Annotated in this window: 40 protein-coding genes (1 of these 40 running past the window's edge); 19 read left to right on the forward strand and 21 right to left on the reverse strand. The window is 47.2% G+C overall.

The features are described 5' to 3' along the window. Positions 1–95: 95 nt before the first annotated feature. The 5 genes from SFV55_RS23465 to SFV55_RS23485 all read left to right on the forward strand — a co-directional run bounded on the left by SFV55_RS23465 (position 96) and on the right by SFV55_RS23485 (position 12,731). On the forward strand, positions 96–899 hold the full coding sequence (locus SFV55_RS23465) for a T9SS type A sorting domain-containing protein (protein ID WP_320032001.1): 804 nt from the start codon (positions 96–98) through the stop codon (positions 897–899). 34 nt (positions 900–933) lie between these two features. Next, on the forward strand, positions 934–6,798 hold the full coding sequence (locus tag SFV55_RS23470; protein ID WP_320032002.1) for a cohesin domain-containing protein: 5,865 nt from the start codon (positions 934–936) through the stop codon (positions 6,796–6,798). 82 nt (positions 6,799–6,880) lie between these two features. Further along, the gene (locus SFV55_RS23475) at positions 6,881–7,819 is read left to right on the forward strand and encodes a PorP/SprF family type IX secretion system membrane protein (protein ID WP_320032003.1); all 939 of its coding nucleotides are present in this window, start codon (positions 6,881–6,883) and stop codon (positions 7,817–7,819) included. Positions 7,820–8,322: 503 nt separating this feature from the next. Next, positions 8,323–12,240 carry an HYR domain-containing protein gene (locus SFV55_RS23480; RefSeq protein ID WP_320032004.1) on the forward strand — a complete coding sequence of 1,306 codons (3,918 nt, stop codon included), beginning with the start codon at positions 8,323–8,325 and terminating at the stop codon, positions 12,238–12,240. 125 nt (positions 12,241–12,365) lie between these two features. Beyond that, positions 12,366–12,731: a YraN family protein gene (locus SFV55_RS23485; protein ID WP_320032005.1), complete on the forward strand. Its 366-nt coding sequence runs from the start codon at positions 12,366–12,368 to the stop codon at positions 12,729–12,731. Positions 12,732–12,746: 15 nt separating this feature from the next. Here the strand turns inward: SFV55_RS23485 and SFV55_RS23490 are convergent, their stop codons facing one another. The 4 genes from SFV55_RS23490 to SFV55_RS23505 form a co-directional block, all read right to left on the reverse strand. Beyond that, a complete protein-coding gene (locus SFV55_RS23490) occupies positions 12,747–13,643 on the reverse strand; it encodes a hypothetical protein (RefSeq protein ID WP_320032006.1) in 897 nt (298 codons plus the stop codon). A gap of 33 nt (positions 13,644–13,676) precedes the next feature. Further along, the gene (locus tag SFV55_RS23495) at positions 13,677–14,405 is read right to left on the reverse strand and encodes an EI24 domain-containing protein (protein WP_320032007.1); all 729 of its coding nucleotides are present in this window, start codon (positions 14,403–14,405) and stop codon (positions 13,677–13,679) included. A 70-nt stretch (positions 14,406–14,475) separates the two neighbouring features. Next, entirely contained in the window at positions 14,476–16,713 is a 2,238-nt protein-coding gene (locus SFV55_RS23500) for a PKD domain-containing protein (protein WP_320032008.1), read from the reverse strand. Positions 16,714–16,849: 136 nt separating this feature from the next. Next, positions 16,850–18,073: a hypothetical protein gene (locus SFV55_RS23505; protein ID WP_320032009.1), complete on the reverse strand. Its 1,224-nt coding sequence runs from the start codon at positions 18,071–18,073 to the stop codon at positions 16,850–16,852. A gap of 113 nt (positions 18,074–18,186) precedes the next feature. Here SFV55_RS23505 and SFV55_RS23510 point away from each other — a divergent pair, with 113 nt between their 5' ends. The 6 genes from SFV55_RS23510 to SFV55_RS23535 all read left to right on the forward strand — a co-directional run bounded on the left by SFV55_RS23510 (position 18,187) and on the right by SFV55_RS23535 (position 26,674). After that, on the forward strand, positions 18,187–18,558 hold the full coding sequence (locus tag SFV55_RS23510) for a BlaI/MecI/CopY family transcriptional regulator (protein WP_320032010.1): 372 nt from the start codon (positions 18,187–18,189) through the stop codon (positions 18,556–18,558). Then, positions 18,555–19,925, forward strand: coding sequence for a M56 family metallopeptidase (locus SFV55_RS23515; RefSeq protein ID WP_320032011.1), 1,371 nt, complete (start codon positions 18,555–18,557; stop codon positions 19,923–19,925). Before SFV55_RS23510 ends, SFV55_RS23515 begins: the two co-directional genes overlap by 4 nt. A gap of 329 nt (positions 19,926–20,254) precedes the next feature. Then, positions 20,255–20,863 (forward strand): TetR/AcrR family transcriptional regulator, encoded by a 609-nt coding sequence (locus SFV55_RS23520; protein WP_320032012.1) that lies wholly within the window; start codon positions 20,255–20,257, stop codon positions 20,861–20,863. Positions 20,864–20,933: 70 nt separating this feature from the next. Further along, positions 20,934–22,298 carry a TolC family protein gene (locus SFV55_RS23525; RefSeq protein WP_320032013.1) on the forward strand — a complete coding sequence of 455 codons (1,365 nt, stop codon included), beginning with the start codon at positions 20,934–20,936 and terminating at the stop codon, positions 22,296–22,298. A gap of 63 nt (positions 22,299–22,361) precedes the next feature. Further along, positions 22,362–23,429, forward strand: coding sequence for an efflux RND transporter periplasmic adaptor subunit (locus tag SFV55_RS23530; protein WP_320032014.1), 1,068 nt, complete (start codon positions 22,362–22,364; stop codon positions 23,427–23,429). 80 nt (positions 23,430–23,509) lie between these two features. Then, positions 23,510–26,674, forward strand: coding sequence for an efflux RND transporter permease subunit (locus tag SFV55_RS23535; RefSeq protein ID WP_320032015.1), 3,165 nt, complete (start codon positions 23,510–23,512; stop codon positions 26,672–26,674). 120 nt (positions 26,675–26,794) lie between these two features. Here SFV55_RS23535 and SFV55_RS23540 read toward each other — a convergent pair whose 3' ends face one another. Continuing rightward, entirely contained in the window at positions 26,795–27,064 is a 270-nt protein-coding gene (locus tag SFV55_RS23540) for a DUF3303 domain-containing protein (RefSeq protein ID WP_320032016.1), read from the reverse strand. A gap of 11 nt (positions 27,065–27,075) precedes the next feature. Then, the gene (locus tag SFV55_RS23545) at positions 27,076–27,423 is read right to left on the reverse strand and encodes a DUF1801 domain-containing protein (protein ID WP_320032017.1); all 348 of its coding nucleotides are present in this window, start codon (positions 27,421–27,423) and stop codon (positions 27,076–27,078) included. Positions 27,424–27,598: 175 nt separating this feature from the next. Here SFV55_RS23545 and SFV55_RS23550 point away from each other — a divergent pair, with 175 nt between their 5' ends. After that, entirely contained in the window at positions 27,599–28,021 is a 423-nt protein-coding gene (locus tag SFV55_RS23550) for a hypothetical protein (protein WP_320032018.1), read from the forward strand. Further along, positions 28,014–28,397 (forward strand): iron chaperone, encoded by a 384-nt coding sequence (locus SFV55_RS23555; protein WP_320032019.1) that lies wholly within the window; start codon positions 28,014–28,016, stop codon positions 28,395–28,397. The genes SFV55_RS23550 and SFV55_RS23555 overlap by 8 nt, the downstream gene beginning before the upstream one ends. A 9-nt stretch (positions 28,398–28,406) precedes the next feature. On the opposite strand, the gene SFV55_RS23560 is transcribed toward SFV55_RS23555, so the two are convergent. Next, entirely contained in the window at positions 28,407–29,102 is a 696-nt protein-coding gene (locus SFV55_RS23560) for a class I SAM-dependent methyltransferase (RefSeq protein ID WP_320032020.1), read from the reverse strand. 78 nt (positions 29,103–29,180) lie between these two features. Between SFV55_RS23560 and SFV55_RS23565 the strand changes: the two genes are divergently transcribed. Together SFV55_RS23565 and SFV55_RS23570 are read left to right on the forward strand one after the other, a co-directional pair. Continuing rightward, positions 29,181–29,945: a DUF1835 domain-containing protein gene (locus SFV55_RS23565; protein WP_320032021.1), complete on the forward strand. Its 765-nt coding sequence runs from the start codon at positions 29,181–29,183 to the stop codon at positions 29,943–29,945. Positions 29,946–29,967: 22 nt separating this feature from the next. Next, positions 29,968–31,515 carry an ATP-binding protein gene (locus SFV55_RS23570; RefSeq protein ID WP_320032022.1) on the forward strand — a complete coding sequence of 516 codons (1,548 nt, stop codon included), beginning with the start codon at positions 29,968–29,970 and terminating at the stop codon, positions 31,513–31,515. A gap of 18 nt (positions 31,516–31,533) precedes the next feature. On the opposite strand, the gene SFV55_RS23575 is transcribed toward SFV55_RS23570, so the two are convergent. The 3 genes from SFV55_RS23575 to SFV55_RS23585 form a co-directional block, all read right to left on the reverse strand. Continuing rightward, positions 31,534–32,016 carry a GNAT family N-acetyltransferase gene (locus SFV55_RS23575; protein ID WP_320032023.1) on the reverse strand — a complete coding sequence of 161 codons (483 nt, stop codon included), beginning with the start codon at positions 32,014–32,016 and terminating at the stop codon, positions 31,534–31,536. A gap of 70 nt (positions 32,017–32,086) precedes the next feature. After that, positions 32,087–32,800 (reverse strand): AraC family transcriptional regulator, encoded by a 714-nt coding sequence (locus SFV55_RS23580; RefSeq protein ID WP_320032024.1) that lies wholly within the window; start codon positions 32,798–32,800, stop codon positions 32,087–32,089. 57 nt (positions 32,801–32,857) lie between these two features. Beyond that, the gene (locus tag SFV55_RS23585) at positions 32,858–33,604 is read right to left on the reverse strand and encodes a peptidase E (RefSeq protein ID WP_320032025.1); all 747 of its coding nucleotides are present in this window, start codon (positions 33,602–33,604) and stop codon (positions 32,858–32,860) included. A 231-nt stretch (positions 33,605–33,835) separates the two neighbouring features. On the opposite strand from SFV55_RS23585, the gene SFV55_RS23590 reads away from it, so the two are divergent. Beyond that, positions 33,836–37,144, forward strand: a complete 3,309-nt coding sequence (locus tag SFV55_RS23590) for a VPS10 domain-containing protein (RefSeq protein WP_320032026.1) — start codon at positions 33,836–33,838, stop codon at positions 37,142–37,144. A gap of 324 nt (positions 37,145–37,468) precedes the next feature. Here SFV55_RS23590 and SFV55_RS23595 read toward each other — a convergent pair whose 3' ends face one another. The 4 genes from SFV55_RS23595 to SFV55_RS23610 all read right to left on the reverse strand — a co-directional run bounded on the left by SFV55_RS23595 (position 37,469) and on the right by SFV55_RS23610 (position 44,945). Beyond that, a complete protein-coding gene (locus tag SFV55_RS23595) occupies positions 37,469–37,906 on the reverse strand; it encodes a thioredoxin family protein (protein WP_320032027.1) in 438 nt (145 codons plus the stop codon). 417 nt (positions 37,907–38,323) lie between these two features. After that, on the reverse strand, positions 38,324–40,054 hold the full coding sequence (locus tag SFV55_RS23600; protein ID WP_320032028.1) for a hypothetical protein: 1,731 nt from the start codon (positions 40,052–40,054) through the stop codon (positions 38,324–38,326). A 163-nt stretch (positions 40,055–40,217) separates the two neighbouring features. Next, a complete protein-coding gene (locus tag SFV55_RS23605; protein WP_320032029.1) occupies positions 40,218–41,900 on the reverse strand; it encodes a RagB/SusD family nutrient uptake outer membrane protein in 1,683 nt (560 codons plus the stop codon). A 12-nt stretch (positions 41,901–41,912) separates the two neighbouring features. After that, positions 41,913–44,945 carry a TonB-dependent receptor gene (locus tag SFV55_RS23610; protein WP_320032030.1) on the reverse strand — a complete coding sequence of 1,011 codons (3,033 nt, stop codon included), beginning with the start codon at positions 44,943–44,945 and terminating at the stop codon, positions 41,913–41,915. A gap of 245 nt (positions 44,946–45,190) precedes the next feature. On the opposite strand from SFV55_RS23610, the gene SFV55_RS23615 reads away from it, so the two are divergent. Together SFV55_RS23615 and SFV55_RS23620 are read left to right on the forward strand one after the other, a co-directional pair. Further along, complete coding sequence (locus SFV55_RS23615; protein WP_320032031.1) at positions 45,191–47,836, forward strand: bifunctional YncE family protein/alkaline phosphatase family protein; 2,646 nt, start codon at positions 45,191–45,193, stop codon at positions 47,834–47,836. Between the two features lie 341 nt (positions 47,837–48,177). After that, a complete protein-coding gene (locus SFV55_RS23620) occupies positions 48,178–49,536 on the forward strand; it encodes a cytochrome-c peroxidase (protein ID WP_320032032.1) in 1,359 nt (452 codons plus the stop codon). A 90-nt stretch (positions 49,537–49,626) separates the two neighbouring features. Here SFV55_RS23620 and SFV55_RS23625 read toward each other — a convergent pair whose 3' ends face one another. From SFV55_RS23625 to SFV55_RS23650, 6 genes are all read right to left on the reverse strand, one after another. Beyond that, on the reverse strand, positions 49,627–50,850 hold the full coding sequence (locus SFV55_RS23625) for an MFS transporter (protein ID WP_320032033.1): 1,224 nt from the start codon (positions 50,848–50,850) through the stop codon (positions 49,627–49,629). 209 nt (positions 50,851–51,059) lie between these two features. Further along, positions 51,060–52,412, reverse strand: a complete 1,353-nt coding sequence (locus tag SFV55_RS23630) for a M24 family metallopeptidase (protein WP_320032034.1) — start codon at positions 52,410–52,412, stop codon at positions 51,060–51,062. A gap of 32 nt (positions 52,413–52,444) precedes the next feature. After that, positions 52,445–52,636, reverse strand: coding sequence for a DUF4177 domain-containing protein (locus SFV55_RS23635; RefSeq protein ID WP_320032035.1), 192 nt, complete (start codon positions 52,634–52,636; stop codon positions 52,445–52,447). Positions 52,637–52,651: 15 nt separating this feature from the next. Continuing rightward, positions 52,652–52,879 (reverse strand): hypothetical protein, encoded by a 228-nt coding sequence (locus SFV55_RS23640; protein WP_320032036.1) that lies wholly within the window; start codon positions 52,877–52,879, stop codon positions 52,652–52,654. A gap of 5 nt (positions 52,880–52,884) precedes the next feature. Further along, positions 52,885–54,003, reverse strand: coding sequence for an SO2930 family diheme c-type cytochrome (locus SFV55_RS23645; RefSeq protein WP_320032037.1), 1,119 nt, complete (start codon positions 54,001–54,003; stop codon positions 52,885–52,887). Beyond that, entirely contained in the window at positions 54,000–55,181 is a 1,182-nt protein-coding gene (locus SFV55_RS23650; RefSeq protein WP_320032038.1) for a parallel beta-helix domain-containing protein, read from the reverse strand. Before SFV55_RS23650 ends, SFV55_RS23645 begins: the two co-directional genes overlap by 4 nt. A gap of 94 nt (positions 55,182–55,275) precedes the next feature. Here SFV55_RS23650 and SFV55_RS23655 point away from each other — a divergent pair, with 94 nt between their 5' ends. Continuing rightward, on the forward strand, positions 55,276–56,619 hold the full coding sequence (locus SFV55_RS23655; protein ID WP_320032039.1) for a hypothetical protein: 1,344 nt from the start codon (positions 55,276–55,278) through the stop codon (positions 56,617–56,619). Positions 56,620–56,632: 13 nt separating this feature from the next. Here the strand turns inward: SFV55_RS23655 and SFV55_RS23660 are convergent, their stop codons facing one another. Further along, a protein-coding gene (locus tag SFV55_RS23660) for an SUMF1/EgtB/PvdO family nonheme iron enzyme (RefSeq protein WP_320032040.1) crosses the window boundary here: on the reverse strand, positions 56,633–57,671 show its final stretch. 3,716 nt of this gene lie beyond the right edge of the window; 1,039 of the gene's 4,755 nt are visible here — the last part of the coding sequence; its start codon lies beyond the right edge, outside the window — the gene reads right to left on this strand; it ends in the stop codon at positions 56,633–56,635.

Consider the following 57,671-nt stretch of genomic DNA (forward strand, 5'->3'; position numbering starts at 1 on the left):
TTATAATTCTTTTAATTTCTCTTTTTTTTTCAAATTTTCATTACCTTCGCATTGGTTTAAAGTTTCTCGTTTAGGAACTTATATAATCCCATGATATGAAACAAACTATTCAAGTACTCCTATGCTGGGCAGTGATACTCCTATGCTTAGCCCAGGGTAATGCACAAACGCTTACCCGCATCTCTGCTAATAAAGATACTCTTCCAAGTAGCGCCAAAACCTATGTCGCTAATGTCAAAGTAGCAGGCTTCAAAAAAATCATCGGTGCATCCTTTGCAGTGGCTTGGGACTCTGCTGTGATAAGCTTTGACTCCATTGGTAATTTTGGTATCCCTCTGAGTAAAAACGATCATTTCGGGTACCTTAATACCAAAAATGGAGTGCTCAGGTTTTTGTGGCAAGAGGGAATTTCTGGTATAACATTAAAAGACAACACCACACTTTTTTCGATCTATTTCAAAGTTATTGGAAAACCGGGTACCAAAAGCCCAATTTCATTTGTAGGTATTGCTGAGTCTCCAACCTTGGAGAAGGAAATCATCGATACAACTTTTTCTACAATAAATGCAGAATACATCAATGGCGTTGTGGTTATCAAATCTCAAACCAGCGCAACCGTCTTTGCTAGTGATCCTAATGAATTTCGCGTCAACCGGGCTTATCCGAACCCGTTCAATAATAACCTTACACTAGAATTTACCATGCAGGATGCAGGTAAATTGGACATTGAGGTAGTAGACGTTCTGGGTAGGGTAGTTCACACAGAAAAACGCTCTTATTTAGCCGGTAAACAAAAGTTATTATTGCCAAAATCAGTCTTTCCATCCCCGGGCAATTATTTTGTCCGCATGTACAAGGGAACGTCATTTACTTTGCAACCAGTGATTTTTATGCAGTAATCATTAACTCACTTTATCCCAAATTCCGACAAAGATGAAACCGATTATTACACACCTGCTCCGTGGGGTGAAGATAGGGTCAATAGCTTTTATATTACTGGCCATATTCACTCCATTTCAAGCGCTTTCTAACAATTCGTCAACTACTAGTGGCGACAAGGATTTACCAATTGAAATCGTCCCAGCTGACGAATCACTCATGGGCTTCTCCTTTTCCATTGCCAATGCAACGGTTCAAAAAGGAGGTGAAATTTGCGCACAAGTCAAAGTATCGGGATTCGTAGACATTGTTGTACTACAATTTCTGGTTAAATTTGACTCTACCCGTCTTACCTTTAAAGAGACCAAAAACTTTAACCTCGCAGGTTTAAGTGCAGGGTCGACCAACAACAACCCGAGCGGAACCTTGCGGGTATCCTGGATTGACAACCAGGCGACAGGTGTGACCCTTGCCGACGGGACTGCCATATTTGACATTTGCTTCACAGCGGCAAACCTCGATGCCTCAACCAACATCCGCTTTGTTTATCAAGAAGTAGCGGATAAAAACCTCAGTAACGTTGCCATTGATAACACTGCGCAACCAACTGTTATCACCATCGGTGCAGGTGGTGGTAGCGGTGGATCTGGAGGGATTTTGGCATTGGACATTTCAGACGCAACTGCACCAGCGGTGAACCAGGAAGTGTGCGTAAAAGTCAATTCCGTTTCTGGCTTTACCAATATTAAGAGCTCTCAGTTGTCTATCAATTACAATACAACGCAGCTCAGTTTTGCTTCAGTCAAAAACTTTAATTTGACGGGCCTGACTGCTGCCTCCTTTAACTCCTCCACTCCTGGCACACTAGCCATGAATTGGACCAGCACAACGCCGACCACCGGGAACACTTTGGCCAATGGTACCGCAATCGTTGATGTTTGTTTTACGACAAAATTGGCTGGAATAACCTCAACGGTTTCTTTTGCAGCAGGGGCGCAGGTTCAAAACAAGGACAATCAAGCGGTAACTCTAAACGGCACCACTGGCATCATCACCGTTTCAGGAGGATCAGGGACCAATGGCCCTGCTACTTTTGATATAACGGATGCTACCGGCACAGTGGGCCAGCAGGCATGCCAAAAGGTAAATGTTACCAACTTCACCAATCTGTTGAGTGTCGAATACACCATTACATACAATTCTACACAACTGGATTTTGCTTCAGTAAAAAACCTAAATCTGGCCGGATTGACGGATGCGAACTTCAGCAAGCCAGGTGTAGGTGGAACTCCACTAGGCTCGATCAAATTGTCGTGGAATGACCCTAATGTAAGTACCGGGGTAAGTGTACCCAATGGCACTACGATTTTTGAAGTATGTTTTACACCTAAATTAAACAACATTACCTCAACGGTTACTTTTGGAGGGACTTCCGAAATCATCAATAAAGATAGCCAACCAGTAACCTTTAGTGGCCAGTCCGGCACAATTTCAGTCGGAACTGGTGGAGGAGGAGCAACAGGTGTTACACTCGATCTTACCGATGCAACGGTTCCCGCAACCAATCAGGAAGCTTGTATCAAGGTGAATGTAGGTGCTGGCTTTACCAATATCATTGGCTTGGAATTCACCATTAATTACAACACGACACAATTGGAGTATTCTACGGTTAAAAACTTCAATTTGAATGGCCTGACCGAAGCTTCCTTTGGTTTACCAGGGGTGGGCACTAACCCTGCTGGTAGCATTAAAGTATCTTGGAATGATCCAAATGTAACAGGCATAACCCTTGCTAATGGGACGGCCATCTTTGAAGTTTGTTTTAAAGGGAAGGTTACAAACGTTGCTTCTAATGTTACTTTCTCTACAAATCCTGCTCCTGAAGCAATTGACAAAGACAATACCCAGCTCCCATTCACAGGACAACCAGGTACCATCACTATTGGTAGCGTTTCTAATCTACCTGATGTTAAACTCAATGTGAGCAGCCAATCAGGTGTAATGGGACAGGATGTTTGTGTCAAAGTAAGTGTAGTAGATTTTACCAATATTACAGCGCTAGGGGGCACCATGACCTATGATGCTACTGCTCTTCAATTCAAAAATGTAACCAATCTTAGTTTGTCAGGCCTTACTCAAGCTTCATTTACACCTCCAGGAACAGGTGGAGTAACTGCTGGGTCTTTAAAGATAAATTGGAGTACAGCAACCGTTGGCGGAGTAACCCTGGCTAGTACATCCAATATTTTTGATGTATGCTTTACGCCCTTAAAAGCAGGCACTTCCCAAGTATCCTTCAGTACTAATGGTTTGACAGTTACGCGTTCGAATAACTTGCCTGCAGGTGTGCAGACTGGTTCAGGAACAGTGACCATTACTACTGTTGCTACGAATGACCTTACCTTCAAAGTGAGTAGTGCAAGTGGAGCAACCAATACAGATGTATGCCTGGATTTAACAACCACTAACTTTACCAACCTCATTGGGATGCAGTTTGCGATCAAATTTGATCCTGCTTTTCTTACACATAAATCCAACGACAACTTTAATACTACCTTACGTGGCTTTTCCGCTGGAAACGTCAATGTAAACAATACCACTGGATTTATTTCATTTTCTTGGGATGACAGTCAACTCACTGGAATTACTTTACCAGACAATGCTGTGATTCTGAGGATGTGCTTCACCATCAAGGGCACAACTGGATCCTCTACAGTAGGCATCGATAAAACTAAAACTCGGGAAGCTTACGATCTTGCTGAAAAGACCATTATCCCTGTATCGATAGATGGTACCGTTTCTATTGGCAACCCAAATGCGCCTACCATAGTTTCTCCAGCTGTAATCACCAACGTTCCTTGTTTTGGGGAAAGTAAAGGGGCCATCAATATCGAAGTGCGCAACGGAACTGCTCCCTATACTTACAAATGGAGCAACAATGCAACTACCCAGGATTTGAGCAACCTCGCTGCTGGTTCTTATAGCGTAACCGTAACTGATGCCAGTAACGCTACCGCAGTGGGCACTTTTAATGTCACCCAACCCGCTGCTGCGCTTGCAATTACGGGAATTACCAAGACCGACGCTACTTGCTTTGGCCAGGCGACTGGTTCTTTGACCGCTGCAGTTACCGGGGGAACCACTCCGCTGACTTATGCGTGGAGTGGAAGCCTTGCAGCAATTGCAAATCCGACCAATGTACCAGCAGGTAATTATACACTTACAGTGACGGATGCCAATGGTTGCCGGGCGGTATCTAATCCAACGGCAGTAGCCCAGCCTTCTGCAGCACTCAATGCCAGTGTAGCCACTCAGCCGGCCAAGTGTGATGGAACACCAACTGGATCGGCTTCCATTACCGCTACCGGTGGTACCGCACCCTATACTTACAAATGGGCAAACAATGCAACCACCATTCAATTGAGCAATGTAGCAGCGGGTAATTATGCCTATACAGTTACAGACTCAAAGGGATGTACATTTACGGCTTCCGCAACAATTACGACGGAGCAAAGTGTACGGATTACATCAATTGATCCTGTAAATTTTGACCAAAACACCACCAATGGTGCGGTAAATATCGCCATTTCCGGAGGTGTCGCACCGTATAAGTTCAACTGGACTGGCCCGAATAATTTTACTGCAACAACAGAAGACATCAGCAATTTGGGCACTGCAGGTCAATATTGTGTATCTGTAACCGACAACACCAATTGTACAACTACAATGTGTGCGTCAATTGTCCAACGCTTGAAAGTAAACCTGACCGTTAATGAAGCTTGTTTTGGCCAAACAAATGGTGGGGTTAGTCTGCAAGCGACAGGAGGTGTTGGGCCATATACTTACAAGTGGAGTTCTAATAATTTGACCACCCAAAACCTCAGCAATGTGGCAGCGGGCAATTATACAGTAACTGTAACTGACAGCCAGAACAATACGGTCACAGGTAGTGCTCTGGTCCCTGTTCTGACCGAGATTAAAATTACCCGTACCGTTACGGATGTCAATGCCCCCGGGGGGGCGAATGGTGCCATTTCCCTCAGCGTAACCGGAGGAAAACCAGGTTATACCTACAAATGGAGCAACAATAGCACCACAAGTAGTGTGAGTGGACTGGTAGTTGGAGAATATTGCGTCACCGTAACCGATTTGGCCGGTTGTACCTCGACTGGCTGTTTTAAGGTAGAGTTGGTTACAATTCCTCTTTCGGTAAGTAGTGACATCTCCAGCAACAAGTGTAATGGCGAGTCCTCAGGTGCTGTTCGTTTGCAAGTTTTGGGTGGGGTTGGGCCATATGCATTGGCATTTAACAATGGTCAACCAGAAAACCTTACCCAAGGTGCTTTTGAACGCAAAAACCTTGCCGCGGGAACCTATACTTATAAAGTCACAGATTCACGAAACACCGTATTTGATGGCTCTGTTGAGGTAAAACAACCCGATCCATTAGCAATCGCTTCTTTTGCTGTTCGTCATGATTCTGAAGACCCAGGTTGTACAGGCAGTATTGCATTGTCCATAACGGGGGGCACTCCGGGGTATCAAGTATCCTGGAATTCACCAAACGTAGGTTTCCAGATTATCAACTTGTGTGAAGGAAATTTTGTCCCTTCCGTGATTGATGCGAACGGTTGCCGCAAAACGTTTGACCCGATTGCATTGACAACCTTCACGGTCAGTGCAGCAATTGTCAATACCAGTTGCCCTGATGATGACAATGGTGGCGTAAACATCACTGTTTTGGGAGGGGCTGCACCTTACCGCTATGCCTGGTTAACTGCCAGAGGAGATACCATTTCCAAAACGAAAGATTTGGGAGATGTTGCTGCCGGGGTATACCGCTTGGTGATCAGAGAAAACTCTGGCTTGCGCCTGGAAAAACAATATACTGTTACAACTGCTTCTAAGTTGACAGCCAATATCCAAATCCTGTCAAACTTCAACGGTTTTGCAGTAAGTTGTGCCAATGCCAAAGATGGTTCTGCTCGTGCAACGGGTGCCAATGGTGGCGGTACACCAACTTATGTGTACGAGTGGTCTTTGAATGGAAACTTGGTTGCTTCTAATTCAGTACTCAATAATGCAGGAGTAGGCAATTATATCGTACGCATTACAGATGGTCTGGGTTGTAGTGTGGAGGAGGAAGTGGAATTTAAAGCTCCCGAAGCTTTGGATGTGAGTGCGTTTATTACCGATGTTTCGTGTATTGGTAGCCGAGATGGAGAACTTGCTGCCGAGGTGGAAGGTGGCCTGGCCGGAGGCAAGTTTACTTATGCCTGGAGCAATGGACGTGCTACACCCCGGATCACTGGTTTGTCCAAAGGTGCTTATACCATTACCATTACCGACCGGAACAATTGTACCGTGACCAAATCCTTTGAAGTAAAGGAACCCACCGCAATTACCGTACAAATCCAGAGCATCAATGCAACAGAAGGCTGTAATGGCCAAGTGTTGGCCTTAGCGAAGGGAGGAGTTAAGCCTTATACTTACCGTTGGAATGCACCTGTTACCAGCGGCGACTCGATTGTGAAGAGCCTTTGCCCTGGGGAGTATTTTGTCCAGGTGACCGACTCCAGAGGTTGTAAATCAACTCCTGATGTAAGTGCAATCGAAGTAAAAGACCGTCGTCTGCCTTGTATGGATATCCGCTCGGTGATCTCACCTGACGGGGATGGTTCAAATGAAACCTTCCTGATCAACTGTATTCAAGAATTCCCTGGCAACAAGATTTTCATCTATAATCGTTGGGGACAGCTAGTGTATCAAGCAGAAAACTACAACAATGACTGGGATGGAACTACCCAAAGTGGTGAAAAACTTCCGGAAGGTGCCTATTACTATATCCTGGACTATAAGAATGCCGATGGCAAAGAAATACAGGCAAGAGGATCAATTACACTGCTGAGAGAAGAATAAGCAAGCTTGTGTGTTGGGGTAGGGTTTTCGACCTGCCCCAACACCTCAACAATATTCCATGAACCATCAACCGATTTTGACCATGAAAAAATTGTTACACCTCATATTGTTGCTGTTGCCAACAGCTTTACTTTGGGCTCAGGATGAAGCCATTTTTACCCATTACAACCTGGCTCCAATCCTTGTTAACCCGGCTGCTGCAGGATTTGAAGAAACACACCAAATTCAGTTTAACGCACGTGGCCAATGGATTGGTTTCCCAGATGCGCCTAAAAACGTAGGGGTACAGTATCACGGCCCAATGGGCAATACCTTTGGTTTCGGACTTGCGGTAATGGGCGAAAGTGCTGCCCGCCTTTCCCGCGTACGGGCTCGTTTGAACTCGGGTTTCCGTTTTAAAATCAATGAAAATGTCAAATTTGCTGTCGGTTTTTCAACCGAATTCAGCCAGGTATCCCTCGGGAACAATGTACTGGGAGAACCTGAGCCGATTTATCAGGCTGGAGACGACATCATTGAAGGAGCCGTAGATGGCCGCCAGCAATTCGATGCCTCTCTGGGTTTCTTTGCTCGTTTTTATGAAAATACCTATGCCAGTTTGAGCTTCACCAACTTGATTGCAGAGCGACTAAACAATATTGGTACAGCCGAAGGATCCGGTAGTTTGTTTCAGCATTATGTGTTCCTGATGGGGCACAAATTTGAATTGTCGAACAACCAATTGAGCCTCGAGCCTTCGATTATGGTGCGTCAAGTTAAAGATACTCCTTTTAATGTTGACATCAACCTCAAAGCGGGCATCCTCGACAACAAATTGATCGCAGGCTTGTCTTATCGCTCCCTCAAAACCATCGGTGCATTGATTGGTTCTGAAATATCGGAGAGCTTCCGCTTTTTCTACACTTTTGATTTATCAATGCAAGATTTACAACAATACTCCACGGGCTCTCATGAGGTAACTTTGGCCTTTGGATTTAAAGGGCCTCAAAACAAGAACGGCAGCCGTTACGGTAGAAGATAGTCGATTTTAGATGCGTGATTTCGGATTTTGGTTGGTATTTTTCTTGAAAAATTAACCTTGAATTTAAGGTGTAAATATCTCGTAATGATGTATTTATAGTAGATTCAGGGCGCCAGCCGAAACCCGAAATCCCACATTCGAAATCAAAATACCAGCAATTGGGTATTGGGGTTATTTAATTAAATTTTGATATTTGTTGCTCGTAAATATCTATTCAGCAGTTTGTTCCCTCCTTTAACTGTTTGAGTAACCTTAAAAGGCTATATTCCTTTCCTGCATACCTGTTTTTTGATTTTCCAAACGAACATTATTGCTCATAGTGTGCTATTCGTGGCATACTGAAAATGCATCAAGAATATACTTAAATCGGTTTTTGGGATGGCCTCCTTCAGTTGTGAAGGGGGCTTTTTTTTTATAAAAAAAATATCAAAAAGGCACTTTGGCACGGTATTGGAATTTAATAGTGAAAATTCTTAATTCGAAACCGTCAAAAACATAGTGCCATGAATGAGAGAACGCCGTACATTCCAATTTTAGGAGGATGGACGAGGTGGATTCCGATCTTGATTCCGGTCTTGTTGTTCTGGAGCCAAACGGTATCAGCCCAATGTCAGTTGGTGTGTAAAAGCATTTCTCCAACTGCCCCCGTTCGCATCAGTGTGGGGGCCTCTGGTGAGGTGACCATTGGTAGTGAATTGATCGTTGATGCCAACTCTACCTGTCCAGGAGCGAAAACCATTACTATTGTAGATGAAAATGGAGAATTCATTGCCAATGGTGCCGATCCATTGACAATCAGTGTACGTGGAAAAATCGGGAAGGTTTTGACTGTCCTGGTGAGAGATAATACTACTAGTTTCAACTGCTCAGGATACATTCAGGTATTTGATACCAAGGCACCGGAGATCTTTTGCCGTGATACCACCTTATTCTGTGCTGCAGATACCAGTGCAAGAGTACTGGGCCTCCCCAGAGTAATTGACAACATCAACCGTACGGTTCGCCTGCGTTATGAAGACTTTTTCCTGCGGGGACGTTGTGGTAGTGATACTGCTGTTTACATTCGCCGGAGTTGGATCGCCCGTGATTCCTCCGGAAATGCTGATACTTGCTTGCAGAAAATCGTATTGAAAAAAATTGGTTTAGCAGACGTGACCATTCCAAGCCTGGTCAATTTACCTTGTGACAGACCTAGTGCTGATACTTCAATAACCGGAGTGCCAAGCTTTCAGGGCCGTAAACTAAAGAGCAATGGATTCTGTGATTTCGTAATAACGTTTCGTGACGATACGACCAAAATATGTGAAGGATTAGGACGCTTGATTTCTCGCAAGTGGACGATCCTGGATCGCTGTACCGGATCGATACGAGAAGCTACGCAGGTCATCCAGGTAAGGGATGAGGTAGCACCAACACTGACCTGCCCAGCCCCCATCCGCAAAGGTACTGATCCGGGTCAGTGTACCGCTGTAGTGCAGTTGCCTCGACCTACCGCGAGTGACAACTGTGATGCAAATCCAGCCGTTTCTGTGCGGGCTTCTTACGGGAGTTCTGGCTTTAACCCCCACTTTAATGTACCTCTGGGCACACATACACTCACGTATACTGCCATTGATTTGTGTGGGAACTCGTCAGTTTGTACCACAACCCTGACCATAGTAGATGAGGAAGTACCTACGGTAGTGTGTCGCAAGAACAACATCATCTCTTTACCCGAAGGTGGCGTCGCTTTTATTCAGGCAAAAAGTTTTGATGAAGGTAGCAAGGATAATTGCAAGACACGGCTGTACTACAAAGCCCGCCGCTGGGTAGCAGGTGCTTGCAACAAAATTAATGGTGACGATAGCCCTTCTACCCCGGACTACCAGGAGTACTATGATGACTATGCTGTGTTTTGTTGCAATGATGTGGACAGCCCAAGCGTAAAAGTTACGCTGCGCGTTTACGAGGTTGATCCAGGAAATGGTCCGGTTGATCCAGCACGCGAACGCCAGGGAGGTGACCTCTATGGCAAATACAATGATTGCGATTTTACCGTAACTATTCGGGATGAATTGGGGCCACGCATTACTTGCCCGGCCAATAAGGTGGTTGAATGTACCACAGACATCACCCAATTGCACGTATTTGGCAGCCCAATTGTACTCGAAAACTGCTCTTTTACCCTTGATTCTACCAGCAATTACGAACGCGCCGAATGCAACCGGGGCAAAATAACCCGTACCTTTACGGCCAAAGACTGGAAAGGACGTACCGCTACTTGTAGCCAGACCATTACCATTGTCAATACCAACAAGTTGACTTCGGACATGATCAAATGGCCAAAAGATTATACCATAGTAGGTTGTGGTGGGAAAACGGATCCAAAGGAATTACCCCTTGAAAACCGGGAACCCATAGTGACTCACCCGATCTGCGGATCAGTTGGCATCAGCTACGAAGACCGCCGTTTTGAATCACAAACGGAAACATGTTTCCAGATTTTCCGGAAATGGTCAGCTATTGATTTGTGTAACCATAACCCTGCTGATCCATCAAAATCCATTTTTTCCTATACGCAGCTGATCAAGGTAGAAGACCGTACACCTCCAACGCTGGTAGTACCCAAAGATACCACTTTCTTTTTGACCGAACAGTGCAAAACCGTTAAGGTGACTACCCTGGCAGCTACGGGTACTGATTGTGGTGGAAATGTAACAATTACCAATGATGGGAAATATTCTGACCTCAAAGGTGCACTGGCATCCGGTACTTATCCTGTAGGTAAGCACAAAATCAATTTCAGGGCAGTAGATCAGTGCGGGAATGCTACCCTGGGTTCGATGACCATTACCGTGATCGATAAAAAGCCGCCAGTAGCACAGTGTCTCAATGGTTTATCTACTACCCTGGACACCAAGGATGGTCAAACTGCTGCAATTATTGATGCCAAATTGTTTGATGCAGATAGTTATGATGATTGTGGAGGCAAACCCGCCCGGATCGCCATCCGTCGGGGTTCAGGAACCTTATTGACCAATCCAGTGGAGCAGATTACCTTTACTTGTGCTGATATTGGCCGCCAAACTATCCAACTTTGGGTATACGATACACTGAATAATGGCGCTTTCTGCACAACATTCATCGATATACAAGACAATGGGCAATTGTGCGCACCCGATGGATCGAAGGTAGGTAAGATTTCGGGGATTATCCAGACCGAAGGCGGAGCCCAGATTGAATCAGTGGCCATTTCAGGCAGCACTCAATTGGGCAAAACGGCTACAGGAGTTGATGGGAATTACCTGTTGCCAGAAGTACCATTGGGAGGCGATTATACCATCGTACCACAGAAGAATGAGGATCCTATCAACGGGGTGACAACGATAGATTTGGTGATCATCCAAAAACACATTCTGGGGTTGAGCACGCTCAAAACGCCTTATCAGCATATTGCTGCAGATGTCGATAAATCAGGCAACATTTCTACGGTGGATTTGATCCGCCTGCGTAAATTGATTCTGAATATGGAAACCAGTTTCCCCAACGGGAACACTTCCTGGCGCTTTATTGATGCCAATTTCAAATTTCCCCAAGACCAAGACCCATTGAAAGCGGTTTTCCCGGAAGCCAAAAGCCTCAATAACTTCTTGTCCAAGGAAGGTCGAGCCGACTTTATCGGGATCAAAGTGGGCGACGTAAACATGAGCGCCAAGCCCAATAGCCTGGTCAATACAGATGGTCGGACCACCAATGGTGAACTCATCATTGAAACCAGCAATCAAACTTTTGAAGCTGGTGAAGAAGTTATAGTTGACTTTAGTGCGGAAGACGTATCAAAGGTGCAAGGATTCCAGTTTACCCTGGATTTTGACCACCACCTCCTGCAATTGCTGGATGCTGAAAAGGGAGAACTGCCGCAGTGGAATGAAGGGAACCTGGGTACCGCTGACCTAAAAGCCGGTTTGTTGAACACCAGTTGGGACAATAAAGGAGAAGAGGTACCTGATGGCCGCCGCCAACTGTTTTCAGTACGCTTCAAAGCTTTACGTGCAGCTGATCTGGCTACTGCATTGTCTATCAAAGAAGCCCCAACTCCTTCGGAGGCTTACAACCAGGCGGGAGAGTTGATGCAGGTGCTGCTCAAAGTGAATGAATCTGCAGCGCAAAAAGGGGAGGGGATTCATTTGTACCAAAACTTCCCGAATCCATTTATTGGGGAAACGAACATTGCTTTTTCCTTGCCCAAAACTCAGGATGCACACATCCGCATCTTTGATGCAGCAGGTCGTTTGGTTTTCAAACACACTGCAAAGTTCGAAAGGGGTTACAACGAACTGAAAGTACCGAAGCAAACACTACCCGGCTTGGGTGTGTACTACTACCAGCTCTCGACTGATTCCTTTACGGGGAGCAAACGAATGATCTATACGGCTTATTGATAGTCCCAAAATCTATGTTTTTGAACGGTTTTCTGAGGCAGGCTTCCAAAAGTCTGCCTCTTTTGTTTTTAATAAAAAAAGTTTATATTGTGGCGAAAAGGAAATGATTGTTTAAACGAGCCGCAATGACAGATAATATTATTTTGGGCCAAAAAGGGGAGACCCTCGCCCAACAACACCTCGAAGCTCAAGGTTTGACCATCCGGTCCAAAAACTGGCGTACGGGTCGTGCCGAAGTGGACATCATTGCTCAAGACGGCAATACCATTGTATTTGTAGAGGTTAAAACCCGCAGCTCCGACCGTTTTGGCCCGCCTGAATTTTTTATAACCCCACAACAGCAACGTATGCTGGCAGGTGCCGCCTCCGTCTACTGTGAAAAAATAGAACACCCTGGCGAAATCCGCTTCGACGTCATCAGCATTATCCTGCGAGATGACGGGAAAACCAAGCTGGAATATCTGAAAGATGCATTTTGGCCGGGCTTATAGTTGAGAGCTGTTTATTTAGTTGAACAACCACTCCTCCCACCGTTTGTACATTATATTCTCTTTTTGCTGTGGCAATAAGGGGGCCAGCTGACCCAAATACAAATTCCGCTTTTGGGCAAAACGATCATTCTCCTGATCAAACCAACGTTTCAAATCATGGTTGTTGTTGTTGGAGAAACCAAATGTTTTGAGCAGGTTGTAAATCTGGTCCAGTTCATCCAGCCATGTTTTGAGCGCTGCCAACTGCGACATGATGAAATAGGTATGAATATCCGCTCTGCCTGGGACTTCCAGTTTGGCCTTGTCCAAAATACTTAATGCTTTTTCAATTTTTCCCGTTCCATTGCTGTTGATAATGTCAGCTTCGTACTGCTTCCGGATATTGGCCATCAGGCTGAGGGCTTCTGAAGCATTGGGACTGGTGGCCCGGTTTTGGTTGTCCAATTTAAATTTTTGCACCGCCATAAAAGCTTGATCCGCCTGGACGAGCCCTTCGAGTGCTGTCATCATTGCTGCTTCGCGAGGTAGGGGAACTTCTGAATCCTGCAAGGCGATTTTGGCGGCCAGGGCGCTCTCTGTAGCCTGGGCATAAAGTCCCAATTTCCAGGCACTTAAGGCCCGAAGGGAATGTGCATTGACCAACACGCCGTCGGCTTTGAGTTTACTTTCTTGGAGCAAGGCTTTGTTGACCTGGGCATAAGCCAGGCGATAACACAAATCGGGTGTTGCCAAACTCATGGCTTGACTACCAGCTGCGGAGGCTTGCCCCAATAAAGCAGGTTCGCCGAAATTGAGGTTGGTTTCCAGACTAGCCCCTTGATTGAAGGCATTTTGCGCTTGATCCAGGTAATTGAGCTGGGCGCAACTGGAGCACAACCAAAGAAGCAGAAGGAGATTCAAATGGTTCTTCATGGTTTTAGGTTTATTTGTAATCAGCAATTAGCACTATTTAATTCTTTTCACCGTTTCCACTGTCGCAGCTATGGTACCCAATGGTAAGGCCACCAAAAAGCCAACCACTGAAAGCAATAACAACAAATATACAGTTCCATTCCCAATCGCCAGACCTCTATTCTGTCGCACAAAACGAATACTATCCCTTACCCGGTAATGGCGTTCCAGGGCAAAGTCAATGTTGCCAGCCCCAGCATAATAAGCCTGTACGATAAAAATCAGCGGGGTGGTAACCATCGCCAAACCTGGTATCAGACCCAACAAAAACAGGAGAGTGGTAAAAAACAACTCCCGCACAATCAAACGAATGGCGATGCGAATGCCCCGTACCATATCACTTAAAAAAGCACTCATTTTGAACGTTGCGGATACCTCTCCTCTTAGCCGGTTTTCCACCCGCTCCGAAAGCAAACTCATAAATGGTCCTGCGAGGGCCAGCACCAGATTGCGGAATATGATGAAAGCAAAAGCCCCCACAGCCAAACCTCCAAACACCTGCGCTACATTATCGACCCAACCTTTTCCCCAACTAAAGGGCCAAAAACCAGCCATCCAATTGCCCAGATTGTCTGAAACATTCCAGATGCCGTAAATCATGCCGCCGCCCAAAAGAATAGACAGCAAGGCGGGCACCAAAAAGTAAATCCACAAATTGTACTTGAAGCACAATTGAAGCGCACGTCCATAAGCGCTGACACCAGCCAGAAAAGATGTAAACATGGCTTTTTTGCGATTAAAGATAAGACTTGTCACCCGACCATGCTACCTTTCCTCTACGCATGCAGAAGATTTAACGCAGTAAAGTAATAAATCCTCGATATTCGACCAATTGGTCCTTGGGATCGAGGTAGCTGGCCAAAACGGTATACACTCCAACCGGAAGTTCGCTCCCTTGATTGAATTTCAAGCCATTCCAGGTATCCTGAGGGTTGTTGGATTGGAACACCATTTCCCCCCAACGATTCCACACGTTGATGCGGAAATTGCGCATGCCTGCAAATATTCCCACTGCCTTCAGTTCATCGTTGACTGAGTCGCCATTGGGCGTAAAGGCATTGGGTAAAAAGTAGCGCACTTCTGGCAAAATGCGCAAGACCTGGGAGGTGCTGTCCTGGCAGCCAAAGTTGTTGTAGGCAAATTGGGTGATGCGCAGTGTGCCCAGTTCACGGGCAGCTGCGCTCAGGTTGCGATCGGTGTACTGGCGCCCATCACCAAATTGCCACAACCAGCGCAGAGCGTCGGTCGATTGATCCAGGAGTTGAAAATCGGGAAAGACATTGGTTACTTCCGGTGGCTCAATGGCAAAAGCAGCCTGGGGGCTAGGTTTGATCCGGATTAAATCTGGATAAATCGTGTCGGTTTCGCACCCAATCGGTGAAACCACCTTGAGCGCCACTGAATAAAGCCCATCGTGCTGGTAAGTGTAGCTGGGGCTATGTTTTCGGGAAACGCCACCGTCGCCAAATTTCCATTCAATCCGATAAGTAGTATCCACCGGTGAGGAGAGGTTTTGGAAGTAAACCTGCCCCGGCTCACACAACTCTGCCGAACTGGGGGTGGTCAGCAACAACTTAGGAACGGGGAAATAACGCACATCTTTTTGGATGGTAGAAACACAGCCGTTGACGTCATGTACTGTTAAACGTGCCTTTTTTACTCCTGGGTATTCATATTGGAAACTTGGATTGGCGAGCATACTCGTACCTCTTTCTCCCGAGAACCAGCTCCATTCCCGGATGGATTTGGCATGCACGATGGAAAGATCGTGGAATTGCACTTCCCCAGCCTTGCAGGTATCGTAGTCAAAACTAAAATCAGCCTGCAACAAGGGTAAAACGTGAACCCAAATCTTCGCTGAATCAGCACATTCGAAGCCGGGGTTGAGCAGCAGTTTGCCCTGATAGCGCCCGGTATCAGGGAATTGAAATTGAGGGTGCCATTCATTGCTTTGGGCCGCTAGGCCTTTTTTGAGATCAAAACTCCAGCTGATCAACTTGGTAGATTCGCGTGGCGTACTTTCATTGGTAATGTCTACCAGGGTTTTGCCGCAGGAGCGGATTAAAAATTCTTTTTCAGCCAGTTTTACGTCTTCTTTGACATCGGGTTGTAGCTTGGGATTACAGCCATCGGTGACGTTGAACTGGAAGTCGCGGGTCACTCGACTCAGCAGCACTCCCTTGCGGTATTCGCGAACGCAGACCCCCACCGCAAAACGCCCCTGAGCACTGGGACGTAAAGTGATGAGCCCCGTATGTGGGTCGATTTTTAATAGGGGATCCCCCAAAATAGGGGCAGTGGCGGAATAGGGCTGACGGTAGTACAATTCGGTGTAAGGTGGTGGGCAGGCTGGTCGGGGAGTGGAACCCGAGCAAGTGAAGGCAAGTAGTTGCCCATTGGCATTGCCCGCGCCAGCGAGAGGGGCACACAATTCATATACGAGGCTGTCTCCATCCATTTCTTCGGCAGAATGGTCGTATTTTAACAAGGCATTAGCGCAAATCACTGTAGGCGGAACAATAGAAAACTCAGGACTGTTGTTGCACGATTTCTGTGCCTCGGGGGTGACTTCAACAGTATAGGTGGCACCCGTTGAACCCGGTAAAGCAATGTTACTCATGCTTTCATCCCGGCAGCAGCGCTGAAAAGACACGTGGTAGCTCATGGAAGACTGCGGCAATAAAAAACGAAAGACATATACGCCTTCTTCCACACACACATCGGGAGGAACTAAACAGGGGTACTCGGTAGGAGGGATGTTGCGCAGGCTTTGCCGGGGTACGTTTATACTGCCATAAACATTGGATTGGTTGCCACATTGCCCTGGGCTACAGCGGTAAATACCGATGTAAGCTTCTGCATCAATAGGCGGGCAACCAAGGCAATAACAATCGCGGTACAGGCGCAGGGTGAACTCATACTCATTTCCCCCCAGGCAGCGATAACTCATGGCTCCACCAATGATGTGGCGGGCTTGCAACTGGGGCAATCCCAAACAGAACAAGGCGATAAAAAGGAATTTTTGGGCCATAAACTGCTGACTTGGTGACTGTAGGAGAGGGTAAGTTACATAAATATTCGAGGAGAAAATGAGCGATTTTTATTCCTGAAAACCACCTCTGGAGTAAACTGGGAGCTTACGGCTTCAATTGCGCTTTGCCGCGTTTTTATTTTACCGGATTCCGCGGTCGCATCCCCCACATCATCCCTACTCCCACCAGCACCACGACCAAACCCAATTGAAAACTCCATCTCCAATTCCTCCTCCCCACCAAGCGCTCCTCCTTACTCGCCTCCACTGAATTTGACCAGGCAATAAAAGCATCTGCAATCGGCAAAGCGCCAAAAAGGTAACGTTTCTTTTTGCCCCAGTGCCAACCTAGCCCAAATGCTTCAATGCTGTTGCGTAGCCCAATGGCCACGTCCGTTTCACCATACAAAACCATGGTACGTTGCCCCACAATTGATGCCGCGCCTCCAATGCCAAAAATGACTGGCCCTGAATCCACGTCTCCAAAGCCCAGGGTGCCTTTTGGGTATTCCCTAATCCCTGGCAAGCCTATGCGGCGGGTCAAAAAGGCTTTTTTGTAGCGAGCAAAGTGTCGGCGAGCATAGGTGGAATCTATTTCGATCAAAAAATTGAGGATTAAACTTTGGGAAGAACCCCGTGCTGCTTCAAGGACTTTGCCTGTATACGGATGGACGGAATGAGGAATAAAGCCCAATTGATCCGTTCTTTTGTCCACCTGCTTCAACCAATCTTGCACCAATAAGCCATATTGTGACATAAACAAATGATCGTGTTGCGCCAGACTGGCCATCAGCACCACCATATCCGCAGGCCAGGTGGCATAGACGTAGGATTCTAAAAACGGAGTTTTGCTTTCAGTAACCGCCTTGGCGATTTGTGCACAATTGTCTTGAAAAATTTGAGCCTGTACCGTGTCCTCCTTCATACCAGGCAAGAGTTCCAGGTATTTTCCCCGCAAATAATTGCTCCATCCCCGATAAAAAGCGCCATAAACCAGGGGCAAGTTGGGTGAAAAAGGCGCTTTGCATTTTGGGGAATCTATGGCGTGCAAGGCCCAGCGCACTTCTTCGATGCCGCGCTGGTGCAAAGGCGATTGGGCCGGAGTTTTAGCTAGCAGATTGCACCAACTCAATCCATACAATGCATTCAAAAAGAGGTAACCCTCAGGATACATTTTTTGCATGTCCAGGGCCGCTCCGTCGTGCATGCGCTTTTGCAGATAGTTGAGTTGGGCTTCTACACTCAGGTTGATTGGTGGCTGGGAATTGCTCCAACGTGGCTGGTAGTAAAGCCGTACGTTGAGGTACAAGATGATCGCAATTACTATAAACAAGGCGGAGTAAAGGATACGTTTGAGCATAGACTTGTTTTTGAATTAACGTTGCGGCTCCATCAAAATTTTTACCCACCCAAGGCTTGCTTTTTTCAAGCTTTTATTCTAATATTATAGAATCAATTCTAAAGTATTAGAAAATGCAACTATCAAAAATTGAAGAACAAATAATGGAATACCTCTGGCAGCTTGAACAGGCTTACATGAAAGACCTTCTTGAGGCATTCCCCGATCCAAAACCTGCGGCAACCACAGTGGCCACCCACCTCATGCGAATGCAGAAAAAAGAAGCAATTGCCTACCATACCCATGGCAATTCGCGGGCGTACTACCCTTTGATCAACAAAAACGATTATTTCTCTCAGCAGGTCAAAGGTATGATCAACAATTTTTTTGGCGGCTCTACTACCCAATTTGCTTCCTTTTTCACCTCGGCTACCGAGATGAGCAAGGAGGAATTGGAGGATTTGCGCCGCATGGTTGACCAGGAAATCCAAAAGAAAAAGCCATGATGCTCTACCTCCTCAAATTCATCGGCGGCTCCACCCTGCTTTGGGGCGTTTACCACTTTGGTTTGGAACAAGAAAAAATGCATCATTTCAAGCGTTTTTACTTGTTGTTCAGTCTTGGGTTTGCGTTGGTGGTGCCTTTGATACCGCTTCCCTGGTTTGAGCAGGAAGTGGCGCCTGTGCTCACCATGGGCAATGAGCCAATCCAAGACAGTCCAATTTCAACTCAGGTAGTGCCCCAAATAGCTCCCAGCTTCCCAATCGAGTCCATTTTTTGGTTGGTCTATACCTTTATTGCTTCCATCCTATTGCTTCGATTGCTACATAATTTGTATCGGGCATTTCTGGTACAAACCAAAGGAGAAAAATCACAGCATGCCGGAGTGCCTCTGGTCATCTTGCCTGAAAACGTCCCGACTCATTCTTTTTTCAATACCATCTACATCAACCCAAAGGATTACGCTGAAGACGGAGCCAGTGCGATTCTCACCCACGAGCTCGCCCACATCCGGCAAAGGCATAGTTGGGATATCCTTTTTGTGGAATTGTTGCGGGTACTGTTTTGGTTCAATCCGGTATTGTTCGCCTACAAACGCTCCATGCAGTTGAATCACGAGTTCCTGGCTGACGAGGCCGTGATCCAGCAGGCGAACATCGACATTCCAACTTATCAATATTTGCTTTTGGATAAAATTGCCCAGGCCCAGCAACTCCGGCTGGTGCAGCAATTTGATTATTTCATCACAAAAAAACGACTGTTCATGATGACTAAAGAAGCCAAACGGCAGCGGTCTTTTTGGAAAAGACTAGCCTTAATTCCCTTAATTGCTGGTTTGATTTTGTTGTTGAGCGACAAAGTACAATCACAAAGCAAGCCCAGCAGCACACCCCAGGTACTCGCGCAAAAGGAGCAATCCGGCGTATCCCAGGCCTTATTGGATGAATACAATACCGAGGTCAAAAGGTATTGGGATACCATTGCAGCCATCATGGGCAAAAAAAATCATTGGGTTCGCCTCGACAACTTTAAAATAGACCGCCTAAACGACATCTACAAAATGATGAGTGAAGCCCAGCGAGCCGAAGTCAAAACCATTCCTAGGCATGTTCCCAAGCCACCACCACCAGCGAGAAAATCACCCACAAACGAGCAATTGCAAATTTGGTCCAGTACGGAAGTGTATGGCGTTTGGATTGATGGCAAAAAAGTAGCCAATGCTGTTTTGAAGAACTTTAAAGCCAGTGATTTTTCGAGGTTTTTTGTGAGTAAACTCTACAAAAACGCCATTCCTCCGGGAAGTATCCGCCGTTTTCAAATTGATTTATACACCCACAGAGGATACGAAGACGCTTTTATTAAAAACGGGTGAGTAGCATCTCTTTAATTTACTTTTCCATTACAAACGGCAATAGCGCAGGTAGCACTATTGCCGTTTGTCGTTTTTACCCCCACAAAGCGTCGCGTTCATACAGTACATTTCAACATTTTATGCGATAATTTTGCTGATAAATCAAAAACAAACAGAAATAAAAAAAATGTCGGTTTTTTGGAAACCTTCATCGACCCTTTTTTGTCTTTTGTCCAGAAACTTAAAAAACTTTGGAAACTTTTAAACCATTTCGAGTTTCCAAAGTTTTTAAGTTGTATCTTTGCTGCGATATGGAAACAAAAGAAAATAAGGACACGAGGAAGCAGATCATGCGCAGAGCTGAGTCACTCTTTATGCGTTACGGCATCAAGAGTGTGAGCATGGATGACATTGCCCGCGAGCTTGGTATCTCCAAAAAAACCTTGTACCAGTTTTTTGAAAATAAAGAGGACCTGATCCTCAAAACGATTGAGAGTCACTTGCAAGATGAGATGTGTGACATGGAATTGATCACTAGTCATGCCAGCAACGCATTACAGGAAATCATGTTGCTTGCCCGGCACGTCATCGGCCAATTTCAAGAGCTTACCCCAAGTGTGGTTTATGACCTCAAAAAATACTACCCCGAAGCCTGGAACATGATCGACCATATGCAACGTGACCATGTGTACAAGTCCATCCTGGATAACCTGAAACGAGGCGTTGCAGAAGGAGATTACCGGAGCGACCTCAACACCGAAATTATGGCTCGCCTGCACGTAGGTAGCCTGTATTTGCCAATTGATCAGTCACTTTTTCCGATTCGGGAATTTCAACCCGATCAGGTTTTTAAAGAATACATCTATCACTTTGTGCGGGGGGTAGCCTCCGAGCAAGGTTTGAGTAAGATCAAAGAATACCTCCGGGAAAAACAAAGTACCGGAAGTGCCAACTTTTAATCAAAACATTTGAATAACCCAAACACCCACCGACACCGTGGGCTGATCCATGATATTTAAACTGATTGTTATGAGTTATTATGACGGATTTCTAAATGTACTGCGCCTGAAAGGGATGCTGCTGGGCACTTTGTTGCTGAGCACCCTCCTCCCGGCTCAGAGTACCCTTTCAGTGAAAGAAAGTGTTCAGTTTGCCTTAAAAAACAGCCCTACGCTGCAAAAAGCCAAACTGGATACCCGCAAATCACTGGAGCAAATACGCGAATACAAAAGCACGGGATTGCCACAAGTAAATGCCAGCGTTGGCTTTACGTACAACGCGAAATTGCCAACGCAATTGATTCCCAACTTTTTCCAGGGTAAACCAGATGAATTGGTTCCCGTGCAGTTTGGTACGGACCTGAACACCACCGCTGGTGCCGAAGTCAACCAGCTGTTGTACAGCCAGCAATACTGGGTCGGCATCAAAGCCATTAAAGCTGTAGGTAACTTCAATCAAACCGTAGAATTAAAAACGGAAGAAGAAGTGGCCTACAATGTGGTGAAGTTGTATTACCAGGTTCAGACCATTTACAAGCAGCGCGATTTGATCGTAGCCAACCTCGAGCAAATCAATGGTTTGCTCAAAGCAACTGATCTGCAATACAAAAATGGCCTGGCCAAAAAGCTGGACGTCGACCAATTGCGTGTCAATCAAATCACCCTGCAAACACAATTGCAAAACCTCGAGCTGAACTACCAGCAAGGCCTGCAAGCCCTGAAGTTCGCCATGAGTATGCCGCAGGAAACGCAGTTGACCCTTAGTGATACACTCAGCGAGATTGTGATGCCCAATGCAGATCCTACTTATTTAGAGCCCAGCTACCAAAACAAGCTGGATCTCACCCTGCTGGATCAACAAACCACTCTGCAACAACTCAATGCCGATCAATTGCGGGCTACTTCCTGGCCAACCTTGCGGGCTTTTGGTAACTACAACTTCCAGGGCCAGGGCAATGGCTTTGGAGAGTTGGGCAAAAACCAGAACTGGTTCAGTTTTTCTGCCATCGGGCTCAATGTGAGCATTCCCATCTTCGATGGTTTTTACCGCAAAAGTAAGGTCGAACAAATCAAAATCGACATGTTGAAAATTGCCGAAGACCGCAAACAAACCATGCAGTCGCTGCAATTGCAACACAGCCAGGCCAAGCAACAATTGCTTAGTTACTGGAACACCCTGACCGCCCTGCGCGAAAACCGAAAAGTTGCCGAAGAAGTATATGCAGTGACCCAAAAGCGCTACAAAGAAGGTATTGCCAACGTGACCGAAGTATTGGTAGCCGAAAAGACCATGCGTGAAGTGCAATCCAACTTCCTGGGTAACCTGCTACAATACCAACTCGCTAAAGTGGACCTGGATTACGCCAATGGCAAAATCCGTGAAATGTACAAATAATCGACGCGGGCTACCCAGCTAGCGGGATTGATTCCTGATAACCCTTTTATCAAACACAATACAATGAAAAATATCATTCGCATCCTCATCGCCTTGCTTGTAATCGGTGGCCTCGCCGCAGTTACTGCCTGGAAACTGGGGAAAAATAAAGAAAAAATTGAAGCCGACGGTAAACTGACCCAGGTGCGCAATACCGAAATTCCGGTAAAAGTAACCACCATGGGCACTCAGAATATTCAGGGTGGCTTTGAAATCAATGGTACTTTCCAGCCCATCAAACAGTTGACGGTAATGAGTGAGGCTCAGGGCCGGATCACTCAGTTGAATGTGAAAGATGGTAGCTTCGTCAGCGAAGGCGCAGTGATTTTAGCGGTAGACAATGACCTGCTGGAAAATCAACTCGAACTGGCTCGGGTCAACCTCAAAAAGGCTGAAAACGATGTAACTCGCCTGAAAAACCTGCTTGGCGACGGTGGCGTCACTCAACAGCAAGTAGATGATGCCCAAAATGGCATTGACAACATCAAAGCCAACATCAAAAACCTGGAGAAACAAATCAGCATGACTTATGTCAAAGCACCCATTTCCGGTACTGTTTCTGGCAAAACAATTGAAAAAGGTGCTTTCCTGGCCCCTGCCATGAAAATCATGGACATCATCGATGTACGTCGTCTCAAAATGGCTGCTTATCTGACCGACGATGAAGTACTTCAGGTGAAAAAAGGCCAGCGAGTGGAATTGCGTACGGATGTATACCCAAATAAAGCTTTCGTTGGTGTGGTTAACCTGATCGATGTAAAAGCAGACAACGCCCAACGTTTTTTGGTGGAGATTGAACTGGATAACCCCGCTTCTACTCCCTTGAAAGCAGGGATGGACGGTGTAGCCGAATTCAACACAGGCCGCTCGGTTTCCATTTTAGCCCTGCCTCGCGAGTGTATCGTAGGTAGCGCCCGCGATGCCAAGGTATTTGTAGTGGAAAACGGAGTCGCCAAATTGCGCCCCATCCAGCTTGGTAACATCTACGGAGATTACGCTGCCGTACTTTCTGGCTTGAAGGCTGGTGAAGTGGTGGTAAGTTCCGGCCAGATCAACCTGGAGAATGACATGAAGGTGAGGGTTGAAAAATAATTAATCGTTGTAGAGACGCACGGCTGTGCGTCTCACGGCTGTAAGACGAACAGCCGTGCGTCTCTACGAAATCAAAAAAAATGACACTAACCGAAATCGCCATCAAACGGCCCTCGCTCATCATCGTATTTTTTGCGGTGTTGACCTTCCTAGGGTTAGTTTCCTACTCCTACTTGAGCTACGAGCTCATCCCCAAATTCAATGCCCCGATTGTATTGGTAAGTACCATTTATCCTGGTGCTTCCCCATCGGAGGTTGAAAACTCGCTGACCAAACCCCTTGAAGATGCCGTGTCCGGGGTTGAAAAAATTGTTTCTGTCCGTTCAACTTCTTTTGAAGGTTTGTCTTCAATTGTGATTGAATTCAAGGATGGAGTCAATACGGACATTGCGCTTCAGGATGTGCAGCGCAAAATCAATGCGGTTAAGTCCACGTTGCCCGAAGATGCCAAAGATCCAGCCTTGGGGAAATTTAGCTCGGATGATTTCCCCATCATGAGTATTGCGGTAAATACCAATTTGCCACAGGCCCAACAGTATGATTTGATCAAACAAAGAATCAAACCTGCTTTGTCGCAGGTAGATGGTGTTGGCCAGGTCAACTTGATTGGTGGACAAGAGCGGGAAATCAAAGTGCAGATCAATCGCCAAAAGCTGGAAAGCCAGGGTTTGTCTTTGCTCAATCTGGTAACGGCCATCCAGTCAGCTAACCTGGAATTTCCTACGGGTAAAGTAAAGTCTGAAAACGAACAAATTACTGTTCGTCTGGCCGGAAAATTCCTCTCACTTGACGACATCAATGACGTAACCGTGGGGGTTTCCAATACGGGCACCTTGATCAAAGTACGCGACGTAGCAGATGTATCCGACAACCTGAAAGAAATGGTGGACCTTTCGCGCCTCAACAGCAAATCAGCGATTGGGATGACCGTCCTCAAACAACCAGATGCCAATGCGGTGACCATGTCAGATGGCATCAAGGCAAAAATGGCCAGTTTGGAGGAAACCTTCAAAAAGGAAAACCTGAAGTTCAACATTGCCAATGACTCGACCGACTTTACCCGCGACGCGGTAGATGCGGTAATGCACGACATTGGTTTGGCGATCTTGTTGGTAGCCTTGGTGATGTTGGTGTTCTTGCACAGTTTGCGCAACTCCTTGATCGTCATGGTAGCCATTCCAGCTTCCTTGGTTTCTACTTTCATCGGTATGTACCTGATGGGCTTTACCCTCAACCTGATGACCCTTTTGGCCATGTCTTTGGTGATTGGTATCCTGGTGGACGACTCGATTGTGGTACTGGAAAACATCTACCGCCACCTGGAAATGGGCAAAAATCGCCGACAAGCGGCGGCGGATGGCCGGAATGAAATTGGATTTACCGCTCTGGCGATCACGCTGGTGGACGTAGTGGTGTTCTTCCCCATTACCCTGGCTGGTGGCATCGTAGGCAACATTATGGGCCAGTTTGCCTGGGTCGTGGTATTCTCTACCTTGATGTCGCTGCTGGTGTCCTTTACCATTACCCCGATGTTGGCTTCACGGGTGGCCAAAGTGACTGTGCTGAATCCTAAAAACCCTGGGCACCTGCTGCTCATTGGTTTTGAGCGCTTTTTGACCTGGATGACGGATAAATATGCCGATTTGTTGAAATGGGTACTTCGGCACTGGGTTACCAGTATAGTGATTGTCGCTGCGGCATTTGGTTTGCTGATCGCCTCATTTAGCCTGATTAGCCGTGGGTACATCGGCGCAGCCTTTATCTCCCAAAGTGACGCAGGGCAGTTCATCATCAAAGTAGAATTGCCCAAGGATGGTACTTTGAAAGAGACCAACCTGGCTGTCAATAAAGTAGAAGAATATCTGGCTAAAAAACCGGAGATCACCGATATTTTCAGCACCATTGGCCGTACCTCCGGGGTTTTGAGTGGACAAGCCACGCCTTATTTGGCGGAGGTCAACGTGAAAATGATTCCCAAAGAGGAACGTACAATGCGGGCCGACGTGTACGCACAATTGGTACGCAACGAATTGGAAGCAGCCCTACCAGGGGTGAAAGTACAAACGGTACAAGTAAGCTTCTTTGGTGGAGCTGATGAAGCACCGCTGCAAATCATCGTAGGCGCTACCAAATTGGAAGACGCGATGAAATACGCCCAGAAGGTGCTCGGTTTTTACAAGGAAGTACCTGGTACTCTGGCGCCAGAACTTTCGGTAGAAGAAGGTAGCCCCGAAATCAAGGTAGACATCGACCGCCAGCGGATGGCCGAGCTCGGGCTCAACATCCAAACGGTGGGCGCAACCATGCAAACGGCATTCAGTGGCAACACCAATGCCAAATACCGCGACGGCGCTTACGAATACGACATCAATATCGCGATGGATGAATTCGACCGCAAGAACATCGACGATGTATCCCAAGTTGGATTTGTGAACCCAGCTGGGGAACTCATCCGCCTGGAGCAATTTGCCCGGATTTATCAAACTACGGGACCTTCCATGCTGGAACGCAAAGACCGGGCAGCTTCGGTGACCGTTAAGTCCTTCGTTTTGGGTCGTCCTTCGGGTACCATCGGAGCAGAGATTCAAGCCAAAATGGCCCAGGATCCTCCTCCTCCAGGCATTACCATTTCGTATGAAGGTGACCTCAAAAACCAATCAGAAGGATTTGGTAGTTTGTTGATTGCCATGGCTGCTGCCTTGTTGTTCATGTACCTGATCATGGTGGCCTTGTACGACAACTGGGTGTACCCGATGGTGGTGATGTTCTCAATCCCTGTGGCAATGGTAGGGGCTTTGTTGGCCATGGCACTGACCATGCAAACCCTGGACATTTTTGCCATGTTGGGGATGATCATGTTGATTGGTTTGGTGGCCAAAAACGCCATCCTGCTGGTTGACTTTACCAACCAAATGAAAGCGGAAGGTCACCATTACAAGGAAGCGCTGGTTATGGCGGGTCGCACTCGTTTGCGTCCGATCCTCATGACCACCATCGCGATGGTGGCAGGTATGCTCCCGATTGCGCTTGCGAAAGGTGCTGGTGCGGAATGGAAAAACGCCCTGGCCTGGGCCTTGGTGGGTGGTTTGACCAGTTCCATGTTGCTGACCCTGGTGGTGATTCCTGCGATCTATTCCATCGTGGACCGGATTGGTTTGTTTTTCACCCGCAAAAACAAGGGTGGTGGCAATCCACCAGAGCCTAGTCACAAAGTGGAAGTGCTGGATTCTGAGTTGATTGCGTAGGTTTTACCCAAACGAATACAAACAATAGGCCTAGGGCCAATAAAAAAGCCCCGCTTTGTGGATACAGAGCGGGGCTTTTATTTTTTAATCTATTCTAACTTTTTCCCTAAAATTGTGCTTTCACCCCAACACCTTCACTTTCGCCTCTCCTGAAGAAATCACCGGCACAATCTCAAAATCCGCCAAATCCTCCCATTTCGCAATCCAGCTTTTTAACAATTCCAGCGATTCACTTTCCATCACCTGGTAACAAATACTGACGTCTTCGTTGATCCAACTGTGGAGGTAATTTACACCTTCGGGCAACATCCGACCTTTTTCGTCGAAGCGTTGGTACAGCGCTTTAATGGTTTCGGGGCGGAAATGTTCAATGATGACATAGGTGCGCATTTGGGTAAGGTTTATTTTGGATAAAGTTGGAGTGCTTGTTGCAGAATGGACTCGATGGTTTCCAGTGGTAAATCTTCTTCGGGATCAAAGAGCATAATTTTCATCCGGGAGCGTTTTTCCTGGAGCAAAAAAGGCTGCTCAAAATGTTTGCCTTCCACAATTCCGAGGTAAGGCTGTCCGATTTTTTTGTGTACCCAAAGATAACAAAACATCTTGCCTCGGAAACAAAAGAAGGGCATGCCGTATTTCCATGCTGCGCTGATTTCCGGGTTTTGTCGAAGGATGATTTCCCGCAAAGCCAACAGACAACTTTTGATTGGCTCTTCACGATCGAGGTAAAAATGATCCATCTTTTCCATCCGGGTATTTTGAATTGATTGTTCGGCAAAAATATCAAAAGCAGATTACATAAAACAGATTATTGTATTTTTAAAACAAAAAACTGGCGCAATCACCCCCTTATCTTGTCGGGTTCATCACACACAGTCTCATTTAAAACAATTTATCTTTGTTCTGTAGATAAAATGAAAAATAATGGAGTCGATTGTTTTGGACAAAGCAATAGCCGTTTGTTGTGTGACCGCCAGCTCATTTCCTGATGGAGTGCTGGCCGCTTTTCAAACCTTGCATGGGAAGCTTGATCACAAAGAAAAGCGCCAACATTTCGGCATCTCCCACGGCCTGCCCGATGGAGGGATTCATTACCTGGCAGCAGCTACAGAGCTAAATCCAAGTGAAGCAGAAACACTGGGGCTAGATCGTTTTACCATTCAAAAAGGGTCTTATCTTGGAGTTACGATTCCGGATTACCTGAAAGACCTGGGGGAAATTGGTCGAACTTTTCATCGGCTGTTACAAAACCCCAATCTTGATCCCGAAGGCTATTGTCTGGAAATTTATTCCGGAAAGGATGTGCAATGTTTGGTTAAACTGAAAAATGAAGATCAAAATGGCTAAAACCAACTACCAATCCGTCGACGAGTACATTGGAATGCAAGCCGTCGACCAACAAGCAGCATTGGAAGAATTGCGCCAATTCATCCGTAGTCAAATCCCCCCAACTGCGCAGGAAGGCATTAGTTACCAAATCCCCATGTACAAATACCAGGGCAGTTTGGTTGGTTTTGCCAGTTATGAAAAGCATTACAGTTTTGTCACTGCCAATGCCTCGACTTTGGAGCAGTTTCGGGCGGAGCTGAAGGGGTACAAATTTTCCCCTTCTGCGATCCAGTTGCCTTACGGTAAGCCCTTACCAACGGAGCTTTTAGGGCGTATCATTCAACAACGCATAGTAGAGAATGAAGGATTGGCAACAAAGAAAAAGCAGAAATAGGTTTACGTTTTATGCCTTTTTTTCAAAAACCATACACATTCCTGCCATGTCGTAAGTTGTGCCGTATATGGTAACTGGTGGCTCAGTTTCCTGCTGGGTTTGGATCAATTCAAACCCACATTCCCCAAAAATGCGTTGGATTTCTTCCGCACCCCTTAGTTTGAAAAGAGGGGTGACAAAAGGTAGTTTTTCCATAATCTCCTTAGTCCGAATGCCTACATACAACCTGGCGCCAGGCTTCATCACCCGCCCAATCTCCTGCAAATGGGTAAAGGGTTTGTTCCAGAAATAAATCACATTGATGCAAAACACCGCATCAAAAAGGCCAGCAGAGTAAGGCAATTGATCACTGCTGCCCATTTGTACCTCAAGCAGCCCTTGACGAATCAAATCTGCATTGTTTTTGCGGGCTGCTTTGACCATGGCAGCGGAATAGTCGATCCCGTGGAGTTTGAGTCCTTCTGCTTTTTGGGAGACTTCTTTAAAAAAATGGCCATTGCCAAAACCTATTTCGAGCACTTGATTGCCGGGCTGTAGTTGCAGGTGTTGCAAAACCAGTTTGTACAAGCTGCGGTTGCTTTCGTTCATGCGCTCCCCAATGGTTTTGGCAAATGCCCCATGTGGCTTGCACAATTGTTGGGCAATGAATTCGGGCGTTGGAGTGGGCTTGAATTTTTGGAGGAGCTTTTTTAGGAATTGGAGCATTGATGATGGCTTTAGGGAAAATTATTCATGCGAAGTTCCTATTTTTATTTTATTTTTGAAAAAAATCCAAACAAAAATATGAACTTCCATATTCTCAATGGCGATAGTCTGGCCCAAACCTTTGCCCAAAGCAATATCCCAGGACACTGCATCATCTGCCGTGAATGCCTGATCGACGGCCCTGCCCAGGCTGCTGATCTGGACAATTTTTGGTCCATCCGCGCCAATTTCATCGCCCAGGGTTATGGCGAAGCCCGTGAGAAATATTACGATAAGGTAGTGAAAGAATTGGATCAAATTCAGCGCCTGCCTGAGGAAGCCGAAATCAACCTGTGGTTTGAAGACGACTTATTTTGCCAAAGCAACCTGTGGTTTATGCTGGCACTGCTCGTCAATGCCAGTCCCCAGCTCAAAATATACCGGGTTTTCCCCATGGAACCAACACTGGATCATTGGAACGGTTTTGGGCAAGCTGATGCGGCCAGTTTGGAACAAGCTTATGCCCAACGAGTACAGTTTCACCAAACCGACCTCGAATTGGGCCTGGCCTTGTGGGAGGCATTTCGCAGCAAAGACTTGAAACAATTACAAACCTTATCCCATCAGCCTTCCGCCTGTTTCAATCGGCTACCGGAAGTTGTTCAGGCCCACATCGATCGTTTTGCACCACAAGGGCAATTGGGTCGCCCCGAGCGCTTGATTGTCGAGATTTTGCAGGGTAATCCGGAGGATTTTACTGCGGTTTTTAAAGCTTTTTGGCAAAAAGCGGGGGTGTATGGGTTCGGGGATGTGCAGGTGAAGGGGATGTATGAAAGGGTGTTGGGGATGGAAGAATTGATTTGAGAAAATGTTGTAATTTTGCCTTATGAAAAACCTACCCATTGGCATTCAAACGCTGACCCAAATCCGGGAGAAGAATTGCGTTTATGTGGATAAGACTCAGTTGGTACACCAGCTGGTGAGTCAGGGTAAGTATTATTTTCTGGCGCGCCCACGCCGTTTTGGCAAATCCCTGCTGATTTCTACCCTCAAAGAATTATTTGAAGGCAACAAAGCCGTGTTTGAAGGGCTTTGGATTGAACCACAATGGGATTGGGGGAAAGTTTCCCCGGTGCTCCACCTTTCTTTTGATGCGATGGGGTATGATGCTGTGGGGTTAGAAAATTCACTTTTATATGAACTTAAGCGTTGGGCTGAGCATTATAAGGTCCAGTTTACTGCATCAAATTATAAAACTCAGTTTAAAGAATTAATTCAGCAAGTAGCAGCCACTCACGGCAAAATTGTGCTCCTCATTGACGAATACGACAAACCCATCATCGACTACTTGGAGCGCAGCACCATGGATCGGGCCAAGGCCAATCGGGACATTTTAAGGGAATTTTACGGCGTTTTGAAAAGTGCCGATGAGCAACTGGAGCTGGTTTTCATCACAGGCATTTCCAAATTTGCCAAAGTGTCCATCTTCTCACACCTGAATAATTTAGATGACATCACGCTCGACCGCAACTACGCCACACTTACTGGCTATACCCAGCAAGAGTTGGAAATTTTCTTCGACGAGCATTTAAGCGCAGCGGAAAAAACCTTGAATCTTTCGCGTGAGGCCTTGCTCGAAAACATGCGCATTTGGTACAATGGTTACAGTTGGGATGGGGTGCACCGCTTGTACAACCCCTTTGGTACCCTCAATTTTTTGTCCAAAAAACAGTTTTTCAATTTCTGGTTCGCCACAGGCAGCCCCCGTTTTTTGGTCGATCAAATGCGCAAACAGGCCTGGTACAACGTGGAAAATGCAGTGGTGAGCAACATCGTCTTTGAGCGCTACGATCTGGATAATATTGAACTGATTCCCTTGCTGTTTCAAACCGGATACCTGACCGTAAAAGAAGCCGACGTGATGACCGGGGACTTGGTGGTGGATTACCCCAACAAAGAGGTACGCGAAAGCATGTACCAATTCCTCATCGATGATTTGGCCCAAAACCCCCATCGCACACATACCGGGCGGACCATCAAAGACCTCCAGCAAGCTCTGCTTGCCCAGGATTTGGCCCAAGTACAAACCATTCTCAATTCCATTTTAGCCGATTTGCCCTCTGAAACCTTCCAAAAACAATCCGAAGGTTTGTACCACGGCCTGGTGCACCTCATCTTCAACTACCTCGGCATGTTTATGGACAGTGAGGTGCATTCGGCCCAAGGCCGCGCCGATGCCATCGTACAAACACCAACGAACGTGTACATTTTTGAATTCAAATTCAACAAGTCTGCACAAGCAGCCATTGAGCAAATCAAACAGCGCAATTATGCCGCGAAATACCGGGCGGGGAATAAGGTGATTACGGGGATTGGGGTGAATTTTAATGCAAAAGAGAAGGGGATTGATGGGTGGTTGGAAGTGGAGTTGTGACTACAGATGTTCCTTTATTTAGGATGACAAAGCTTTCCAAAAAACAATCTTATCCTCACCAGCGGCATAAAATTCGCGAATACGCGCTTCCTGGGCATAGCCATTATTGAAATAAAAAGCTCTCGTGCGTTCAAAAGAAGGTAATCCAGATGTCTCTACCAGCAAAATTCTTTCCCCTCGTTCTTTCAAAAATTGTTCTATAAAGGCCATCAAGGACTTGCCAATAGCTTTGCCCTGGTAATCTGCATGTACAGCAATCAGGTACAGATTATAGGTGCCACTGGTCAGCCGCTCCGGGGCAAAGTAAGCTACAGCGACTGGCTCTTTCTCCACATAGGTGAACCAGAACTCAGTAGTGTTGTCTTCATCAAAATAGCTGGCAATCATGTCATCTAGGAATTCTGATGGGAATAAACCACTGGTATCGATTACGGCTTTCAATGCGGGTAAATCGTCGTACAAAACCTTACGAATGTTGGAATTTGGTGGTAGCTGATTCATGTTTTTACCTTGTGTTTAGAATTAATGTGTTTACTCCATTGCGGGATCAAAGGTAAAATCAGTAAATGACCTAATCTTGTACGATTCGGCTATTGTAAACGGCGGAAGGCTTTAAGCCAAAAAAGCCCTTGAATCTTCGACTAAAATGAGCAGGGTCATAAAAACCAGCAGCCAGAGCGGCTTCCTGGAGATCAGTCCCATTTTGTAGGCTAATTTCGATGGCCAATTTTAGCCTAACCCATGAAATGTACTTTTGAATGGGAAGCCCCATCTTTTCCTTAAATAAGTGCGAAAGCCTACTTGCCGAAATGTGAGTATGTTTGGCCAGCATGGGCAGCAATAATTTGTCCTGGTTGATGTGAGCAAGGATGAATGCGATACATTTTATGATCCTTTCATCCTGTACTGGCTCATCAATGATTAAGTCTTCGACGATGGAATCAAAGGTCTTAACTTCATTTCTACTCCATTCCTCCCAAGTGAATACCGTTTTATCAGTGATTTCTGTCCCCAATACCTTTAAAATACTTGTAAAACTGATGTATAATGGTTCAATCAACATCAATGCACATCGGCAGGACTTGCCATCGAAAGCATGTACTGTGTTTGCTTGGATGACTGCCATCGTTAGTTGTGAATAACTTGTATCCTTGGTAGTTATAGCAAAATGGCCCTCCAGTGCCCGAATGATTTCAATGGCCGGATGAGCATGAAATCCAGTACTCAGACCGGATTCTTCGAAGCAATAGATGCCTTTTTGGGTATCAAAACGTTCAACTTTCACAGGTATAACTTTGTACAATTTTGATTTTTGTCAAACCCTGATTTAGAATCGCCACCTTCAGCGTTTATCTTCTTTTGACAATAGCTCGTTCAACGGCCGATAAGTTTCTGTCCGTTCAATCACTTCTTCAAAAAAATCCTCTCCCCTCCAAAATACCTTGTAGGCACGAGCATTTTCCCTGGCGCTGATGATTCTATATTGATCATCCAACATTTCGATGGCGCAACAATCTTCCAGTGCTATGGCAACTATGCCATAAGTTTTTCTCATCATTTTTTTTAAATCAGGCTTTCTATCGGCTTCGCTATCGTAATGGGGACAATGCAAGGCTTGAATCAAATTCAATCCTGTAACTTTGATTAAACCAGCTTCAGGATTATTGAATTTTCTTGAATCTGAATTGCCGTATTTGAACCAGCAAATTGATCCGGCACTAAGCCCACACAAAACCTTGCCTTGTGCATAGGCTGCTCGCAGCAATACATCTACACCCGCTTTTTTCCACACTTTCATCATGCGAAAAGTATTCCCACCACCAACGTAGATGATGTCTGCATTGGATATTTTCTCAGCGATTGTTTCTTTGGTGGGTTTCTCACTGATCAAATATAAAACATCACAGTTGCAACCAAGCTGGGAGAAATGTTCATTCAATTGATCAAAATAGGAAGTTGAGTCTCCACTCGCCGTTGGCAAAAACAACAAATTGGGCTTGCTTTTTTTAGAAAGCTCCACGATCCTTTTATGGATGATGGTATTGTCTTCAAAGGTCTCTCCACCGCCAATGGCTACAATTGTTTTCATGTTTGAATTTAGAATTTGTCAGCAACCAAATTATTCTGTTGTATACATTTTATCCTAGTAAAAATAAAACTACAGTTTCATAATTACTTGGTTAAATTCAAATCAAGCAAAAACCTTCTCCCCCCAATAGGGTCATTTTCCTCACCCCCTGCCACTTCCCTGCCTTTATTTTTTCGGCTTTTCCGACTAAACGCTTACATTTAAATCAATTTCAACAATCAATCCAAGGTTATGCGAATGTTTATCCCCATTCTGGCACTCATTACCCTGACCAGTTCCGCCCTTTGGGCACAAAAAGACAAAAAAGTACCACCCCCCGCGGCGGCTCCCGCCAAAACGGAAAAACCAACCGTACACCAATCCTCCACCTACAGTGCTTTGTCCTTGCGGAGCATTGGCCCGGCGGTCACTTCTGGGCGGGTCAGCGATTTTGCGGTCAATCCACGCAATCAGGCAGAGTATTATGTAGCTACGTCCTCCGGCGGCGTTTGGAAAACCAACAACGCAGGTACCACCTGGGTTCCCATTTTTGATGGCCAGGGCTCCTACTCCATCGGCTGTGTCGCGCTTGATCCAAGTAATGCCGCAACAGTATGGGTCGGCAGCGGCGAAAACAACAACCAACGGGCAGTCTCCTACGGCGACGGCGTATACAAAAGTGAAAACGGCGGCAAAACCTGGCGCAACATGGGCCTGAAAAACTCCGAACACATTGCCAATGTCGTCGTTGACCCCAGCAATTCCAATATCGTCTATGTAGCGGCCTATGGCCCGGTGTGGAGCGATGGTGGCGAGCGTGGCGTGTACAAAAGCACCGATGGCGGCGAAACCTGGACCAACGTCAAGTCGGTCAGTGCCTATACCGGATGCAGCAACCTGATCATGGATCCACGCAATCCCCAGGTGTTGTATGCCGCCTTCCACCAACGCCAGCGCAAGGTGTACACCTACATCGGTGGCGGCCCCGAGTCGGCATTGTACAAAACCACCGACGGCGGCGCAACATGGAAAAAACTGGATGGCCTGCCCGGCGGCGATGTTGGCCGGATCGGCATCGACCTCTCCCCTGCTAACCCTGATTACGTATATGCCGTAGTTGAAGCCTCCGAAGGCAAAGGCGGCGTGTACCGCTCCACCGACCGGGGCGCGAGTTGGGAAAAAATGAGCGGGGTCTTTACCAGCGGCAACTACTACCAGGAACTCACCTGCGACCCACGCAATGTAGACCGCATTTTCATTACCGATACCTATTACAAAGTGAGCGATGACGGCGGCAAAACCGTGCGCAACCTTGGCGAAATCAACAAGCACATCGACAACCACTGCATCTGGATCGACCCCAGTAACACCAATCACCTGCGCGTGGGTTGTGACGGTGGCATTTACGAAAGCTGGGATTTTGCTAAAAGCTGGGAGTTCAAACACAACCTGCCCGTTACTCAGTTTTACAAAGTGGCTACCGACAATGGCCTGCCCTTTTACCACGTGCACGGCGGAACCCAGGATAATCTCAGCCTCGGTGGCCCCAGCCGCACTACCAGCGACAACGGCATCACCAACGCCGACTGGTACGTGACCAGCACGGGCGACGGCTTCGAAACCCAGGTAGATCAAACCAACCCCGACATCATTTACGCCCAAAGCCAATACGGCGGGCTTTCCCGCTTCGACCGCAAGAGTGGCCAATCCGTGTTCATCAAACCCCTCGAAGGCGAAAACGAACCCGCCTTGCGCTGGAATTGGGATGCTCCGCTGACCATCAGCAACTTCTCCTCGACTCGCCTGTATTTTGGAGCCAATAAGGTTTTCCGCACCGACGACCGGGGCAATAGTTGGAAGGTCATCAGTCCAGATCTGACGCGGGGCATCGACCGCAACAAGCTCGAAATCATGGGCAAGATTTGGAGTGTGGATGCCCTTGCCAAAAACGGCTCGACCGACATTTACGGCCAAACGACCAGCATCGCCGAAAGTGCACAGGATCAAAACATCCTTTGGGTCGGAACCGACGATGGCCTGCTGTGGATGACTCGCGACGGCGGCACAAATTGGGAAAAAATGGACAAGCTGCCCGGTGTACCCGAAAACAGCTACGTGCACCAGGTGATCGCTTCCCGTCACGACAAAAACAGCGCTTACGTCTGCTTCAACCACCACCGTTACGGCGACTTCAAACCCTACCTGCTCAAAACCAGTGATGGCGGCAAAACCTGGAAGTCCATCAGCGCCACTTTGCCCGAGCGGGGCAGCGTGTACAGCATTGCGGAGGATCATATCGATCCCAATTTGTTGTTTTGTGGCACCGAGTTTGGCCTGTTTTTCACCCAAAATGGCGGCGAGACCTGGGTGCAACTCAAGTCCGGCCTGCCCACCATTGCAGTGCGCGACCTGGAAATCCAGCGCCGGGAGAACGACCTGGTCCTGGCTACTTTTGGACGTGGGTTCTACATCCTGGACGATTACTCGCCTCTGCGCAACCTCAAACCGGAGACTTTTGACCAGGCGGCGACCATTTTCCCAATCAAGGATGCCTTAATGTTTATCCCCAATATGCCGCTGGGGCTTCGGGATAAAGGCCACCTGGGCAGCAGTTATTACGCTACACCAAACCCACCTGTAGGTGCCGTATTCACCTATTGGCTGAAAGAGGACATCAAAACCTTGAAGGCCAAAAGGCAAGAAGCTGAAAAGGCCAAATATGATAAAAAAGAACCCGTGTATTATCCCGATATCGAGGCACTGCGCAAGGAAGACGAGCAACCCGAGCCCTACCTCTTGTTTACCATCACGGATGCGGATGGGGATGTGGTGCGGCACCTCAAAGCACCAGCGAGCAAAGGTTTGAAGCGCATCGTTTGGGATTTCCGGCACAATACTACCGCTCCGGTTTTGGGCCGTTACAAGCCTGCTCCCGACCAGTTGTTCGGTGGTGAAGAAACGGGGCAATTGGCCTTGCCGGGTACTTACAGCGTCAGCCTCAGCAAGTATGAAGATGGGGTGTTAACGACCATCGCCGGGCCAGTCAAATTCAATTGTAAAGCGCTGAACAACGTCACGCTGCCTGCCACTGACTTACCTGCTTATGCCGATTTTGTGGCCAAAGTGGCCAGTCTGCGCAAGGCCCTCAGCGCGACGAATTACATCCGGGGCGAGTTGAGTGGCCAGATGAGCGCGATTCAGACGGCGATCCAGGAAATGCCCGCTCCGCCGCAGGATTTGTTGAAAAAGGCTTATGACTTACAACGTCGATTGAATGCCGTGACCTTACAATTGAACGGGGACGCTACTCGTGGGCGCCGGGAATTTGAAGCGCCTTCTTCGATCAATGATCGTTTGGGCTACGCGCAAGGGGTGATGTGGAGTACTACTTCGGCACCTACACAAACGGCCATTGACAATTACAATATTGCTGCGAAGCAGTTTAAGCCAGCGCTGAATGAATTAAAAGCCATTGCTGGGGAAGTAACGGAATTGGGGAAACAGTTGGATGTGAAGGGTGCGCCGGCTACGCCGGGGAGATGGCCGAGTGGTTGGGAGTAGCGTTGGAGCTCCAGGGTTGGTGATACCTTAATCCTGGAGCTTTGCCTACTTTTATGGAGTTTGACCCAATGATTATGAAAAATATTGAGTCAATTTAGGCTATTTCAGGCCGACGACCTGCGGCAGATCCGCCAAACGTCTGTAGAAATTGCGTAGAATAGTGAATTAAAGGTGACGCGCACCGCAACCCAATCCCCAATAGCTAATACCTATATCCAACTCTATTTTCAGATCGTATTTGCTGTGAAAAACCATGATGCACTCATTAGCAAAATATGGCAAGAAAAAATGTATGGCTACTTTATCATTTGCCATTATAACACATTACCCTTCCTTCAACTGACTCAATACATTTTCCAGATTAAACATCCTCCCCGTCAAAGTTTTGATTTTTCCTCCCGTTTTGTCTACAAGAACTAAAGAAGGCAAAGCGTCGGTTTGGTATTCCTTTTTAAACCGCATATAGTCTTGATAAACCTGGCTATTCATTACCAACCCGCCTCCTGGAAGGTCAACCAAAAATAAAATTAGGTGTTCCTCAGCGTATTGCCTAAACTCAGGGGTTGCCAGCACATTTTTGTCCATTTTTTTACAAGGTGCGCACCACTCGCTCCCCGTCAAAATGATCAATATTTTTTTGTTTTCTTTTTCAGCCTGTTCTTTTGCCTGGCTCCAATCCTTAATCATTTTTATTTCTTGCGCAAAACCTAGGAGTGGAATGGCCAGAAGGAGCAGTAAAGTTAAGGTCTGTTTCTGTTTCATTTTTGGCGTTTTAGTCTCTATCGGACGATGAAACATAAATAGTACATTCAAACGCAGCTTTTTTATGTTTAGTTAACGATCTTTTATGGCAAATGGCCTATTTCATAAAAAAATTCCCCTAACTGCCCCCAACTAATCACTCCAAAAACAAATCCTCCAGCGTCAACACCGTTTCCACTAAGCCCGAACTATGTATGCTTCGATTCAAAGAATGTGCAGTCAATGGCTTAATAATCAACATTTTAAGAGTTGTATATGCTCAAAAAAATAGAGTTTCCACTCTACCTCTAACCTAACTCTGAGCGAAAAGTGGGTAAAAAAAGGCACTTTTCGCTCAAGAAACCTGAAGTGTGCGAGCGAAAAGTAGGTAAAAATGGTAGGTTTTCGCTCGAAGGGTAATCAACCTATATTCATCCCCTACAAAATCCTCGAAGCCCCAATTTCAACATCCGCATACCTCCACGCTTTTTCAAAGCGCACCTTTGTTTTAGTATAGTTCTTTTTATCCTCAGTTTTTTCATAAATAGTCATCATTCCCCTCAAGGCCCAGCCATTTTCAGGGTAAATCTTTAAATCCTGCTCATACACTTTTAGTGCTTCGGGATACTTTCCTGCATCAATCAATACTGCACCCAAATGATGACGAACCGAAAAAAACCAATCCGGTGGTTCATTGTAATTTAAGGCATCCTCTTTTTCAATTGCAGTTGTCAACAGAGCAATGGCAGCAGAGAATTTTTTCTCCTTAGCGAGAATTTCGCCTTCCAGTGTTTTTGCAGCGATCAGGCACAAATCAAAAACACTATTGATTCCCCAAATGGTCAAATCCTTGATCGTTGTATCTATCATGATGGAGTTTATTACTGCCAGCTGTTTTTTTGCTTCTGAAATCTTGTTTTGGGAAAGTTTGGCCATCCCTTTTGCATAGTGCCAAATAACCGATGGATACTTCAAGTCTTTTTCAGGCGCGCGTGAATTAAGAATGTCCTTCCACAACCCCAGTTTTACTTCCACATACCAGGGAATGGTATAATAATGCTGCAAGGTTGCCCAGGCCGGGTCACGCAATAAACTTTTATGCGCGTGATCCGCTGTTGCGATAGCTCCTTCCATAGCAATTTTGCTTTCCCCGGAAAGGGTTGCGCAAGCAGCCAGGAAATGGTAGTTATGAGGGTAATAGGCCAATGGGTAAACCCCTTGCGCATGACAGGCTTCTGTGTACAGGCTATCCACCAAAACTGCTTTTTGATTGGCAAGGGCACCATCATGATACCGACCGATTCGGATGTACGTATGAGAAGGCATGTGCACCAAATGCCCTGAGCCTGGTACCAAATTCATCAAAAGATCAGCACTCGCTATGGCTTTTTCTGCATGCGGGGACATTTCTGCGGCATGAATGTAAAAGTGGTTGGCACCAGCATGGCGGGGTTCCATCTGTAAACATTTTTCGAGCACGGCCATAATCTCCGGCGTCCAGGGCTGAGGACTTCCATCTTTGTTCCACAAATTCCAGGGGTGCAAATCCATTAGCGCCTCGGCATAAAGAGAGCCAATTGTGGCATCATTTGGATATTTTTTATACACTTTCCCCATGGCCGCAGCGTAAGCTGAGTCCTGGAAGGAACGGGCAAGGTTGATATCGGCTGAGTATCTCTGCGTTAAGGCATCAATCAAATCTTTTTCTTTAGGTGTACAGGAAGCCGCTTTGGATTTTGCTTTTTGCGCAGCATCAAAAGCCCTTTGAAAATTATCCTTTTCCATGCCAGCGTTGTAATTCGGTCCCAACACGTAGGCAAAGCCCCACCAGGACATGGCACACTTTGGATCTTGTCGGGTCGCTTCAAAAAATGAACGCCCTGCTTCAGCATGGTTAAAACCAAAAGACAACATTAGCCCTTGGTCAAAGTATTGCTGAGCTTCCTTACTTTTTGTCGAAACCGGGAAATGAATTCCACCCAACCCACTGAACAAGGGGGCTTTCTTTCCGGATGAGTACCAGGATTTATCAATTACTTCAGGGGCACAAAGCACACCGTATTGACTGCTGAGGTCATCAGTTTTAGTTGAGTCCTTTTCGTTTTTGGCGGTTTGATTGCAGGACCAAAGTAGAATAAAAAGCCAGAGAGTGTGGAGTAGGTTACGCATGATGTCTAATTTTATTAGGGTTAAAGCATGGTGGATCAAACTCCAAGCGTAGTTTTAGGTTAAAGATAAAAAAAATAAAGCGCTGCTTCCCACCATTCTTAAACCAAAAAAGCTACCCCCGTCTCCGAAGGTAGCCCCGCCAATTATTTCATTACCAAATAAATCAATAGCTCTGATTCTGCTTCAAATACCCGGGGATATTCGAAGCACCGTCGATTGCCGTTTGGGGGATTGGGAACAAACGTTTGAACTTGTCCGTGTTGCTCTTTTCTGTCCAGATGCCTTCATATTTGCCAAAGCGGATCATGTCTGTACGGCGCTGTAACTCCCAGTAAAGCTCGAAGCCCCGCTCGCGGAACAACAGGTCCAGGTTCATGCTCGTCAGGGCAGGAGCTGGTTTGCTGAAGGTACGGGCAGCGCGGATTGCGTTTACATCTGCCAGGGCGCCAGCCGCATCCCCTTTGCGCAATTTAGCCTCAGCACGCATCAGGTACACATCCGCAAGGCGCACGATGGGCAAGTCCACATCGCCGAGGTTACGGCCACTCGCCGATTTTTTACTGAATTCGTACTTCAGCACTCGGTAACCGGTACTGTAGTTGCTACCAGGTACAGTAAAGTCGACCTGTTCGGTGAAGTTCACTGGAAGGGTTGGTTTGTTGCGGGTAGTATTGTACAACTTGCCCACTTTCAGTTTACCGTCAGCACATTTTACAAAAGCGCCGTTTACGCGTACAAAACCGTACTGCTGCCCGCGCAAAATACCACGGTTCATGTTGAAACTGGCACCATCGATGCAAGAATCAGCAGGAATTGTCCAGTTTTGGCGGTAGAAACGAGGGTCAGCCTCAGCGGGGTCAACTGCCCCGTAAGCATCCACCCAGGTGCGGTAAAAATCAGGTGTGATGGCTGGGCCATCGGTACCATTGGCACCAGGGAAAGTCGCCAGGGGGAATTGATCCCCAGACAATGAGAAGTAGGCCAAACGGTTGTGGCCATTCAGTTCCGCCCGTTGATCCACCGCAAAAACCAATTCCTTGTTGGTGTGGTTGTCCATGTTGAAGATAGAGAAATAGTCGGCTACCAATTGGTGCTGACCTGCACTGATGATGCGGGTGGTGTAATCAATCACCTTGTCCATGTCGTCAGCTTTGACATCAAAAGTAGCTGCGTAGGGATCGCGGTAAACGGCAGAATTCAAGTGCAAACGTGCCAACAAGCCCCAAACCCCGGCTTTGGTCAGACGACCAGGGCCTACATTGGTCAGGAGGTCTGGCTCAACGGCCAAAAATTCATCCCGCAGGAAGTTCACCGCCTCGGTACCACGCAGAATGGTGGATACTTCGCCCAGGTCATTTTTTACAAAAACCAATCCAAACAAGTCAAGCAGGACCAGATTGTAATAAGCCCGCATGCCCCGTGCTTCCGCCAGGTAAGTTTTGGCAATCGGATCAGGATTGGTAGCCAGCGCGTTGATGGCCGTTACCGAGCGGGAAATACCCGTCAGCAAGATGGTCCAGGTATTGCGCACGTTGGGGTCTGCACTGGTAATGGTGTGGGTATGCAGGGCGATGAAGATACCATTGTCACCCCAGTCGGTACCCCCACGATAGGGCAGAATGGCTTCGTCGGTCGAGATTTCCTGTAGGGCGAAGTAGGTCGTGTGCTGAAACAGAGAGGGCAGGGCCGCATATACTGGAGCCAGGTTGCCATCGGCAGCTTGTTTGTCGGAAAGCCCGGTAGCCGAGGTTTCGTCCAGAATGATCTCGTCGAGATCGGTACAACTATTGGAGGTAAATAGAATCCCTACCAAAAGTGCCAACGAAAAAACTATATTTTTAGTCATGATTGTCATTTTTTAGAAAGTTACATTAAGGCCAAAAATCACTGATTTTGCTTTCGGGTAGCTCAGATAGTCGATGCCGTAAGAAGAAATGCCACTGATGCTGCGGTCGTTGTTGACTTCAGGATCGTAGCCATCGTACTTCGTGCTCAGCCACAGGTTTTGACCAGTCACGGACAGGTTCAATCCTTTTACGTACTTGCTAATGCCCAGTGCTTCCGTGTTGAAGGTGTAGTTCAAGGAGAGGTTGTTCAAGCGCAGGAAGGCACCGTCTTTCAGATAACGGGTCGATACTGGCGCAGCGTTGTTCACTGATTCGTTAGGGAACAAAATCGCCTCGCGGGTAGTGTTGATGCCTTTAGACAAGCGCAGCTTGTAGAAGTTGGTATTGGCGGTGTTGTCGTAAATCATGTTGCCAGATACCCCATTGAAGTTGGCACGCAGGTCAAAACCTTTGAAAGAAAATACGGTATTGAAGTTATACATAGTGGTAGGCAAAGCGCTACCCGCAGAAATACGGTCTTTGTCACTCACTACCCCATCGCCATCGGTGTCCTGAAAGGTGCTCAAACCTTTGTCATCAAATCCAGTAAACTTGCGCAGGAAGAAGGTACCGATTGGTTGTCCATTGACATACCCGTTGATGGTAGCAGAAGTCAAACCAGAACCTGAAGCAGAACCGGAAGGGATCACGGTGTAAGGGGAGTTTTCCACGATATTGTCGATGAAGGTTACGTTTCCGCCCACTTCAAATTTGAAGCCGCTGGCGAAACGCTTGCGGTAGTTCAATTCCAGTTCCACCCCTTGGTTGGTGATCTCCATGTCTTCTACGTTCGTCCAGATTGAAGATGCAGGCTGAACCGGGTCGGCAGGAATAACTTCCAGCAGGATATTGTTCGATACTTTGTTGAAATAATCGATGGTACCAGACAAAGCTCCGTCGAACAGGGCGAAGTCCAAACCAAGGTCGATTTGGGTAGAAACCTCCCACTGAATATCCGGATTGGCCAAACGGGTAAAGGTAGTGCCTGCAGGGAATGGTCCCGAATCAGCCAATGGATAACTGGTAGTACCTGAAACTGTAGAAGTAAACAATGGCTGGGTAATTTTGGAAGGAATTTCCTGGTTGCCCGTTTGTCCCCAACCTGCCCTCAATTTCAACTCACTGAAAATGCCACCTTTCATGAAACTTTCTTCCGCAATTCTCCAACCAGCAGACACGGATGGGAAAATACCGTACTTGTTGTTTTCCCCAAACTTGGAGGAACCATCGGCACGTACAGTAGCAGTCAGTAGGTATTTGTCGCGGAACTGGTAATTCACCCGGCCAAAGAAAGACTGCAACTCATTGATCAGGGCAAAACCACCGGGGCGATTGTTGGCTAGTGTCAATTCCTGCCCCAATCCTGGGTTGTAAATTGGCTCAATGGGTGAAATCGGGAATTTGTTGATGCTGGAACTCCGGCCCTGGAGGAAGATTTTTTGGTAAGAATGTCCCGCCAAAGCCGTCAATCCATGTACATCATTATTAAAGGTGTAGGTGATGTAGTTTTCGATCAGGCGGTTGCGGTTGACCGTAGTGATCGTTTCCAGACGACCATCTTGCTGAGGTACCGCACTGGCCAATGACTGCAGGTCGCGGGTGGAATTGGCATTGTCGATACCAAAGTTGAGTTTGTATACCAAGCCCTTGGCCAAAGTCAAGGAAGGGGTAATGCTCCCAATAACGCGGTTAACCGTAGTGATGTCTTTTTCCAGACCCAAGGTAATCAGTGGATTGGTTCCCGCAGCATAGCGATAGGGCAGGCCCGTTGCCGCGTCATAAGCTGGATAGGTTGGGTTGGCCGAAATGGCACCACCTAATAGACTACCAATCGGAGGTCGTTCGTTGAGGGTACTGGTCGCATTCAGGTTCACGTCGACTTGCAGGCGATCGTCCAAAAACTTCTGGCTGATGTTCAGGCGGCCAGTATACAAATTCAAATCGTTGCCTTTCAGAATACCTTCTTGCTGTTGCAAACCGAAGGAACCATAGTAAGAAAGTTTATTGGCACCCCCACTCAAAGAAAGGTTGTGGTTGCGGGTAATGGCGGTTCTGCTGATTTCTTTTTGCCAATCGGTATTGGCTTTCAGATCTTCCAAAACACCACCTACTTTGGGTACTTCCTGGCGGTATTCATCAGCAGTGAACAAATCGATGGGATTGGCCATGCCAGAGATACCCAGGCTACCAGAATAAGTCATGCCTGAAAAGCCGGACTTGCCTTTTTTAGTAGTGATCAGTACTACACCATTGGCACCACGAGAACCATAAATGGCCGTAGCTGAAGCATCTTTCAATACATCAATCGACTCAATGTCCTGTGGGTTCAAAAAAGTCAGTGGGTTGGTATTGCCTCCGGTACCAGAATTGTCCAGGGCTAAGCCATCCAATACAAACAAAGGTGTACTCCCCGTACGTACCCCGCCCGGGCCACGAATCGTGATGCTTTGGCGACCGCCAGGCTCACCAGTAGCGGAAGTAACGTTTACCCCTGATACCCGGCCTTGCAACAATTGCTCAGGTGAGTTGATGATACCCCGGTTAAAATCCTCGTTCTTGATCGATTTGGCAGAGCCCGTCATCTCTTTTTTGGTAGTGCTACCATAACCGACTACGAGCACTTGCGAAAGCTCCAGCGCGCTGGACTTCAGAGATACGTCGATCCGGGTTTGGTTGCCTACCAATACTTCATGCTTTTCGTAACCTACATATTCGAATACCAACACGGCATTGGCATCAGCTACTGCTATTGTGTAGTTGCCTTCAATATCGGTGGTGGTACCCTGGGTACTTCCTTTGACCAGGATGGTGCTTCCAATCAGTGGTTCTTGAGTAGTAGCGTCAATAACCCGTCCTGAAACAGTAATTTCGGTTTTTAGGTAAAAATGGGCGTATGCGTTTTTTTCGGCCCCCTCGGCTTGTGGGGCGCTGATCAGCATGATGCTCATCAGCAAAAAACTCAGTACCGCCTTAAATGTAAGGGTGAGTGTACAATGGTACTTCATGTTATTTGATTGGTTAGAAGAATTAAAAAACACCACAAACTTATTGGAATCAAAGCAGGTCTTCAGGGGCATTCAAGAGAATTAACCGTAAAATAGCAGTGATCACTGGTATGTAATTTCCAGATTAAATTACCGTAAACATTTTGTAGGAATGACTTCTGGTTGCTTTTGAATTTGCTAAAAAAAACTATCATTGCAATGGACTTGTAAACATAAAGCCTGATAGTATTTAAGCACCACCGATCATGAGATTACTTTCCATCCTCTTCATTTTGTCGATTTGTCTTGCTCCTGTAGCTTTTTTTGCCCAAAAACCTGATCCCTATCAACACGAATCCGACGAGCGCAAATTGGATGAAGGTAAACCCACCATGATGCCCTACAACCGCATGGTCGCTTCAGCCGGAAAGGTGGTCACTTATGGAGAACCTCGCCTGGAAAACCACACCCTGGACGTGGCACTCCTGCCAGGGAATAGCCATATTGTTATCGAAGATCGTTTTGGTATTGCCATTTTGGATCGAAAGACGCAAACGATTCAGACCCGCTGGGAGATCACCAAAGACTCCCGTTTTGCCGGGATGAAAAACACCTACTCCGGTATCAAAACCCTGGTTTTTCAAAATCAAACCTATATCCTCTGGAGTGCTGCCGGACAGGAAAATGAAAAGGGTGGGCTGCTGATTGCCCGCTGGGATGGCAGCAAAATCACCCAAGTCGACTATTTGCCAATCCCCCCCAAAGCGCCTGCACCGGGTGCTCTCCCCAACGAAGTGGAAGTGTCCTTTGAGGCTGGTCAGCCCTTTTTATACCTCGTGCTAAATGGCAACAATCAATTGCTCAAGATCAATTTCGCCACCCGCCAAATCGTCTGGACGGCCAATACCGGAGTAGCGCCTTTTGGCGTAAAATTGGCCCAAAATAAAGTTTATGTCAGCAACTGGGCCGGACCATTGCCTAGCGACCCCAAACTGGAAACTGCTGGAGTGCCCTACGGCGAAGCCTATGTTGACCCACGTACCGGAGCAACCCTGAAAGGCAGCATCAGCATTTTTGACCCCACTACCGGCCAACAACTCAAAGAACTAGAAGCAGGACTCCACCCCAATGCCATGGCCCTCAGCCCTGACCAAAAGGCCCTTTATGTGGCCAATGGAAACAGTGATGATGTATCGGTGATTGATGTAATGACTGATGTAGAAAAGCAAAGAATCCCGGTAGGTTTATTCCAAATCGGGGGTGCTCTGCTGGGCAGCAGCCCCAATGGCCTCGCGCTGGATAGCCTGGGAAAAACCTTGTATGTGGCCAATGGCTTGGATCATGCCCTGGCGGTGGTGCGACTGGGTGAAATACCTAAAGTGGTCGGGTACATTCCAACTGAAGCCTATCCATCGGGTTTGTTGTGTAGCCAAAACACCTTATATGTATGCAACCTGGAAGCACGCGGCGCCCGGGTACTCAACAATACGCCGGAGCAAAAAAGGCGTTTCCCAAAAACTGATTCTACCTTTGCTGGGGCTTACAATGCCCATGAGCAGTTGGCTTCTCTTTCGATCATCCCGGTGCCCAAAGCGGCCGCTTTGCGCAAATACAGCAAACAGGTTCGGGCAATGAACATGAGTTTCAGGGTGGAAGCAAGCCGCAAGGCACCGCGCCCAAATGTAGCTCCCAAACCCGTACCTGAGCGCATCGGTGAACCCTCCGTATTCAAACACGTATTGTACATCATCAAAGAAAACCGGACTTACGACCAGGTGTATGGAGACCTAAAACAAGGGCGTGGAATGCCTGCTTTGTGCGTTTTTGGTGATTCCATTACACCAAACCAACACAAACTGGCTTTGGAATATTCACTACTGGACAATTACCACGTCGCCGGAAAATCTTCTGCCGAAGGGCACCAGTGGACCGACGCCGGGATTGTGTCGGATTATGTAGAAAAAAGTGTACGTGCCTGGTTTCGCAGCTACCCACACCGCCAATATGATGCCATGGTGTATACCCGGGAGGGATTCATCTGGAACCATGCGCTTGACCATGGAAAAACCGTACGCATCTATGGCGAGGCTTGCGACATGGAATTTGACCACAAATTGGATTGGAGCGCGATTTATCAAACCTATCTGGACAAAACACCTTTCGAGTTCAAAAACACCAGTACCATTTCCCGGGTACGTCCCATTTTGTCCCAAAATTTTCCGGGCTACGACGACCCAAAAATCAACGATCAAATGCGGGCCGAAGCCTTCATCAAGGAGTTGGAAGCATATGAAAAAATGCCTGGAGATCAATTGCCCCAATTGATGGTGATGGCCCTGCCCAATGACCATACGGCAGGTACCAGCCCAGGTTACCCTACCCCTCGCGCACAGGTGGCAGACAATGATCTGGCCTTGGGACGTATTATTGAGGCCTTGAGTAAAAGTCGTTTTTGGGATTCGACGGTCGTTTTTGTCACTGAAGATGACTCCCAAAATGGCTGGGATCATATTTCGGCTTACCGTACTGGCGCTTTGGTGATCAGTCCTTACTCCCGTTTGGGCAAAACGATCCATACCAACTACAACCAACTTTCAATGTTACGTACTATTGAACAAATTTTAGGGCTTCCTCCAATGACGAGTATGGATGCTACTGCCCGGCCTATGTTTGAATGTTTTACGGATACCGCGCAAAAAATACCCTACCGGGCCCTGCCCAATCGTATTCCTCTCAATGAAATGAACAAGTCTTTATCCATGTTACAAGGGCCTGCTTTGTTCTATGCCCAAAAATCGCTGGAACAAATGAGCGAAGGGGTAGATAAAGGGGAGGATGACTTGATGAACCGGATTTTGTGGTTTGCCAGCAAAGGTGAGGTACCTTATCCTTCAGGAACAAAGATGAAATAAAAGAACCTTGTAGAAGGTACTTTTTTTATTTAGAAGTATTAAAAATTAATATTCGTATTGTTTTTTTCACAAACCTGTATTACTTTTGTCGAAGTATCGCATACGCGACATTTAGAGGCTATTTTTGTAAACATTTGTTGAGTCTGAGTATTCCTCCCCTCCATCATACTCTACTCTTTCCTACTGTCTACATCTCCATACCATTTCACCTTGTTTTACCGCTCTAGAATCACACCATACTAGGCTACAGTGAGTTTTTCACTTAGCCGCATTTTTGCTGTTGATTGTTGCTTTTTAACAATATGGGTACTCTATTTATCTCATGATCAAAAAAAATTGTAATGAAAAAGCTATTTGTAGCTGTTCTTTTTTTGGCTGCGCTCGCATATGTTATTTCTTGTGAGCGGGAGGTGGCTAGTGATTTGGACCTCGACAGTCCTCTGGAAGCAATTTTGGATCAAAAATCAGTAACTGGATCTTACACAGGTTACATCATGCCAGAAAGCACTGATTTTGCCAGTTTGCCCAACCAGGATCCTAAAAACCCAGTAACTGCGGAAAAAGTAGAACTGGGGCGTTTGTTGTTCTTTGAGACCGGCTTGGCGCTTGAAAACAAATACCCCTCATCCAAGGGGACTTTCTCGTGCAGTAGCTGTCACATTCCCAACCGTGGGTTCACTGCCGGACGTTTTCAGGGCATTGCAGATGGTGCAGTGGGCTTTGGAAAAAGTGGAGAAGGTCGGCAAAAAAGCTCGGTCTATTTCGGGCACGAGGTGGATGCACAGGGCGCCAGACCGCTGCCAGTCATCAACACTACTTACATTTCTAATGCGCTTTGGGCTGGTACTTTCGGGTCTTTTAACGTCAATGAAGGTACTAATGCAGTTTGGAATCAGGACACCCTGGTTGCCATCAACCACGAGCAATTGATGGGCCTTGAAGCCAACAATGCCCGGGCACTAGCGGTACACCGTCAGGTGATCAACAAAACGGTAACCGATCAATTGGGGTACACCGAGATGTTTGACAAGGCATTCCCTGAAATTCCGGTGAAAGACCGCTACAACCGCAAAACGGGTTCCTTTGCTATTGCGGCCTACTTCCGCACTATCCTGACCAACCAAGCCCCTTTCCAAAAGTGGCTTAAAGGAGAAAAAGATGCCATGACTGCACAACAAAAGAAAGGAGCCATTGTCTTTTTCGGCAAAGCAGGTTGTGTAAATTGCCACAATACGCCTTCTTTGAATGCATTCCCACACCGCTTTTTTGCACTGGGTGTAAACAATCTGTACCAAAGCAACTACAACGTGTTCCGCACAGATGTAAATGATCGCCGGAACCTGGGCCGTGGTGGCTTTACCTACAAGGAGGAAGACATGCACAAGTTTAAGGTACCACAATTGTACAACCTTAAGGATGTTGGATTCTATTTCCACGGTGCCAGCAAAACTTCCTTGCGGGAAGTGGTTGAGTATTTCAATGCAGGAATTCCTGAAAATCCTTTGGTACCAGCTAGCCAGATTTCCAGCTTATTCAAGCCACTCAATTTGACTAAAGAAGAGGTAGACGACTTGACCGAATTCCTTGAAAATGGATTATTCGATCCAAATTTGGAACGCTATGCGCCAACCAAGACCAAATCCGGCAATTGCTTTCCAAACAATGACCCACAATCAAAAATCGACATGGGTTGTAACTAACTGCTCCAGATATTTTTTACGCTTAATACTAGTAGAGGTTTTTGTAAGAAGAGGTGTTGTCGGCTGATTGCGGGCAACACCTCAGCTTTTTTAAAGCACAACTTTTCGTCCAAATCCCTGCCCCTTCAACCACCAAAATCCCAGCATCCCCAGTAAACAGCACCCACTCAACACGTACCACAAACTACTAAACCCCCAATGCTCGGCCACATTCATGCCGATGTTGGGTGCAATGATGTGCCCAAAGGACCAGGCACTGGAGTACAAACCCAGGTATTGCCCCTGTGTGCTTGCAGGGGCCCGATCTACCACGATGCTGTTGGCAAAAGGCAATTGGAAAATTTCTCCAAACGTAATCGCTACCAAACACAGGATCGCTGCGCTTGCCTGATGTGGGGTGAAATTGAGCAAAATAAAACCGAGCCCAATCATGGCCGCGCCCAAAATCACCAGGCTCATCTTGGCGTGCCGGCCTTCGAGACGAGAAACCAGGGGCATCTCAATAAAAGTGATGATGATGCCATTGCCCGCCAGCAAAAATCCGATCACATTTTCGTCCCAATGCCAGCTCTCTTTCAGAAAAACGGGAACCATGCTGAAAAACTGCAAAAAGGCAATGGCATTGATGGCAATCAGGACAAAAAAGAGCAAAAACTGCTTGTCGCGGTAAGGAGACAAAGCGCGACCTTCAGCCTTGGTTGCGGCCTTTTCCTTCCGCATTGATTTTTTCTCCTCCAAAAAGAAACGCAAGAAAAAAGCTGCACCAATACAGGTGATGCCATCCACCCAAAACAACCATTGGTAACCCAGGCTATGTGCCAAAATACCTCCTAGGGCTGGCCCCATACCAAAACCCAGGTTGATGGCCAAACGCACCAAAGACAAGGAACGGGTATAATCTTCTGGCTTGCTGTAAGCTGAAATTGATGCCATGTTGGCCGGACGAAAACTGTCGCCTACCATGCCCACAATAAATACAGCAATGCATAACCCCAGCAAACTCTGGACGTGTTGTAAGGCAAAAAACAAAAGCCCGGTCAGAAACAAAGACCAAAACATGATCTTGTATGAACCAATCAAGTCGCTCAAACGCCCACCCAGGATGGTGCCAATTACCGCCCCAGCTCCAAAAGAAGTCAGGATCAACGCAGCTTGCCCTTTGGAAAAATCCAGTTCCTGGGTCAGGTAAACGGCCAGAAAAGGGAACACCATGGTACCCGCCCGGTTGATGAAAGATACCAAGCTAAGCATCCAGATGTCGCGATGGAGGCCGGCGAAAGAACTAAGGTAGGCGTTGAGTGCACGAGCAAGCATAAGAATGGGTGTGTGTTTGAGTGTGGGTGTGCGTGTGAGGGCAGTCCAATGTTACTGCCTTGATCCCAGATTACAAACCCAATAATTAACCTCTCGTGCAACCCCTAGGTTGAAAGATAAGTTCCTGAAAAATAATCGATAAGTGGCTTAATTACAATCGCTAATTCGGGACAAAGTGTACTTTCAACCCCAATCATTTGCAGAATACTTCATTGCCCGCCATTAGGTTTGGGACGTGGGATCAAATACAGTATTTTCTGCCGATTGTCGGCGTAATGAATTTTCTCTCCATCAAACACCGCATTTTGCTCCAACATGATCCGCACCTCTTTGTTCCACTCGGGCAAAAAGACTTTGTTGTTGAGCTCGATGGCGTAGGTGGTATTGGGCAAAACGGGATAATCTCCAGTGCCGGGGACCCCCGACTGCATGTCCCACATCCCAATTGCAGGTCCAGCGCCGTGGCCGTGGTACCCAATGGGGTGGGAATAAATCTGGGGATTCAAACCTTCAGCTTTGGCTTTGCTGAGGGTAGCCGAGAGGATCTCGTTGCCCGTCCGTCCGGTTTTGTATTCGTTGGTGAGGATGTCCATTAGGCGCAAGCCTTTTTGGTAAGCCTGGAGTAAATAGGCAGGGGGAGCCGATTCACCGGGTTTCAAGACATAGGCATTTTGTTGGGTATCGGTGTTCAATCCCAGGTATTTGATGCCAAAGTCGATGTGTACCAGGTCGCCAGGCTGGATGATGGCGGCATCGGGGCGTTGGGCAAAACTGCGGTTTTGCTCATTGCCACTGGGGTCAGCGCGTTGGACATCGCAGGTGGGGTGAAACCAGGATTCGAGGCCCAAACCCCGGACTTTTTCCCGATAAAACCAAACCACATCATCAGTGGTGGTGATGCCGGGTTGAATGACCACCTCGGATAGGCCTTCGGCAATGATGTCGTGGGCGATGCGGCAGATTTGTTCATATACAGTCAACTCTGCAGGAGTGCGGACCTCTAGCCAGTTGACGGCCAAACGTTCAGCGGAGACGAGCCTCTTTTCGAATTTGTTGTCGAGGGATTCACGAAGTTTTTGGTGGTGAAAAGCCGAGAGGCCGTCAGCGTGGCCAAAGTTGGTACTCAGGTTGATGCCAATGCGTTGGGGGTTGCGCTCGGCCACCAGCTGGGCCAAACGTTTCCATTGATCGGGTTCTTTTTCCGGATCCCAGGCTTTTTTGAACACCTCCCCTACATCGTAACGTGCACAAGCTAAAAACTCCAGGGGTTTGTCCTTCCCCGGGTCATAAATGAGCAACATGGTGGTACGCCGTGCAGACAACCAGGTGGCGGGCAACATCGTGCGCAGCACCGGGTCTTCATTGTACTCCCGCGCAATGACCAACCACATATCAATCCCTTCCTTGCGCATCAACTCTGGCAGCAGGTTTTGGCATCGCTCCTTCAGCCAGCGATCCTGCACCACGGCTTGCTCTCGCAAGGTCAACACTTTTGCTTGCTGTGCCATACCTACTCCAGCACAAATCAACATCAATACCAAACTCAATACCAGTTTTTTCATACTTACCATTTTAAACAATTCATCATTCATCGCTACACATAGTCTGTCTTCGGCCGCTCAAAGATCAATTCATAACTCATTTGCATAGCCGAACTCATGCTGGAAAAAATCTGCACGAGCCGCCAGCCTTCTTCAGCGTGTTCAGCAATGATGCTATGGTAGTCCTCCTTGGGGAGGTTGTTCCAGATGTTGGTGGTCAATTTGACAAATTTGTATTCAAACATGGCTTGGGTTATGGTTCAAGGATTAAACAATTCGTCAATGGATTTTTGCAAATCACGGGTTCGGTCTTCGGTGTAATTGGAACGGTAGTCTTCTTCTACTTCCCATTCAGGGGTAAAATGTTCGGATGGGGCAGTCGGTGAATGGGCTGCACTCAGGACATTGGCCACTGTTTGTAATACATCAGGGTCCTGAGTTTGCAGGACTTGATTGATGATGAAGAGTTTGAGTGCTTTGAGTTCCATATTTTTTAATTGCAATTTCCCTTCAACTCCGCGATCCAATCCCGAATCAACTCCACCGCCTCCGTATGCACCATCACCCGCCCAATTTCCGGCATCATCACCCCAGGGTCGGTGTTTTCCATGCGGTAGAGCAGGATTGATGCCTTGGGCTGCCCAGGTACAATGCTGAACTGGCGTCCTCCCGAACCTTTCCCTGCCGCCACCGGCGGCTTACAAAAGCCCAGGTGCGCCAGGTCTTGCTGATCGGCCTGCAAGTACAAGCCCGAACTGTGCGCAGGCCCCTGCGGGTGGTGGCAATGTCCACAATTCACATCCAGGTACGCCAATGAACGCTCTTGCAGAGAACCCGTTTCGGGTTTGTCCCAGGCGGCGAGTTTGGCAAATTTCTGACCATGATCGCCTGCTGCCAAATAACCTGCCTTTTGCCAGCGACTCAATTGGTTTTCGGTTTTGCCATCGGGATAGCGCAAGTCTTTGTTGAGGTTGGCTACCTTGGGCCCGATGGGCTGAATAATAGCATCCCGATTGTGGCAGCTCTTGCACTGCGTCTTATTGGGAACAAGGTATTCAATGTTTTGTTTATGCCCTTTTTCATCCTGCCAGCTTACGGGTTTGATGTCGCCAACGATGTTGAGTTCAGCGTCGTTTTCAGCTTCGTCCCACACGTAGGTGAAGGCCTGCCATTCACCTTTTATTTTCATCAACAAACGCGTTTCTACCACATCCCAATCCGCTTCTGGTTTAGCAAAATCAGCTGGATAATAGAAGTTTTTGATCAAAACCGCCTGGTCCGGGAAGTCCAGTCGACCGTCGGCAGCTACGGTAGCTTGTTGGCCTTTGGGCATCCACACAAAGCGGGCTTTGTGGGCATAATCGGTAAACAAGGGCGTGATCAATTCGTAAGGCAAAACGCCAGTATTGGGCTTCAACTCGCGTTGGATACCCGTAAAAAAGCCGTAGTCCGATAGCTTCGGATAAGGAGCCTTGTTTGGATCAAACTGGACTGGCCCACTCACCTCCATGCCTTTTTTTTGCGCAACAGGGCCTTGGCAAGTGAAACAAAAACCCAGTACTAGGATAAAACCAAGCGCTAAAATCCGGCCTTTTTTGAACTGCTTTTTCATTTGCACTGGTAGGGCTTTAAGTCAGGATTGATGTTTTTAAAATCGTTGGCAGCGTCGATGTTGGCAAAACGCAGGCCAGCCTGGGGCTGGTCGATGCAAATGTTCATCGGATTGCTTCCACTGGGTCGTTTGTCATCCAGGATGCCATCGTAGAGGATATCCTGGGGTTTGCCGCTGAAATACACATTGACCATTTTGCCAAAGTCTTTGCTCAAATCGGGCAGCGCTTTTTTGCGCTCAAAACGGTTGTTGTGCAGTTTGATGTCGTAGGTGTAGGGATCGTAGTTTTTGTCGTCCCATTTCAGTTGCACGATGTGGTAACTGGCAATGGCAGCGCCCATGGTTTTGTGGCCGATGATTTCGTTGTGGTGGGCTTCCACGTCTTTGGCAGCCAGGAAAATCAGGCCGGTGCCGGGGGCAACGGTCGCCACGATGTTCCCTTCGGGTGCAAAATTGCGGTGGTTGTTGCTGATGATTTTGTTGTGGTGGATTTTGCAGGTTTTGCCATTACCCGCGGGTAAACCGGGTAAGTCAAAGACCAGAATTCCACCCGTATTTTTTTCTGACCGGCAGTATTTCACTTCGGCGTTGGTGCAGTTTTCAATCTCGATGCCCGCTACGTTTTCATGGGCATAGGAGTTTTTAACCACTACGTTTTTGGATTGCCCGACATAAATGCCTGCGTCGGAGGCAAAAGCGGCTTCACACTGGTCGATCAAAACGCCATCGCAACCCACCGGATAAAGGCCATAACCACCATTGCTGGCTTTGGCACCTCCACTCCAGGTGGCTTTTACTTTGCGCATGGTGACCTGTTTGGCGTCTTGTACCCGGATAGCGTCGCCTTTGGTATCGGTAACGGTGAGATCCTGGATGGTTACGGAATCAGCGGTGATTTTAAGGCCTTCGGCACCAGCTTTTTGGCCTAAAAAAGAAAGAATGGTTTTGTCTTTGCCAGCGCCCTGGATGGTTACCCCTTTTACCCCATCCAACAGCAGTGGGCGGTCAAAATGGTGGATTCCTGCCGGAATCTTGATCACATCACCCGGTTTGGCGTTGATCAATTGGGTTTGCAAGTCGTTGTAGAGTGCGGTGTCGACAGCTCCTGGATCGGAGGGGCGAGTATTGTTGCAGGCGGCGCAGAAAAAGGCCAAAATTGCGAGCTGAGTGAACTTCATGAACTTGGTTTTATGACTTATTTGACGAAGATATAAAACCCCTTGCTTATTTTGGGCCTCACTGCGTTTTCTTGTCAGTAAATTAAAACCAACAATGGGAAAAGCCCTTTTGCATTTGCTCTTGTCTGGCATCATGATGGTCACGATGTACCAATTGGGCTACCATTGTCAGCAAGCTGATTTTTGGCCGCTGTTAGGAACTTATGCCGTTTTTTTTGGAGTATACGCGCTGGTACTCAAGCTAGCGGTGGAAAAGGCGAGTATTCAGTGGTACCTGCTTTTGGGGATTGGCCTGCGGCTGATGCTCCTTTTTTCCATGCCCAATCTGTCCGATGATGTGTACCGCTACCTCTGGGATGGCAAACTCTGGCTTAACGGGATTAATCCTTTTGTACATCCTCCTTCTTATTATGTGCAGCAAGGTGATCTGCCCACCGGGCTCAGCATGGAGCTTTATGCAGAGCTCAACTCCCCCGATTACCACACCATTTACCCACCCATTGCCCAAGGTTTGTTTACGTTGAGCTGCGCCTTATTTCCCAAAGACCTTTATGCGAGTATTGTAGCGATGAAGGTGGGGATTTTCCTGGCGGAAATAGGTAGTTTGTGGCTCCTGAGGGGGTTGTTGCAACGCTACCAACTCCCAGCACAGCACATCCTGATTTACGCCCTCAATCCTTTGATCATTTTGGAATTGGTAGGCAATGTACATTTGGAAGCGCTGATGATTTTTTTCCTGTTGCTGGCCTTGTATTTGCTGCAAAAACAGCAAAACGGCTGGGCGAGTGTGGCGTTGGCTGGCTCCATTGCCAGTAAGTTGTTGCCCCTGATGTTTCTGCCTTTTTTGATTCGGCGCTGGGGCTGGCCACAGCGAAGTGTGCGGTATTTTGCGCTGCTGGGAGGGGTGTTGTTGTTGCTGTTTGTGCCGATGATCAGTTGGGAATTCATTCAGGGTTTTGCCTCCAGTTTAGACTTGTACTTCCAAAAGTTTGAGTTCAACGCTGGGGTATATTACCTGCTGCGTTGGGTGTTTTATGTACTGACGGGTTACAATTTGATCCTTGTTCTGGGGCCTCTTTTAGGCTCATTGGTCGTATACAGCATCGTCAAAATGGCGCAGCGGGAGCATGATTTGCGTTGGGAAAAACTGCCATTATTGATGCTGCTGGCATTCAGCTTGTATTTGTTTTCGGCGACGATCATCCACCCTTGGTACCTGGCGGTGCCGATTGCGTTGTGTGTACTGACGCCGCTACGGTTTCCGGTGTTGTGGTCGGGACTGGTGGTATTATCGTACAGTCATTATGATGGGGGCGGTTTTGCGGAAAATTATTGGCTGATTGGAGTGGAGTATGGGGTGTTGGGGCTATTCCTGGCAAGGGAGTGGCGTCATTTTCCTCGGCATTATTATAAAGAAATAGATCCTGAAAAAGAGTAGTTTACAGAAAAAATCAAGGCGTCCTCGCCACCCGAAAACCCAAATTCTGATTCGATAAATTTGGGTAATTTTTTTCTCGAGCCACTAAATAAATGCTCTCCTCAAACATCCCAAACGATCCCCCCCGCATCACCCGCTCTTTGCCGGAAACCGGCCCTCCTGGGGCGCTTTGATTGCCAGCCTTATAAGGGCCGTACCAATCCTGACACCATTCGTATACATTGCCACTCATATCGTAAAGATCCAGCTGGTTGGGGCCTTTCTGCCCAACCGGATTTGTCCTTCTGGCATTGTCAAGATACCAGGCTACTTCTCCAATTTGGTCACTTCCTGCATACAAAAAGCGATTTTTCAGGGAAGCCTGCCCTCCTCTGGCCGCGTACTCCCACTCCGCCTCAGTCGGTAAACGGTATTTCTCACCCGTTTGACGACTCAGCCATTTGCAGTAGGCATCTGCCCAGGCCCAACTCACATTGATCACTGGATACTTATCATAACCTTTTGCCGGAACCCAGCGGGTACGCTCATTGTCTGTACTTTTTTGCAAGCCCCATTGGTGTTCCTCTACCGGGTCGCTGGGGTAATTGATGCGGGTTGGATTGTCATTGATGTCATTTAGGAACACTGCGAACTCCGCGTTGGTGACCTCGTATTTCCCCATGAAAAAAGTACTCAAAGTGACTTCATGTGCGGGTTGTACGGTAGCATTACAACCTTTGTCTCTGCCATCGATGCACCCCATCGTGAATGTCCCCCCAATAACCCGCACCATTTCTGGCTGGATAGCAGTATAATTGTTGCGGGCACTGTTGTTGGTTTGTTGCTGCTGCCGCGTATCAATGCCCTGCTGCTCCAATACCATCATCCTCACCTCTGGCAGTTTCCCATTCATCCGCTGCAATTCCGCCTGAGAAAAACTCCGCTCGTAGGGCCGATAACCTTCGGCTTTTACCCGGAGCGTCAAAGTAGCTACTCTCGACAAAGTTTGCCGAATGGTAATGTTGCCATTGCTCGAATTCAAACGGCCGGGAATTTTTCGATTGTTGCGGTAC

The organism is Haliscomenobacter sp., assembly GCF_033763495.1.
In the GTDB taxonomy this organism is placed as follows: domain Bacteria; phylum Bacteroidota; class Bacteroidia; order Chitinophagales; family Saprospiraceae; genus Haliscomenobacter.

Coding starts and splice junctions, on each gene's coding strand:
- SFV55_RS23520 (WP_320032012.1), top strand. CDS start 20,255: ATGCGCAGAGCTGAGTCACTCTTTATGCGTTACGGCATCAAGAGTGTG.
- SFV55_RS23490 (WP_320032006.1), bottom strand. CDS start 13,643: ATGAAGAACCATTTGAATCTCCTTCTGCTTCTTTGGTTGTGCTCCAGT.
- SFV55_RS23525 (WP_320032013.1), top strand. CDS start 20,934: ATGAGTTATTATGACGGATTTCTAAATGTACTGCGCCTGAAAGGGATG.
- SFV55_RS23645 (WP_320032037.1), bottom strand. CDS start 54,003: ATGAAAAAGCAGTTCAAAAAAGGCCGGATTTTAGCGCTTGGTTTTATC.
- SFV55_RS23555 (WP_320032019.1), top strand. CDS start 28,014: ATGGCTAAAACCAACTACCAATCCGTCGACGAGTACATTGGAATGCAA.
- SFV55_RS23485 (WP_320032005.1), top strand. CDS start 12,366: ATGACAGATAATATTATTTTGGGCCAAAAAGGGGAGACCCTCGCCCAA.
- SFV55_RS23585 (WP_320032025.1), bottom strand. CDS start 33,604: ATGAAAACAATTGTAGCCATTGGCGGTGGAGAGACCTTTGAAGACAAT.
- SFV55_RS23640 (WP_320032036.1), bottom strand. CDS start 52,879: ATGGAACTCAAAGCACTCAAACTCTTCATCATCAATCAAGTCCTGCAA.
- SFV55_RS23630 (WP_320032034.1), bottom strand. CDS start 52,412: ATGAAAAAACTGGTATTGAGTTTGGTATTGATGTTGATTTGTGCTGGA.
- SFV55_RS23625 (WP_320032033.1), bottom strand. CDS start 50,850: ATGCTTGCTCGTGCACTCAACGCCTACCTTAGTTCTTTCGCCGGCCTC.
- SFV55_RS23535 (WP_320032015.1), top strand. CDS start 23,510: ATGACACTAACCGAAATCGCCATCAAACGGCCCTCGCTCATCATCGTA.
- SFV55_RS23475 (WP_320032003.1), top strand. CDS start 6,881: ATGAAAAAATTGTTACACCTCATATTGTTGCTGTTGCCAACAGCTTTA.
- SFV55_RS23530 (WP_320032014.1), top strand. CDS start 22,362: ATGAAAAATATCATTCGCATCCTCATCGCCTTGCTTGTAATCGGTGGC.
- SFV55_RS23590 (WP_320032026.1), top strand. CDS start 33,836: ATGCGAATGTTTATCCCCATTCTGGCACTCATTACCCTGACCAGTTCC.
- SFV55_RS23540 (WP_320032016.1), bottom strand. CDS start 27,064: ATGCGCACCTATGTCATCATTGAACATTTCCGCCCCGAAACCATTAAA.
- SFV55_RS23620 (WP_320032032.1), top strand. CDS start 48,178: ATGAAAAAGCTATTTGTAGCTGTTCTTTTTTTGGCTGCGCTCGCATAT.
- SFV55_RS23565 (WP_320032021.1), top strand. CDS start 29,181: ATGAACTTCCATATTCTCAATGGCGATAGTCTGGCCCAAACCTTTGCC.
- SFV55_RS23495 (WP_320032007.1), bottom strand. CDS start 14,405: ATGTTTACATCTTTTCTGGCTGGTGTCAGCGCTTATGGACGTGCGCTT.
- SFV55_RS23505 (WP_320032009.1), bottom strand. CDS start 18,073: ATGCTCAAACGTATCCTTTACTCCGCCTTGTTTATAGTAATTGCGATC.
- SFV55_RS23600 (WP_320032028.1), bottom strand. CDS start 40,054: ATGCGTAACCTACTCCACACTCTCTGGCTTTTTATTCTACTTTGGTCC.
- SFV55_RS23615 (WP_320032031.1), top strand. CDS start 45,191: ATGAGATTACTTTCCATCCTCTTCATTTTGTCGATTTGTCTTGCTCCT.
- SFV55_RS23595 (WP_320032027.1), bottom strand. CDS start 37,906: ATGAAACAGAAACAGACCTTAACTTTACTGCTCCTTCTGGCCATTCCA.
- SFV55_RS23545 (WP_320032017.1), bottom strand. CDS start 27,423: ATGGAAAAGATGGATCATTTTTACCTCGATCGTGAAGAGCCAATCAAA.
- SFV55_RS23560 (WP_320032020.1), bottom strand. CDS start 29,102: ATGCTCCAATTCCTAAAAAAGCTCCTCCAAAAATTCAAGCCCACTCCA.
- SFV55_RS23465 (WP_320032001.1), top strand. CDS start 96: ATGAAACAAACTATTCAAGTACTCCTATGCTGGGCAGTGATACTCCTA.
- SFV55_RS23510 (WP_320032010.1), top strand. CDS start 18,187: ATGCAACTATCAAAAATTGAAGAACAAATAATGGAATACCTCTGGCAG.
- SFV55_RS23655 (WP_320032039.1), top strand. CDS start 55,276: ATGGGAAAAGCCCTTTTGCATTTGCTCTTGTCTGGCATCATGATGGTC.
- SFV55_RS23550 (WP_320032018.1), top strand. CDS start 27,599: ATGGAGTCGATTGTTTTGGACAAAGCAATAGCCGTTTGTTGTGTGACC.
- SFV55_RS23650 (WP_320032038.1), bottom strand. CDS start 55,181: ATGAAGTTCACTCAGCTCGCAATTTTGGCCTTTTTCTGCGCCGCCTGC.
- SFV55_RS23610 (WP_320032030.1), bottom strand. CDS start 44,945: ATGAAGTACCATTGTACACTCACCCTTACATTTAAGGCGGTACTGAGT.
- SFV55_RS23500 (WP_320032008.1), bottom strand. CDS start 16,713: ATGGCCCAAAAATTCCTTTTTATCGCCTTGTTCTGTTTGGGATTGCCC.
- SFV55_RS23570 (WP_320032022.1), top strand. CDS start 29,968: ATGAAAAACCTACCCATTGGCATTCAAACGCTGACCCAAATCCGGGAG.
- SFV55_RS23575 (WP_320032023.1), bottom strand. CDS start 32,016: ATGAATCAGCTACCACCAAATTCCAACATTCGTAAGGTTTTGTACGAC.
- SFV55_RS23605 (WP_320032029.1), bottom strand. CDS start 41,900: ATGACTAAAAATATAGTTTTTTCGTTGGCACTTTTGGTAGGGATTCTA.
- SFV55_RS23480 (WP_320032004.1), top strand. CDS start 8,323: ATGAATGAGAGAACGCCGTACATTCCAATTTTAGGAGGATGGACGAGG.
- SFV55_RS23470 (WP_320032002.1), top strand. CDS start 934: ATGAAACCGATTATTACACACCTGCTCCGTGGGGTGAAGATAGGGTCA.
- SFV55_RS23515 (WP_320032011.1), top strand. CDS start 18,555: ATGATGCTCTACCTCCTCAAATTCATCGGCGGCTCCACCCTGCTTTGG.
- SFV55_RS23635 (WP_320032035.1), bottom strand. CDS start 52,636: ATGTTTGAATACAAATTTGTCAAATTGACCACCAACATCTGGAACAAC.